Source organism: Sorangium sp. So ce367, assembly GCF_051520455.1.
In the GTDB taxonomy this organism is placed as follows: domain Bacteria; phylum Myxococcota_A; class Polyangia; order Polyangiales; family Polyangiaceae; genus Sorangium; species Sorangium cellulosum_B.
The window spans coordinates 3,935,858-3,993,528 of the sequence record NZ_CP150334.1; the positions used below are offsets into that span (position 1 = coordinate 3,935,858).

Annotated in this window: 42 protein-coding genes and 2 tRNA genes (2 of these 44 running past the window's edge); 27 read left to right on the top strand and 17 right to left on the bottom strand. The window is 72.4% G+C overall.

The annotated features are described in order from the left end of the window. The 3 genes from WME97_RS15105 to WME97_RS15115 form a co-directional block, all read left to right on the top strand. Positions 1-1,428: the 3' portion of a PilZ domain-containing protein gene (locus WME97_RS15105; RefSeq protein ID WP_437552604.1), read on the top strand. It extends 915 nt beyond the left edge of the window; only the last 1,428 of its 2,343 coding nucleotides appear in the window; the start codon falls outside the window, past its left edge; it ends in the stop codon at positions 1,426-1,428. Positions 1,429-1,492: 64 nt separating this feature from the next. Next, on the top strand, positions 1,493-1,849 hold the full coding sequence (locus WME97_RS15110) for a hypothetical protein (RefSeq protein WP_437552605.1): 357 nt from the start codon (positions 1,493-1,495) through the stop codon (positions 1,847-1,849). A gap of 12 nt (positions 1,850-1,861) precedes the next feature. Then, positions 1,862-2,380 (top strand): HNH endonuclease, encoded by a 519-nt coding sequence (locus WME97_RS15115; protein ID WP_437552606.1) that lies wholly within the window; start codon positions 1,862-1,864, stop codon positions 2,378-2,380. A gap of 37 nt (positions 2,381-2,417) precedes the next feature. Here WME97_RS15115 and WME97_RS15120 read toward each other — a convergent pair whose 3' ends face one another. The 3 genes from WME97_RS15120 to WME97_RS15130 all read right to left on the bottom strand — a co-directional run bounded on the left by WME97_RS15120 (position 2,418) and on the right by WME97_RS15130 (position 9,561). Further along, complete coding sequence (locus WME97_RS15120; protein ID WP_437552607.1) at positions 2,418-3,119, bottom strand: hypothetical protein; 702 nt, start codon at positions 3,117-3,119, stop codon at positions 2,418-2,420. 674 nt (positions 3,120-3,793) lie between these two features. Further along, positions 3,794-5,080: a patatin-like phospholipase family protein gene (locus WME97_RS15125; RefSeq protein WP_437552608.1), complete on the bottom strand. Its 1,287-nt coding sequence runs from the start codon at positions 5,078-5,080 to the stop codon at positions 3,794-3,796. Next, the gene (locus WME97_RS15130) at positions 5,077-9,561 is read right to left on the bottom strand and encodes a serine/threonine-protein kinase (RefSeq protein ID WP_437552609.1); all 4,485 of its coding nucleotides are present in this window, start codon (positions 9,559-9,561) and stop codon (positions 5,077-5,079) included. Before WME97_RS15130 ends, WME97_RS15125 begins: the two co-directional genes overlap by 4 nt. 488 nt (positions 9,562-10,049) lie before the next feature. On the opposite strand from WME97_RS15130, the gene WME97_RS15135 reads away from it, so the two are divergent. The 11 genes from WME97_RS15135 (at position 10,050) to WME97_RS15185 (ending at position 24,676) form a co-directional block, all read left to right on the top strand. Continuing rightward, positions 10,050-11,783, top strand: coding sequence for a fumarate reductase/succinate dehydrogenase flavoprotein subunit (locus tag WME97_RS15135; protein ID WP_437552610.1), 1,734 nt, complete (start codon positions 10,050-10,052; stop codon positions 11,781-11,783). A gap of 39 nt (positions 11,784-11,822) precedes the next feature. Further along, positions 11,823-12,107 carry a 4Fe-4S dicluster domain-containing protein gene (locus WME97_RS15140; RefSeq protein WP_012235387.1) on the top strand — a complete coding sequence of 95 codons (285 nt, stop codon included), beginning with the start codon at positions 11,823-11,825 and terminating at the stop codon, positions 12,105-12,107. A 21-nt stretch (positions 12,108-12,128) separates the two neighbouring features. Continuing rightward, the gene (locus WME97_RS15145; protein WP_437552611.1) at positions 12,129-13,124 is read left to right on the top strand and encodes a HEAT repeat domain-containing protein; all 996 of its coding nucleotides are present in this window, start codon (positions 12,129-12,131) and stop codon (positions 13,122-13,124) included. A gap of 4 nt (positions 13,125-13,128) precedes the next feature. Beyond that, positions 13,129-14,568 (top strand): ABC transporter substrate-binding protein, encoded by a 1,440-nt coding sequence (locus tag WME97_RS15150; protein WP_437552612.1) that lies wholly within the window; start codon positions 13,129-13,131, stop codon positions 14,566-14,568. Beyond that, a complete protein-coding gene (locus WME97_RS15155; protein ID WP_437552613.1) occupies positions 14,565-15,515 on the top strand; it encodes an ABC transporter permease in 951 nt (316 codons plus the stop codon). The genes WME97_RS15150 and WME97_RS15155 overlap by 4 nt, the downstream gene beginning before the upstream one ends. Further along, positions 15,512-16,357 carry an ABC transporter ATP-binding protein gene (locus WME97_RS15160; RefSeq protein ID WP_437552614.1) on the top strand — a complete coding sequence of 282 codons (846 nt, stop codon included), beginning with the start codon at positions 15,512-15,514 and terminating at the stop codon, positions 16,355-16,357. Before WME97_RS15155 ends, WME97_RS15160 begins: the two co-directional genes overlap by 4 nt. A 129-nt stretch (positions 16,358-16,486) precedes the next feature. Further along, the gene (locus WME97_RS15165) at positions 16,487-16,912 is read left to right on the top strand and encodes a DoxX family protein (RefSeq protein WP_437552615.1); all 426 of its coding nucleotides are present in this window, start codon (positions 16,487-16,489) and stop codon (positions 16,910-16,912) included. A gap of 230 nt (positions 16,913-17,142) precedes the next feature. Then, entirely contained in the window at positions 17,143-19,524 is a 2,382-nt protein-coding gene (locus WME97_RS15170) for a PAS domain-containing sensor histidine kinase (RefSeq protein WP_437552616.1), read from the top strand. Between the two features lie 407 nt (positions 19,525-19,931). Further along, positions 19,932-21,668 (top strand): ATP-dependent zinc metalloprotease FtsH, encoded by a 1,737-nt coding sequence (ftsH, locus tag WME97_RS15175; protein ID WP_437552617.1) that lies wholly within the window; start codon positions 19,932-19,934, stop codon positions 21,666-21,668. Between the two features lie 513 nt (positions 21,669-22,181). Further along, positions 22,182-23,318 (top strand): D-alanine--D-alanine ligase family protein, encoded by a 1,137-nt coding sequence (locus tag WME97_RS15180; RefSeq protein ID WP_437552618.1) that lies wholly within the window; start codon positions 22,182-22,184, stop codon positions 23,316-23,318. Continuing rightward, positions 23,315-24,676 (top strand): GNAT family N-acetyltransferase, encoded by a 1,362-nt coding sequence (locus WME97_RS15185; RefSeq protein WP_437552619.1) that lies wholly within the window; start codon positions 23,315-23,317, stop codon positions 24,674-24,676. Before WME97_RS15180 ends, WME97_RS15185 begins: the two co-directional genes overlap by 4 nt. A 26-nt stretch (positions 24,677-24,702) precedes the next feature. Here WME97_RS15185 and WME97_RS15190 read toward each other — a convergent pair whose 3' ends face one another. After that, positions 24,703-25,746, bottom strand: coding sequence for a serine/threonine protein kinase (locus WME97_RS15190; protein WP_437552620.1), 1,044 nt, complete (start codon positions 25,744-25,746; stop codon positions 24,703-24,705). A 193-nt stretch (positions 25,747-25,939) separates the two neighbouring features. Between WME97_RS15190 and WME97_RS15195 the strand changes: the two genes are divergently transcribed. Next, positions 25,940-26,362, top strand: a complete 423-nt coding sequence (locus WME97_RS15195) for a tellurite resistance TerB family protein (RefSeq protein ID WP_437552621.1) — start codon at positions 25,940-25,942, stop codon at positions 26,360-26,362. A gap of 762 nt (positions 26,363-27,124) precedes the next feature. After that, positions 27,125-28,018 (top strand): serine/threonine-protein kinase, encoded by an 894-nt coding sequence (locus WME97_RS15200; RefSeq protein WP_437555395.1) that lies wholly within the window; start codon positions 27,125-27,127, stop codon positions 28,016-28,018. Positions 28,019-28,027: 9 nt separating this feature from the next. Here the strand turns inward: WME97_RS15200 and WME97_RS15205 are convergent, their stop codons facing one another. Next, the gene (locus tag WME97_RS15205; RefSeq protein ID WP_437552622.1) at positions 28,028-29,245 is read right to left on the bottom strand and encodes a hypothetical protein; all 1,218 of its coding nucleotides are present in this window, start codon (positions 29,243-29,245) and stop codon (positions 28,028-28,030) included. Between the two features lie 248 nt (positions 29,246-29,493). Between WME97_RS15205 and WME97_RS15210 the strand changes: the two genes are divergently transcribed. The 3 genes from WME97_RS15210 (at position 29,494) to WME97_RS15220 (ending at position 33,311) form a co-directional block, all read left to right on the top strand. After that, positions 29,494-30,606 carry an S-(hydroxymethyl)glutathione dehydrogenase/class III alcohol dehydrogenase gene (locus tag WME97_RS15210; protein ID WP_437552623.1) on the top strand — a complete coding sequence of 371 codons (1,113 nt, stop codon included), beginning with the start codon at positions 29,494-29,496 and terminating at the stop codon, positions 30,604-30,606. 235 nt (positions 30,607-30,841) lie between these two features. Then, positions 30,842-32,389, top strand: a complete 1,548-nt coding sequence (locus tag WME97_RS15215) for an aminopeptidase (RefSeq protein WP_437552624.1) — start codon at positions 30,842-30,844, stop codon at positions 32,387-32,389. 199 nt (positions 32,390-32,588) lie between these two features. After that, positions 32,589-33,311 (top strand): type II toxin-antitoxin system RatA family toxin, encoded by a 723-nt coding sequence (locus tag WME97_RS15220; protein WP_437552625.1) that lies wholly within the window; start codon positions 32,589-32,591, stop codon positions 33,309-33,311. A 31-nt stretch (positions 33,312-33,342) separates the two neighbouring features. On the opposite strand, the gene WME97_RS15225 is transcribed toward WME97_RS15220, so the two are convergent. Continuing rightward, a complete protein-coding gene (locus tag WME97_RS15225) occupies positions 33,343-34,398 on the bottom strand; it encodes an aldo/keto reductase (RefSeq protein WP_437555396.1) in 1,056 nt (351 codons plus the stop codon). A gap of 156 nt (positions 34,399-34,554) precedes the next feature. Here WME97_RS15225 and WME97_RS15230 point away from each other — a divergent pair, with 156 nt between their 5' ends. Further along, a complete protein-coding gene (locus WME97_RS15230) occupies positions 34,555-35,448 on the top strand; it encodes a helix-turn-helix domain-containing protein (protein ID WP_437552627.1) in 894 nt (297 codons plus the stop codon). Positions 35,449-35,481: 33 nt separating this feature from the next. Here the strand turns inward: WME97_RS15230 and WME97_RS15235 are convergent, their stop codons facing one another. The 4 genes from WME97_RS15235 to WME97_RS15250 form a co-directional block, all read right to left on the bottom strand. Continuing rightward, entirely contained in the window at positions 35,482-37,173 is a 1,692-nt protein-coding gene (locus tag WME97_RS15235; RefSeq protein ID WP_437552628.1) for a right-handed parallel beta-helix repeat-containing protein, read from the bottom strand. A 62-nt stretch (positions 37,174-37,235) separates the two neighbouring features. Beyond that, positions 37,236-38,129: a LysR family transcriptional regulator gene (locus WME97_RS15240; RefSeq protein ID WP_437552629.1), complete on the bottom strand. Its 894-nt coding sequence runs from the start codon at positions 38,127-38,129 to the stop codon at positions 37,236-37,238. A gap of 140 nt (positions 38,130-38,269) precedes the next feature. Next, positions 38,270-39,535: a putative metal-binding motif-containing protein gene (locus tag WME97_RS15245; RefSeq protein WP_437552630.1), complete on the bottom strand. Its 1,266-nt coding sequence runs from the start codon at positions 39,533-39,535 to the stop codon at positions 38,270-38,272. Positions 39,536-39,612: 77 nt separating this feature from the next. Next, a complete protein-coding gene (locus tag WME97_RS15250) occupies positions 39,613-44,160 on the bottom strand; it encodes a DUF2339 domain-containing protein (protein ID WP_437552631.1) in 4,548 nt (1,515 codons plus the stop codon). Between the two features lie 295 nt (positions 44,161-44,455). Here WME97_RS15250 and WME97_RS15255 point away from each other — a divergent pair, with 295 nt between their 5' ends. Further along, positions 44,456-44,722, top strand: a complete 267-nt coding sequence (locus WME97_RS15255; protein WP_437552632.1) for a hypothetical protein — start codon at positions 44,456-44,458, stop codon at positions 44,720-44,722. 27 nt (positions 44,723-44,749) lie between these two features. Here the strand turns inward: WME97_RS15255 and WME97_RS15260 are convergent, their stop codons facing one another. Then, the gene (locus WME97_RS15260; RefSeq protein ID WP_437552634.1) at positions 44,750-45,637 is read right to left on the bottom strand and encodes a DNA adenine methylase; all 888 of its coding nucleotides are present in this window, start codon (positions 45,635-45,637) and stop codon (positions 44,750-44,752) included. A gap of 556 nt (positions 45,638-46,193) precedes the next feature. Here WME97_RS15260 and WME97_RS15265 point away from each other — a divergent pair. After that, the gene (locus WME97_RS15265; RefSeq protein WP_437552635.1) at positions 46,194-47,165 is read left to right on the top strand and encodes a hypothetical protein; all 972 of its coding nucleotides are present in this window, start codon (positions 46,194-46,196) and stop codon (positions 47,163-47,165) included. A gap of 19 nt (positions 47,166-47,184) precedes the next feature. Here the strand turns inward: WME97_RS15265 and WME97_RS15270 are convergent, their stop codons facing one another. The 3 genes from WME97_RS15270 to WME97_RS15280 all read right to left on the bottom strand — a co-directional run bounded on the left by WME97_RS15270 (position 47,185) and on the right by WME97_RS15280 (position 48,228). Beyond that, positions 47,185-47,895 (bottom strand): NUDIX hydrolase, encoded by a 711-nt coding sequence (locus WME97_RS15270; protein ID WP_437552636.1) that lies wholly within the window; start codon positions 47,893-47,895, stop codon positions 47,185-47,187. Between the two features lie 145 nt (positions 47,896-48,040). Then, positions 48,041-48,115: transfer RNA gene (locus tag WME97_RS15275), tRNA-Glu, on the bottom strand. A gap of 39 nt (positions 48,116-48,154) precedes the next feature. After that, positions 48,155-48,228 (bottom strand) — tRNA-Gln (locus WME97_RS15280). Between the two features lie 591 nt (positions 48,229-48,819). On the opposite strand from WME97_RS15280, the gene groES reads away from it, so the two are divergent. The 4 genes from groES (at position 48,820) to WME97_RS15300 (ending at position 52,504) form a co-directional block, all read left to right on the top strand. Beyond that, positions 48,820-49,116 (top strand): co-chaperone GroES, encoded by a 297-nt coding sequence (gene groES / locus WME97_RS15285; RefSeq protein ID WP_012235412.1) that lies wholly within the window; start codon positions 48,820-48,822, stop codon positions 49,114-49,116. Positions 49,117-49,184: 68 nt separating this feature from the next. Beyond that, the gene (gene groL / locus WME97_RS15290) at positions 49,185-50,873 is read left to right on the top strand and encodes a chaperonin GroEL (protein ID WP_437552638.1); all 1,689 of its coding nucleotides are present in this window, start codon (positions 49,185-49,187) and stop codon (positions 50,871-50,873) included. Positions 50,874-51,075: 202 nt separating this feature from the next. Next, the gene (locus tag WME97_RS15295; protein WP_437552639.1) at positions 51,076-51,732 is read left to right on the top strand and encodes a Crp/Fnr family transcriptional regulator; all 657 of its coding nucleotides are present in this window, start codon (positions 51,076-51,078) and stop codon (positions 51,730-51,732) included. 4 nt (positions 51,733-51,736) lie between these two features. Next, positions 51,737-52,504, top strand: coding sequence for an MBL fold metallo-hydrolase (locus tag WME97_RS15300; RefSeq protein WP_437552641.1), 768 nt, complete (start codon positions 51,737-51,739; stop codon positions 52,502-52,504). Between the two features lie 234 nt (positions 52,505-52,738). Here WME97_RS15300 and WME97_RS15305 read toward each other — a convergent pair whose 3' ends face one another. The 3 genes from WME97_RS15305 to WME97_RS15315 form a co-directional block, all read right to left on the bottom strand. Continuing rightward, complete coding sequence (locus WME97_RS15305; protein WP_437552642.1) at positions 52,739-53,557, bottom strand: PP2C family protein-serine/threonine phosphatase; 819 nt, start codon at positions 53,555-53,557, stop codon at positions 52,739-52,741. Between the two features lie 238 nt (positions 53,558-53,795). Next, on the bottom strand, positions 53,796-55,433 hold the full coding sequence (locus WME97_RS15310) for an FAD-dependent oxidoreductase (protein ID WP_437552643.1): 1,638 nt from the start codon (positions 55,431-55,433) through the stop codon (positions 53,796-53,798). 4 nt (positions 55,434-55,437) lie between these two features. Then, positions 55,438-57,042, bottom strand: a complete 1,605-nt coding sequence (locus WME97_RS15315) for a polyamine aminopropyltransferase (RefSeq protein ID WP_437552644.1) — start codon at positions 57,040-57,042, stop codon at positions 55,438-55,440. 107 nt (positions 57,043-57,149) lie between these two features. Here WME97_RS15315 and WME97_RS15320 point away from each other — a divergent pair, with 107 nt between their 5' ends. Further along, positions 57,150-57,671, top strand: partial view of a DUF4178 domain-containing protein gene (locus WME97_RS15320; protein WP_437552646.1) — the start only. The gene runs 951 nt beyond the window's last position; the window shows 522 of its 1,473 coding nt (coding positions 1-522); it begins with the start codon at positions 57,150-57,152; the stop codon falls past the right edge of the window.

The window sequence follows — 57,671 nt, forward strand, 5'->3', positions numbered from 1 at the left end:
GCGCCGACGGTTCCGGCGCGCGATCCTCAGGGCGAGCGCGCGACGGCGCGGCCTTCCTCGGCGCCGGCGGCCGAGCCTCGGGGCGAGCGCGCCTCATCGGGCGCGAGCGGCGGCGCGAGCGGCGGCGCGAGCGGCGGCGCGGCGGCCCACGCGGACGACGATCACGACAGCGACGTGTCGCCGGCGCTCTCGGCCCGGGAGGCGCGCGCGGGCGCCGAGGCGGCCCCGCCCTCGGCGGACGACGGGGCGCCGCCCTCCGCGGGGAGCGCGGCCGAGGACGCGGGCGCCGAGGCGGCTGCCGACGCGCAGCCGGGCCGGCTGCGCGAGGTCGGCGAGAAGGCCGCGATGGCGGGCAAGGCGGTGGCGGGCAAGATCGCGCCCGCGCTCGCCGGCGCCGGGGCGCGCGCGGCCACGGCGATGGCGGGCCTCGTGGCGAGGATCAAGGCGCGGCGCGCCGCGCGCGCAGGCGACGGCGACGGGTCGGGCAAGGACGGCGGCCCGCGCCGCAAGACGGCGCCGCCGCCGGCTGGCGCGCTGAAGTCAGGCGGGCGCCGGCTGGTGCGCGAGGAGCCCGAGGAGGCGGCGGGCGAGGGCGGGGAGCCGCCGCGCTTCAACAAGAAGGCGGCCGCGGTCGGCAGCTTCCTTGGGCTGGCGGCGGTGCTCGTGGTGTTCGGGGCGGCGCGCTTCCTCGGCCTGCGGGGCGGCGACGCGCCCTCGGCCGGGGCCGAGTCGGCCGCGGGCGCGCCGGCGCTGCCAGCGTCGACGTCCTCCGGCGCGCCTGCCCTCGCGGCGGCCGCGGGGCCGGCTGCAGCGCCGGGCGGCGCGCTCACGGCGAACGTCCCGCTGTTCGGCGCGACGCCGCTGTCGACGACGGAGCCTGTGCCGCCGACGCCGCCGGCGGATCCGAGCGCGCTGGCCGGCGACGCGCTCGCGCCGGGCGCGGCGGTCCCGGGCGGCCCGGGCGAGGACGACGAGGTGGATGCGGCGGACGACGGCGACCAGGAGGGGCCGCGGGAGTGGGGGCAGGGGTCGGTGCGGAACCCCATCGTCCTGAAGCTCAAGATGGACGGCCCGATCGAGGAGCTGAACGGCGCGGCCGGCGCGATGGGCTTCACGGTATCGCTGCCCGATCGGCGGGCGCTGTCGTCGGGCAGCGGCCTCGCCCGCAAGGACAAGCGCATCGCGTCGGTGCGCGTGGTCAACACGGCGCACGGCGCGGAGGTCACCCTGCAGTTCAAGGACGGCGTGCCCGCCTACAAGGCGAAGGCGCGCGGCGATCGCCTGGAGATCTCGCTCGGCCGCGGCGAGTCGAAGAAGGTGGCGTCGAAGTCGAAGCCCGAGAAGAACGAGAAGCACGACAAGAAGAAGGCCGACGACGCCAAGAAGAAGAGCGAGAAGGGGAGCGGCAAGAAGGACAAGGAGCGCTGAGGGGCGCGGGCCGGGTGGAACTAGCCGGGTTGGCGCGCCGCACTCGGCGTGGCATTCTCCTGGGGTGCGGTGGAATGACGAGAAGAGCCGGCGTTTCCAGGCGCTCCGCGCGGCCGAGGCGCGGGGGACGTTGACGGACCCCGAGCGCGCGGAGCTCTTTCGTCTGTTCGAGGATCTCGACGCGGAAGAGGCCGACGCGCTGCGCCCGGCGATGGAGCTGGCGGTGGCACGCGCGGAGGACCTCGCGGAGCAGAAGGCACAGCTCGAATCCCAGGCTGACGCGCTGGCGCGCATCGTGGCCGAGCAGGAAGGGCTCCTGGCAGACGCCACCGCCTACCTCCAGAAGCTGCGGGAGAAGAACGCGGCCTTAGCGGAGGACTACCGGCGCCTCATGGGGCACGATCTCGCCCCGGCCCGCTGAGGGCGTGGTCGCGTGGCCGATGAGTTACGCGCGCTGGTCCGGGAGGGCTTTCGAGCGCGCTGCGCCTACTGCGGGGTGCACGAGGATGCCGTTGGGGCCACGCTGACGGTCGACCACCATCGCCCGCGCGCGCATGGCGGCACCGATGACGTGGCGAACGTCGTCTACTGCTGTGCCAGGTGCAACGAACACAAGGGCGCCTACTGGCACGAGGAGGATCCTCCTTATGTCCGCCTGCTTCATCCCGGGCGAGATAATCTGGCGCAGCACCTGCAGGAGAGCGACGACGGACATCTCGTTGGCCTCACCACCGCGGGCGCGTTCTTCGTCCAGCGCCTGCGATTGAATCGCCCGCAGCTCGTGGCCTATCGGCGCGCACGGCAGGCGGAGGCGACGCTTACAGCGGAGCTCGCGGCGAGCCGCCGGCGCGTCGAAGAACTGGAGCGCGCAGTGCTCGATCTGCGTGCGGCGCTGGAATTGACCGCGGATGAGATCGAACGCCGGTCGAAGGGGCGCCCCGGGGAGCCCTGAACCGTTCGAATCCAGGCTCGGCGCTTTCGTCTCCTCCTCAGAGGAAGAAGTGGGCCGTCAGGTTGACGGACCCGCTGCTGGCGTTGCTGCTCTCGCCCATGTACTCGTAGCTCAGGATCGTCCAGCGCCCGGTCATCTCGAACCCGAAGCCCTTCGGACGACCCCACAGAACGCCCAGCTCCAGCATGCCGCCCAGAGCGTCGTCGAACCGAGCATCGGCGCCGCCGAGGACGCCGTCGCCATAGAGGTGCGGGTTGAGCTCCAGGATCCCGCCTGCGGCCACGACGCCGTGCCACGAGCTGTCGATCGCCACCAGGCTTCGGACGGAGGCCATCAATGGGATGCGCTCCAGCTTGATCGAGCCATCGGCGTCGACGAGGGTGCTCTTGTACTTCCACCCGGCGTCCAGCCCGAGTCCGAGTCCCACGCGATCCCCGAGCCAGAGAGGCGTCCAGGTCAGTCCACCGGAGAGGGAGACCCCTTCTCCTGCGTGGACGGTGGTCGTGGAGCCGTCCGAGTACGTGAGCTCGGCGAGCTCATCGCCGCCGAAGGCGAGGCCGAGCGAAGCGTGCAGCCCCAGGGTCGAGAGCCATTCCCCGCGGCGCAGCGCCGGGGCGAACTCGTTCGGAGCGGCATCCGCCTCGGGTGCTGCGGAGGGGGCCTCGGCGCGCGCCACGGAAGCCCAACCTAGTATTCCCACCCCCAGCGCCGTGATCAGGATCTTCGAGTTGATGGTCATGGTTCTCGCTCCAATCCGAGCCGTCAGCCGGTGACGACGATCTTGTCGCGCACGCCGACGAGTACGCGTTTGCCAGCGCGGCTCTTCCCGACGTTGTGCAGCCTCTGAACGCCGTCACACCGGCGCTCGGCGCGGCGTCAGCCTCGGTGAAGGACACGCGTACTGGCGTTGTGTAAGCCTTCGAGTGACGAGGCGATAGACAATGGGTTTGTTGTGAAATCTTGTCAACGACGAAGCAGGGAGAGGTCATGGCGTCATGAAGGCATACCCAGCAGGCTTGTGTCGAACTCCCGGGAGCGCTCGCCATGGACGACGAGCAAGGCTCGGCCGATGGATGCACAGGAGCGCGGCGGTGGGGCCGACCCGCGCATGCCTCTGTCGCAGGATCGAGTGTTGCGGGCGGCGTTTGTCTTCGCCGATGAGGCCGGCCTCGACGCCGTGACAATGCGGACTGTCGGACAGCGCTTACACGTCGAGGTCTTGTTCCTCGACAAGCATGTCATTCACAAAGGCGATATCGTCGACGATCTCGTTGAGAGCGAGTGCCCCGAGATACTGTGCCTTCGGCCTGGGGGCGCCGCCGGGGAGCGCAACGGATTGGAGCCGTTGGGAGGGGGGCGGGCAGCTCGGTACTCCCTCCCACACCCCCAGCGCCGACCTCCGCCCCCGCCGCGCTACACGGATCTCCCAGGCCCCACAGGCGGCGGGATCGACCACTCCGCGCTGTCCGACAGCCGGGGCTCCGCCTCCTCCGCCGCGCTCCCGAAGAAGTCCGCGACGTCGTGCCGCCTCGCCTCCGCGTCCGCGCGCCCCAGCTCGATCAGCTTCCGCGTGAACGAGCCGTCGAACAGCAGGTAGCTCGCGAGATCCGCGTCGTTCTCCGCGCCGACGTCCACCAGCGAGAGCAGCCTCCGCATCATCGCCGGGCCGCCCTGCAGCTTGCCCGCCCTCACGTGCTCCGCCGCCAGGCGCCCGAGATCCGCGCTCGGCCGCACCACCAGCGTCTCCACCCGCCGGTACGGCAGCGCCCCGCGCAGCGCGGCGGCCCCGTTGATCGATTGCAGGAAATCCGGGCCGAACGCCTGCTCCCCGTCCTCGATCATGTGGTTCACCCGCGTCAGCACCTCGAAATCGGTCTGGATGTGGTCGAGCAGGAACGCGTTCAGCACCTTGCCGAGCACGAGCGCCATCCCCGGCGGCTTGCCGCTGTCCCCCGCGTCGATGCTCCGCACCTCGCGCGACAGCCCGATCGCCAGGACGTGCGTCGCCCCCAGCCGCAGCGCCGGCGCGATCGGCGTGTTCTGCCGCACGCCCCCGTCCATGTACAGATCGCGGCCGATCCGCACCGGCGGGAACAGGATCGGGATCGCCGCGGACGCGAGCGCGTGCTGCGGGCCTATCAGCGCCCCCCGGATGATCGTCCGCGGCGGCGCCGTCGTCGGCAGCGCCCCGTCCGGGCCCGTCTGCATGAAGATCACCGTGCGGCCCGTCCCGATCTCCGTCGCCGACACGCTCACCGCCGAGAGGTAGCCGTGACGCAGCGTCCGCGCGATCGCGCGCCACGGGATCTCCCGCTCGACGAGCCGCTGCATCGGCGACACGTCGAACAGGCCCACCCCCTCCGACCCGCCCCCGAACAGGAGCTTCGGCATCGAGATCGCCTGCCGGACCCCGAAGCCGAGCACCGTCTCCAGCTTCAGCTGCGTCCACAGGTTGACGAGGCGCCGCACCCCCAGCGTCGGATCGTCGAGGTGCGCCGCGAGGTAACACGCGTTCACCGCGCCCACCGACGTCCCGCACAGGATGTCGATGCGCGGCGGCGCCCCGCGGAGGCGGGCGAACGCGTCGAGGACGTACGACAGCACGCCGACCTCGTACGCGCCCCGCGCGCCTCCGCCCGAGAGGATCACCGCCACCTTGCGCCGCGGCTTCGCCCCGGTCCTCGCGCCCGTTCCCGTCATGCCATCTCCCCGCGGCGGAGCGGGTCGTGCGCCGCCGCCGGTCCGTCCGCCTCCGCGGCGAGGACCCGCCGCACCACGGTGCGCTCCAGGAACAGCGCCCTGAGCCGCGCGTCGCGGATGTAGCCCGCCACCCGCCGCACGTGCGCCGCCGCGCGGTGGTACGCGTCCGTCGAGCTCGCCGGCGCGCCCTTCTGCAGCGCCTCGCAGCAGAGGTCGCGCACCTCGATGCCGTACTCCGAGCTGCCCGCCTCGACAGCGCCGAGCGCCGTCCGCGCGAGCAGCACGCCGGAGTGGACCTCCCCCGCGTCCACCCGCGACGCCGCCTCGATCGCCGTCGCGTGGGCGTGGTAGCTCATCAGCCCCTGCGACTCGGCGAGCTGCCGCGCCTCGGAGGCGTTCGCGATCGCGCCCTGGATGTCGCCTCGCGCCCTGGCCAGCAGGCCGCGGACGTTGCGCTCGTGGATCATGTCGTAGACGCTGCCGGTCACCGCGATGAGCGCGCCCGCGTCGGCGCAGAGCGTATGCGCGGCGTCGACGTCGCCCGCCTCGAGGAGGATCCCTGCCGAGCAGAGGAGCGTGTCGGCCCGCGCATCCTGATCGTCATAGCGCTCGTGGGCCTCGCGCGCCCGCTTCATGTACGCCAGGCTCCGCGGTACGTCCCCGAGCTTCGCGTAGGCGTGGCCGATGTTGCTCAACGTTTTGGCGATCTGGAACCGGCCGCCGATCGCGAGATCGATGGAGATCGACGAGAGCCCGACCGCGATCGCGTCCTCGAAGCGCTCGAGCACGAACATCGCCACCGCGAGCGAGTTCTTCGCGCGCGCCTCGCTGCGGCGCGCCCCCACCGCGCGGAACACCGCGATCGCCTCGGCGTAGGCCTCCACCGCCTCCTGCACGCGGCCGACCCGGCGCAGGAGCACCCCCTTCGTGCGCAGCACCTCCGCGCGCGCCCGCGGCGTCAGCCCGCCCGCCTGCGTCACCCGGAGCGCGCGATCCGACGCGCTGATCGCGCCCTGGACGTCGCCGAGCTCGCGCAGCACCTCCGACAGGATCGTGAGCGCCTCGACCTCGAGCGCGGGGCGGCGCGCGATGCGCGCGATCTCGGCCGCGCGCTGCGCCACCGGCAGGCCGCGGGCGAGATAGCCGTCGTCGAGGTCGAACCGCGCGGTGCGCACGAGGGCGAGCGCCGCCCAGCGGGCGTGGCCGCTCTCCTTCGCGAGCTGGCGCAGCGCCGCGAGGTGCCGCCGCCGGTCGCGGCGGCGGCCGAGGTGGCGGAAGATCGCCTCCAGCGCCTCGTGCGCGATCATCCGCCGCGTGTCGCCGGTCGGCAGGAGCGACAGCGCGCGCTCGTAGTACCGCCGCGACAGCTGCGCCTGGTGCCCCGCGCGCGCGGCCCGCGCGGCGTCGAGGTAGAGCTCCGCCGCCGGCCCGGGCGCCTCGCCCCGCGCGAGGTGCTGCGCCACGATCGCGGCCGAGAGCCCTTGCGAGAGCGGCGTCGTCGAGAGGTGCTCGCCGAGCCGCCGGTGCATGCGCACGCGGCTCGCGCCGTCGAGCGCGAGGTAGGCCACGTCGCGCACGAGCGGGTGCCGGAAGTCCACCGCCCCCGCGCGGCGATCGCACAGGCCGCGCGCGCAGAGGCGCGTCACCGCCTCGTCGTCGGCGAGCCGCGTCAGGTTCAGGATGTCGTCCTTGAGCAGCGGCCCCCCCGCGACCGCCAGCCAGTTCACGACGTCGTGCTCCGCCGGCGGCAGCTCGCGCAGGCGGTCGCCGATGAGCTGCTCCAGCGTCGAGGGCAGCGGCTCGCCGCGATCCCCCGTCCGGTCGTGGCGCACGAGCTCGTGCCGCCCGCCCGGGTGCTCGACGATCTCCAGCGTGCCCCGCTCGAGGAGCGCGTCGATCATCTCGAGCAGGAAGAACGGGTTGCCGGCGACGCGCGGCACGAGCTCGCCGCAGACGGCCGCCACCCCGTCGCGCACGCCGAGGCGGGCCTCGACGAGGCGCATCTGCTCCTCGGCGCTGAGCCCGCGGAGCTCGATCCGCACGAGCCCCTCGATGAACGGGGTCACGCGCTCCTCGGGGCGCGTGAGGAGCAGCACGAGCACCGGGAGCCGCTCCGCGCGCTGCTTCAGGAGCTCCGAGAGCAGCTCCAGGCTCGGCCGGTCGGCCCACTGGAGGCCGTCGATGACGACGACGAGCGGCTGGTGGCGCGCCAGCGAGCCGAGCAGGTACTTCACGCCCCGCACCACCACGTCGCGGCCGTAGGCGGCCGCCTCCTCCTCGGGGTGCTCGAGCTGCTTGCCGGTGACGAGCTCGGCGAGCCGCGTGACGATGCGCGCGCCGAGCGGCGAGCGCGCGATGGGCCCGAGCAGGGCGCGGATCACGTGGGAGGCGTCGTCGATCGCGTGGTCGAGCCCCATCCCGGTGACATCGCGGAGCACGTCGCAGACTGTGGCGAGCGGCAGCTCGCTCTTCACGGGCGAGCACTCGACGTGGAGCACGCGCGCGTCGCCGGGGAGCTCAGAGAGGAACGTGGAGATGAGCGCGCTCTTGCCGATGCCCATCTCACCGACGATGACGCGCGCCACGGACTGGCCGCGGAGCGCGCCGACAGGCGGGCTCGAGGGCCTGCTCGAGATGCTCGGGGGCCTGCTCTGCCGGCTCCCCGGCGGCTCGCTCTCGCCGAAGCGCGCGGGCGGCTCGACGTTGCCCTTCACGGGCGGCGAGATCGCCCGGTGGTAGGCCGCGTGCAGATCGGCCCGCTCCGCGTCGCGCCCCACGAGGTCGTTCGGCGAGAGCGCGATCTCCGCCATCCGCTCCTCGCGGGTGAGCGGCCGCTGCAGCGCGTAGAGCCGCATCTGGTGCGGGACCGGGTAGCCGCGTGCGTCGTCGAGGTCGAGCGAGGGCGCGTCGCCCCAGCGGAAGTCCCGGCGGACGAGGCGGTAGACGCCGCCCGCGACCCACGTCTTGCCGAACGGGGTGCGGCTGCCGATGCGCTCGGCGAGGAAGTTCGCGGGCTCCTTGAGCGCGTGGTTGATGAGGTGCCCCTGCTCGTCGCGCTCGCCGTACGCGATGCCGCGGACGATGCCGATCGCGGCGCGGAGCTCGACGGGCAGGTCCTCCGACGCGCCCGCGAGCGCCTCGTGCACGTCGACCGCCAGCGAGGCCGCGTCGGCCGCGGCGCGCGACGGGTTCGCGAGCAGCCCGACCACCGCGCGCGCGCCCGCGTGCGACTCCCACGACCAGATCGCCCCGTGCTTGAAGGCGATCGCGTCGAGGGTCGTCCGGATCGAGCGCCCGCTGCGCTTGCCGGCGAGCCGGCCCTGCGCCCCGAGCAGCGCGTCGACGCCCTCGATGCGCAGCGTGACCACGGCGACGTGGCGCACCTCGCGCACGGCGCGCGGCGCGCCCGTGCCCTCGGGGTCGCCGCCCGTGCGCGCCGCCGGCACCGCCGCGAGCGTCTGCGGCTGCGCCAAGGAGCCGTCGTCGGCGGGCTGCTCCTCCGCGCCCTCCGCGCCCTCCACGCGCCGCGCGGCGCCCTCGCGCGCCTCCTCCGCGCGGTCGCGGCCGAGCAGGTGGGCCACGGTCTGCTCGACCGAGGCGTTGTCGACGAGCTCCTGCCGCGCGAGCAGCGCCCGCGCGACCGCCCCGGCCAGGTCGCGCGCGGTCTGGAAGCGGGCCTCGGGCTCGCGCTCCATGGCGCGCATCACGATCGCCTCGAGCTCCGCGGGGATGTCGCGCGCGTGCGACGACGGCGGGTCGAACCGGCCCTCCTTCACGGCCTGGAGCAGCGCCTCGTCGTCGAGCTTGCCGTACGGCGAGCGCATGGCGAGCAGCTCGTAGAGCACGACGCCGAGGGCGTAGATGTCGCTGCGCCGATCCACGCGCTCGCCGCGCGCCTGCTCGGGCGACATGTACCCGAACTTGCCCTTCAGCACGCCGGGCTCCTCGCGGAAGAGGTTGGCGCTGGCGATGCCGAAGTCGGCGATCTTCACGACGCCCTCGAGCGAGAGCAGGATGTTCTGCGGCGAGACGTCGCGGTGGACGATGGCGAGCGGCATGCCGCCCTCGTCCTTGCGCTCGTGGGCGTAGTGCAGCCCCTTCGCCGCCTCGGAGACGATGAACGCCGACACGAGCGGCGGGATCCGCGACTCCTTCTGCTGGGCGGCCCGCATCAGCTTGCCGAGGTCGAAGCCCTCGACGTACTCCATCGAGAGGAGCAGCCCGTCCTCGCCGTGGTCGGAGAACTCGTAGACCTGGACGATGTTCGGGTGGTTCAGGCGCGTGGCGAGGTGGGCCTCCTCCACGAACATCGCGCGGAAGCGCCGCGAGGCCCCGTGCGCGGGGAGGATGCGCTTGACGACGAGGAGCTTGTACGTCCCCTCGGCGCCCCGCTTCTTGGCGAGGAAGACCTCCGCCATGCCGCCAGCGCCGAGGCGGCGCTGGATCTCTAGGTCGGCGAGCTGGGACGGGTGCTTGGCCATGCAGCGAAGCGGCGCGCGGGCGCCCTGGCTGGGAGGCGCCGAGCGCGGTGAATCGGGTGACCGGTGATGAACAAGGTCCGCGCTCGGTTCCCCCGATCCATGGGAGGACTACGAGTTGACCCGCATGGTAGCGTCCCGCCCGGGTCTCCGGGGAGACAACCAGGGTGGAAAGGCGAATCTTTCTGGGTGGCTCGGGGATCCCCGCCGGGGGTGAGCCTGCCCGCGCGTCGCACATCCGCCATGGCGGCGCCGCCAGACCCCGGCCCTGACGCTTCGCTTGCAAGGCGCCCTCCCACGGCGCCCGACACCTGGCCGGTGCTGCGCCAGCAACAACAAAGCTGTTGCCGAAGCACAGGCCGTCTGTTAAAACGGATGCCGCGTCTGTGATGAGAGACGCCGGGCGTCCGACCCCGGCCGCTGGCCATTGGCCACTGGGCCGAGAGGCGGTGGGGTCGTCGTGTGCGCGCCCGAAACCTTGAGGGCTTGTAATGGACATTCGCGTGACAGAGGCGGACGTCGTCGTCGTGGGCGGCGGCAGCGCAGGCTCCACTGCAGCGGTGGAGGCGCAACAGCGGTTGCCCCGGGGGAGGGTCGTCCTCCTCGAGAAGGCGCATATCAAGCGGAGCGGCGCCATCGCGATAGGCATGGATGGGCTGAACAACGCCATCATCCCGGGGCACGCGACGCCGGAGCAGTACGTGAAGGAGATCACGGTGGCCAACGACGGCATCGTGAACCAGCGCGCCGTCTATGAATATGCGCGCAACAGCTTCGCGATGATCCAGGAGCTCGACTCCTGGGGCGTGAAGTTCCAGAAGACGCGATCGGGCGATTTCGACGTCAAGAAGGTCCACCATAACGGGAGCTACGTCCTCCCGATGCCCGAGGGCTACGATCTCAAGAAGATCCTGACGCGCATGGTCAAGCGCGCCGGCGTGAAGGTCGTCAACCGCGTGATGGCGACGCGGATCCTCGTGACCGACGGCCACGTCGCCGGGGTGATCGGCTTCGACACCCGGGAAGGACATATCGAGATCATCAAGGCGAGGGCGGTCATCCTGTGCTGCGGCGCCTCGGGGCGGCTCGGGCTGCCGGCGTCGGGCTATCTCCACGGGACGTACGAGAACCCGTCGAACGCGGGAGACGGCTACTCGATGGCGTACCACGCGGGCGCCGAGCTCTCGGGCATCGAGTGCTTTCAGGTGAACCCGCTCATCAAGGACTACAACGGTCCGGCGTGCGCGTACGTGACAGGCCCGCTCGGCGGGCACACGGTCAACGCGCGGGGGCACCGCTTCATCGAGAGCGATTACTGGAGCGGGCAGATGATGCTCGAGTTCTACCGGGAGCTCCACTCCGCGAACGGCCCCGTGTACCTGCAGCTCACCCACCTCGCCCCGGAGACGATCACCGAGGTCGAGCGGGTCCTGCACCAGACGGAGCGCCCGAGCCGCGGGCGCTTCCACGAGGGGAGGGGGCACAGCTACGCGAACAATCTCGTCGAGATGCACATCTCCGAGATCGGCCTGTGCAGCGGGCACAGCGCGTCGGGGGTCTGGGTCAACGAGAAGGGCGAGACCACGGTGCCCGGGCTCTACGCCGCGGGCGACATGGCGTGCGTGCCGCACAACTACCTGCTCGGCGCGCTCACCTACGGGAAGATCTGCGCCCAGAGCGCGCTCGATTACCTCGAGCGCGCGCCCGCTGTCGAGCCGCTCGCCGCCGCGGTCGACGCCGAGCGGGAGCGCATCTTCGCCCCCCTCTCGCGGCGGAGCGGGGTGGCGCCGCACCAGTACGAATACAAGGTGCGGCGCCTGGTGAACGATTATCTCCAGCCGCCCAAGACGGGGAACAAGATGACGCTCGGGCTCGAGTACTTCCTGCGGGCGAAGGAGGAGCTCGAGGAGGTCACCGCGGAGAGCCCCCACGAGCTCATGCGGGTGATGGAGTGCCATTTCATCCGCGACTGCGCGGAGATGGCGGCGCGCGCGTCGCTGTACCGGACCGAGAGCCGCTGGGGCCTCTACCACTACCGGCTCGATTACCCCGAGATGGACGACCGCGGCTGGTTCACGCACGTGCAGCTGAAGAAGGACGAGCGCGGCGAGATGGTCGCCTTCAAGAGGCCGGTGGAGCCCTATCTCTTCCCGATCGACGACGGCGAGCGCAATGCCTACCACCGGCTGCGCATCCCGGCCGAGGAGCAGCGCGCGTCGGCCTGACGAGCGCGCGAGAACACGAGAACACGAGGTCAATCAACGATGGGTCACCTGCTCAACCGCGAATCCGTCAAGGCGCAGAGCGCCAGGTCCGTGGGCCACGCCGAGGCCGCCGTGCGGCTCGATCTGCCTGTCGTCATCGACGAGGCGTCGTGCATCAAGGGCTGCCGCATCTGCATCGACTCGTGCCCGGTCGATTGCCTCGCGATCGATCCCGAGACGAAGAAGGCCCGCATGGCCTACGACGAGTGCTGGTATTGCCTCGCGTGCGAGATCGATTGCCCCAAAGAGGCCATCACCGTGAAGATCCCCTTTCTTATCCGATAGCGACACCACGGCAGAGACGACATGACACAGCCTTCGCTCGCGCGGGATCTCGAGGGCATCCTCGGGGATCCCGACCCCGGCGCGCGCCAGCTCGCGCTGACGCAGATAGAGGATCTCTCGGATCCGGAGATCATCCACCCCCTGATCGCGGCCGTCCGCGACGAGGATCCGACGGTGCGGGCGCTCGCGCTCGGGCACCTCGAGGATCTCGGCGACGCCCGCTCGGTGCCCGCCGTCGTCGGGGCGCTCGACGACGAGGACGCCCGCGTGCGGGAGGCGGCCGCCACGGCGCTCCGCGAGATCCGCGGGGCAGACGCCGCCACGCACCTCATCGAGGCGCTGGGGCACACGAGCCCGTTCGTCCGCACCTCGGTGATCGTGGCGCTCCGCGAGATCCGCGACCCGCGGGCGCTCGCGCCCCTCGAAGGGGCGCTCGGCGACCCGGATCCCGAGGTGCGGCGCGAGGCGGTCCTCTCTCTGGCTTACCTGCGGCGGCCCGAGTCGGCGCCGGCGCTCCGCCCGAGCCTGCGCGATCCCGACGCGCGGGTGCGGCAGGTCGCGATCGGCGCGCTCGAGTCGCTCGGCGCGCGGGGTAATACCGCGCTCGTCCAGGACCTCGTGGGGCTGCTCTCCGATCCGGACTGGCGGGTGCGGGTCGAGGCCGCCATCGTGCTCGGCCGCTCGGCGCACGGCCTCGCGGCGCCGCACCTCCGGAGCGCGCTCGACGACGGCGCCTGGCAGGTCCGGAAGGAGGCGGCGCTCGCGCTCGGGCGGCTCCGGGCCGCCTCGGCCGCGGAGGACCTCGTCGGGCTGCTCGGGAGCGATCTCGCGGATCTGCGCAAGGCGGCCGCGCAGGCGCTCGGCGACATCGAGGCGGCGGCCGCGGAGGCGCCGCTCCGCCGGCTGCTCGGCGACGCCGACGTCGAGGTGCGGAAGGCGGCCGGCCGCGCGCTCGAGGCCATCCGGGCGGGAATCGGGCGAGGCAACGAACGACATGAGACCTTTGCGAGGGATTGAACCGATGACCAGGGCACTTCGCGCGCTCGTCTTCCTCACGTTGCTCGCTGCGGTCGTCGCCGGGCTGTCGTGCAAGCCGGAGGCGAAGCAGACGATCCGGATCGCGATCGGGACGCAGGACACGACCATCAATTGCGCCACCGGCGGGCTGCTCATCCGGGAGCTCAAGCTGCTCGAGAAGCACCTGCCGAGGGACGGCAAGTACAAGGACGTCACCTACGAGATCGAGTGGAAGGACTTCACCTCGGGGCCGCCGCTGACGACCGAGATGGTGGCCGAGAAGCTCGATATCGGCGCGATGGCCGACTTCCCCGGCGTGCTGAACGGCGTGGCGTTCCAGAAGCAGGGGAGCCGCAGCCGCTTCATCGCCACGCTCTCCGGCAGCGCGCTGGGGAGCGGCAACGGGATCGTCGTGCCGAGCGACTCCCCCGCTCAGGGCCTGAAGGACCTCAAGGGCAAGCAGATCTCGGTGCCGTTCGGGTCGTCGGCCCACGGCATGCTGCTCCGGGCGATCCGCGATCTCGGCTGGGACCCGGACAAGGACGTGACGCTCGTCTCGCAGTCTCCGGAGGTGGGCGGCTCGTCGCTCAAGGCGAACAAGATCGACGCGCACGCGGATTTCGTCCCGTTCGCTGAGCTGTTCCCCTTCCGCGGCTTCGCCCGGAAGATCTACGACGGCTCCGGCGTGAAGGTGCCGACGGTGCACGGCGTGCTGGTGCGCGAGGCGTACGCGGAGAAATACCCGGAGATCGTCGTTGCCTTCCTCAAGGCGGCGCTCGAGGCCGATCGCCTGTTCGCGGAGGAGCCCGAGAAGTACAGCGAGCTCATCGAGAAGGTGACCGGGGTGGACGCCGAGGTCGCCTACATGTTCCACGGCCCGCTCGGCATCCAGACGCGGGACTTCACGATCAAGCCCGAGGTCCGCCGCGCGCTCCAGGTGGCGGTCGACACGCTCACGCTGCTGAAGCGCACCGACACGACCCTCGATGTCGGCGCGTTCGTGGACGACCGGTACATCCGGCGCGCGGCGGCGGAGCTCGGGCTCGACTACGAGGCGCGGCTCGCGAGCTACGCGAAGCTCCCGCTGTCCGGGAAGGACGCGCTGTCCGGGGAGCCGATCGCCGAGCCGACGCTCGTCGCGCAGATCTGGGTCGCGGGCGAGCCGAAGGTGCGCGCGTACGCCAGCCCGGGCACGGCGCTCGCCGCGCTCGGGCAGCTCACGATCGAGGGCAAGGAGATCCGCGCGGTGTTCGTGCACGATCGCGCGAGCGGGGTGAAGCTCCTGGCCGATCGCGCGTGGTACGCGAGGCGCCCGGACGGCGGCCTGTCGGCGTTCCTGGCGAAGGAGGACGCGGAGCGGTGGGCCGCGGAGAACGGCGCGGCGGTCGTCGACTTCGCGACCCTGCGGGCCGAGCGCGCGAAGCTCACGGCGGCGGCGCCATGACGATGATCTCCGAGCGCAGCGCGCCGGCCGGGGCGGAGCTCGCCGGCGGCGCGGCCTTCGCGCCCGCCCCGGCGAGCGCGGCCTTCACGCCCGCAGCGGCGAGCGCGGCCCGGCGGGGCACGTCGTCCCCCGCGCCGGACGGCGCGCCCCGCGACGGGCGCCCGCGCCGCGACCTCCGCCGCGCCTTCCTGCGCGCCCTGTCCGTGGCGGCGTGCGTCGGCCTCTGGCAGTGGGCGTCGATGACCCGCGCGGATCTCGGCGTCGTCACGTTCCTCAACGTGCCTGCGCCGACCGACGTCCTCGCCGCGGCGCGGGAGCTCTTCGCCTCGCCGAAGCTCTGGCAGCACCTCGGGAACAGCGTGTTCCGCGTCCTCGCTGGGTTCGCCGCCGCGGGCGCCACGGGCGTCGTGCTCGGGCTCCTCATCGGCAGGTCGCGGCTCGCCGAGGACACCCTGCTGCCGCCGCTCGAGATCCTGCGCCCCATCCCCGGCGTCGCCTGGCTCCCGCTCGCGATCCTGATGTTTCCGTCGGCCGAGCTGAGCATGATCTTCATCACGTACATGGGCGCGCTGTTCCCGATCCTGATCGCGACGATCCACGGCGTGGGCGCGCTCGATCCGCGGCTCATCGCGAGCTCCCGCAGCCTGGGCGCGCGCCCGCTCCGCCTGTTCCTCGAGGTGGTCCTGCCGGGCGCGCTGCCGAGCATCGTCACGGGGATGAGCATCGGCATGGGGACGTCCTGGTTCTGCCTCGTGACCGCCGAGATGATCGGGGGGCAGTACGGCATCGGCTACTTCACCTGGGAGTCGTACAACTTGCAGCGCTACCCGGACATCGTCCTCGGCATGCTGCTCATCGGCCTGCTCGGGATGCTCAGCAGCGCGCTCGTCCTGCGGGTCGGCGCGTGGCTCACCCCGTGGCAAGAGCCCCAGGAGAAGGGCCGATGACGCTCGACGCGAACCGCGCGGCGCGCCGGGAGAGCCCGGGGGGCGCCGTGGAGATCCGCGGCCTGTCCGTGGCCCTCGGGACGGGCGCCCGACGCGTCGAGGCGGTGCGCGACCTCGACCTCCGCGTCGAGGGCGGCGAGCTCGTGAGCCTGCTCGGCCCGTCCGGGTGCGGGAAGTCGACGATCCTGAACGCCGTCGCCGGGTACGTGGCGCCGGAGCGCGGCAGCATCGTCGTCGGCGGCGAGCGGGTCGAGGGGCCGGGGCCGGCGCGCGGCATGGTCTTCCAGCAGAGCTCCCTGCTCCCCTGGAAGACGGTGCTGAACAACGTCGGCTTCGGCCTCAAGGTGCGCGGCGTCCCCGAGCGCGAGCGCAGGGAGGCGTCCCGGCGCCTGCTTTCGCTTGTCGGGCTGTCGGGGTTCGAGGACGCCTATCCGGCGCAGCTCTCCGGCGGCATGCAGCAGCGCGTGGAGATCGCGCGCGTGCTGATCACGGAGCCGCGCGTCGTGCTGATGGACGAGCCGTTCAGCGCGCTGGACGCCCAGACCAGGCTCTCGATGCAGGAGCTCTTGCTCGACGTCTTCCGCCAGGTGCGCACGACGGTGATGTTCGTCACGCACGACATCGACGAGGCCATCTTCCTGTCCGACCGCATCGCCCTCATGACCCGCCGCCCCTGCCGCGTCGGCGCGGAGATCGCGGTGCCGTTCGGGAGGCCGAGGACCGCGGCGATCGTGGGCTCCGGCGAGTTCGCGGCGATCAAGCGGCGGTGCCTCGAGGCCCTCCGCGACGAGCGCGCCGCCGCCGCGCACCGCCACGACCTGGAGGCCGAGACAAGCGCGTGAGGCGCGGGCCGGCGCGCCGTGCCAGGGCCGCGGGGGCCCGGCGCCTCGGGTCCGGCGGCTCCGGCCCTCTCGTCGCGCTTGATGTCCCGGACGTTCCTCCTTACTACCGAGCCGAGAGGAGTGTTCCCGATGCTCAAGAGATTCCTGGGGGTGACTGACGTGCCGTTCTCGGCCTCGGTCGGGTTGCTCGCGTTGCGCGTCGTTATCGGCGTCGCGTTCATGTTTCACGGTTGGGGGAAGATCCAGGCCCCCTTCAGCTGGATGGGGCCCACCGCGCCCGTTCCGGGGTTCTTGCAAGGGCTGGCCGCGCTCGCGGAGTTCGGGGGCGGCCTTGCCTGGATCCTCGGCCTCCTGACGCCGCTCGCGTCGCTGGGCCTCGCCGCCACCATGGCCGTCGCGGTCGCGGTTCACGTCGGAAACGGCGATCCGTTCGTCGCGATGGGCGGACCCTCCTACGAGGCGGCGGCGGTCTACCTCGGCATCTCGGTTGCGCTCCTCCTCGTCGGGCCGGGGAGGCTCTCCGTCGACGCGGCGGTCTTCGGGACGAAGCGCTGAGCTCTCGCGCGCGCCCTCGCGCGGTCCGCGCGAGGGCGTCGCCGCTCGCTCTCGCGCGGCCGATCGGAGCCGCGCTGCCCTGCTGCGTCCGGCCGGGCGGAGGATGTCGGCACGCGCTGGAGCGCCCGGATCCATCTGGGTCGGACAGCGTGCGCCGGCCGGTTTGCGCGTTTGAATTGCCCATGTGAAGCCGCGCCGTCCCGACACTATGCTCCGGTCGGGAGGACCCGATGAGAGACGCCGAGGCGATGGCGCCTTCGAGCAGCGCGCGGCGCGGTGTCGTCATCGCAGCGGCCGGCTCGTTCGCCGTTGGGTGCGTGACGCTGCTCGGCTGGTGGATCGGGGCGACCGCGCTCGTCGCCATCGCGGACGGCCTGCCGCGCATGATGCCCAACACCGCCGTCGCCCTCGTCCTGGCGGGGGTGTCGCTCTGGGCGCTCGGCGCGCGAGAGTGTCCGGCGCGTTTACGCCGGCTGGGACATGCGTGCGCCGCCGTCGTCCTCGCGCTCGGCCTCGTGGTCCTCGCGCAGTACATCTTCGCCTGGGATCTCGGCATCGATCGCGTGCTGTTCGCGGGGAGCGTGGATTTCCCGAGCAAGTTCCCGGGCAGGCCCCCGCCGAACGCCGCGCTCTGCTGCGTCCTGATCGGCTTTTCGCTCCTCTCGCTGCGCGTGAAGACGCGGCGAGCATGCCTGTTCTCGGAATGGAGCGCGCTCCTGGCCGCGGCGCTCGCGCTGACGGCGCTGACCGGCTACGTGTTCGGCGTCGGCTACTTCTATGGGCTGCCGCCGCTATTTCCGTTCACGGGCATGGCGCTCCACGCGGCGATCGCGTTCCTCGCCCTCTGCGCCGGGCTCCTCATGGCGCGGCCCGATTGCACGACGTTCGCCACGCTGACGGCCAGCCGGTCCGGAGGCATCCTGCTGCGGCGCTTCCTGCCCTACGTCGTCCTCGTTCCGCTCGTGATCGGCCGCCTCTTCCTGTTCGGCGCGGATCGCGGGGCATACCCCATCACGGCGTCGTTATCGCTCGCCTCCGCCATCACGACGCTCCTGCTCGGGGCCATGCTCTGGGTCAGCGCGGCGCGCATGAACCTCCTCGACGAGGCGCGGCAGCGCGCCGAGGAGGCGCGCGCCTTCCTCGCCACCGTCGCGCAGGCCTCGGACGACGCCGTGATCGGCACCTCGCTCGACGGGACCATCCTGACCTGGAACCCGGCGGCGGAGCGCCTTTACGGCTACTGCGTCTGCGAGGCGATCGGGAAGAAGCTGCCCCTTTTGTGCCTGCCCGAGCGCGCCGCCGAGGCAGAGGCCGTCCTCGCGCGCCTGCGCCGCGGCGAGCGCGTCGAGCGCTTCGAGGCCGTGAGCCGGACCAAGGACGGGAAGAGCATCGACATCGAGGTCACGGTGTCGTCGATCGTGGACGCGTCGGGGCGCGTCACCGGCATCTCGACGATCTGCCGCGACATCGGGCGCCGCAAGGCGATGGAGGCCGAGGTCTCGAGAGCGCACGAGGCGGAGCGGCGCATCCGCTCGCAGCTCGAGGCGGTCATCGAGCAGCTGCCTGAAGCGGCGATCCTGGTCGACGCCAAGGGGCGGCTCATCAGCTGCAACAAGCTCGCGCTCCAGTACGCGTCGAGCGTCGAGGACGATCCCGATCGCTGGGGCAACCGGCTGTATTTCGAGCACAGGACGCCGGCGGGAGAGCCCCTCGTCTGGGACGAGCGCCCGCTGATCCGGGCCCTTGAGCGCGGGGAGGCCGTGACGGGCGTCGAAGCGCTCTTGCGGCGCGCCGACCGGGGCCTCGTCCCGGTGCTGGTCAACGCGGCTCAGGTGCGCTCGAACGACGGTGAGCTCCAGGGCGCCGTCGCCGTCTTTCATGACATCTCGGCGTTCAAGGAGCTGGAGCGGCAGCGCCAGGAGTGGATCGGCGTCATCGCTCACGATCTCCGCCAGCCCATCCAGGTGATCGCGACCGCGAGCCAGCTCCTGGGTCGCGCGGCCGGCGAGCGGCCCGTCGCGGACTGCCGGAAACAGCTCGACAGGATCACCTCGTCCATCGAGCGGCTGCGCCGCATGATCGACGACCTCCTCGACGCGTCGCGGATCGAGGCGCGGCAGCTCACGCTCGATCGTTCTCCGGTCAATCTGCGCGCGCAGCTCGGCGAGATCCTCGAGAAGTCGGCCGATGTGACCGCGGGTCACGCCCTGCGCCTGGAGGTGAGGGGCGATGTGCCTGCCGTCCTGGCGGACCCAGGGCGGCTCGAGCAGATCGTCACCAACCTGCTCTCCAACGCGGCCAAGTACGGTCGGCCGGAGGGCGACATCGTGGTCGCGGTCGACGCCGGGCCGGGCAGCGCGCACGTCGCGGTGACCAACTGGGGCGGCGGTATCCCGGAGGCGTCGCTCCCGCACCTGTTCAAGCGCTTCTGGCGCGCGCCCGACGCCGCTCCGCGCAGCGTCCGCGGCGTCGGTCTCGGCCTCTACATCACGAAGGGCCTCGTGGAGGCCCACGGGGGCAGCATCTCCGTCGAGAGCAGCCCCGGCGGCGCGACGACATTCCGCTTCTCGCTGCCGTTCGCGCCCGATACCGCGCGAGCCGTCGGGGCGTAGCGCGCAGACAGCCCCTCTCTACCCCTCTCTGCCCCTCGCTCCTGGTTCCTGCTCCACCGGCGACCCCATCCCGAGAAGCGGGCTTTCAGGCGAGCTCGTCAATTCGCCATCGGCGAGCTCGTCGATGGGTCGTCCCAATCCTCCCAAGATGGCAGAGACGTTTATCCCGTCGCTGTCCGTTCTCCGTAGTCAATTTTGCGGTGCTGCCATCCTTTCGCAGGTTTCTACGGCTCAGATCGTCAGAATGATTGCAGAAGGAACTTCCTGAGGTTCGTATCCTTGCTACACCTGAGATCCGCTCCGGCCCGACGCCGGAGCAGTAAGGTGGCGCAGCAGTGAATTCCTGGTTCTTGCAGGTGAGTAAGCGGCTGGGGCCCGCGGGGCGCCGGCTTTGGGTGCTTGGGTTCATGGGGGTGGTGCTTGCGGTCACGCTCGGGCTCGCCCTGCGCGCGGCGGGCGAGTCGTCTACGCAGCGTACGGCGACGTACACCGAGCTCCTCCAGATCGCGCAGGCGGGGCAGGCGACCGCGGTCGAGGTGAGCGGGGATCGTTTCCTCGTGCGTCAGGCGGGCGGCGCCGCGGTGACGGCCGTCGTCGACGAGCCGACGCTCCGGCAGGAGCTGGTCTCCCGGTTCGCGGGCGCCGGCGCCTCTGTCGACTTCGCCTCCCGGGAGGATCCGTCGCGCGCCGCGTCCGCGGTGCTCCCGGTGGTCGTGCTGGCCGCGGTCGGCTTCGCGCTCTTCACGGTGAGCCGGCGGCGCAGCCCGAAGGTCTTCTCCGACGTGAAGGCCGGGGCGGCGCGGGCGGCGGTGCGCTTCGCCGACGTCGCGGGGATGCACGAGGTCAAGCAGGAGCTCGCCGAGACGGTCGAGTTCCTGAAGAGCCCCGATCGCTTCGCGCGCCTCGGCGGCCGCCCGCCGCGCGGCGTGCTGCTGACGGGCGAGCCCGGGACCGGCAAGACGCTGCTCGCGCGCGCCGTCGCGTGCGAGGCGGGCGTGCGGTTCCTCTCGGCGTCGGGGTCGAGCTTCCAGGAGATGTTCGTCGGCGTGGGCGCCTCCCGCGTCCGCGCGCTCTTCGCCGAGGCGCGCAAGTCCGCGCCGTGCATCGTCTTCATCGACGAGATCGACGCCGTGGGGCGGGCTCGCGCGAAGGGGCACGGCGACTCCGCCTCCGCGGAGCACGACCAGACCTTGAACCAGCTGCTCGTCGAGATGGACGGGTTCGACCACGAGACCGGCATCGTGGTCATCGCGTCGACCAACCGCGCCGACATGCTCGACCCGGCGCTGCTCCGGCCGGGGCGCTTCGACCGCAAGGTCACCGTGCCGCTCCCCGACGTGCGCGGCCGCGAGGAGATCCTCAACGTCCACGCCGGGCCGATCCCGCTCCAGGGGGAGGTCGATCTCAGCTACATCGCCCGCGGCACGCCGGGCTTCTCGGGCGCCGACCTGGCCAACCTCCTGAACGAGGCGGCCATCCTCGCGGCCCGCGAGGGCGCCGACGCCGTGGACCCGACGCACATCGACCGCGCGCGCGACCGGGTGCTCATGGGGCTCGAGCGCAAGGGGGTGCTCGTCGACGAGGACGAGCGTTATGCGACTGCCGTCCACGAGGCCGGGCACGTCGCGGTCGGGCTCATCGCGCCGAGCTGCGATCCCGTGCACAAGGTGTCGATCCTGCCGCGGGGCCGCGCGCTCGGCGTGACCCAGGCGCTGCCCGAGAAGGATCGGCTGATGTACCGGAAAGAGTACCTCGAGGATCAGATCTGCATGCTGATGGGCGGCCGCGCCGCCGAGATGGTCGTCCTCGGGACGATGACGGCGGGCGCCTCGGACGACATCCAGCGCGCCTCGACGATCGCGTGGAAGATGGTCGCGGAGCTCGGCATGAGCCACCTCGGCCCCATCTGCGTCGGCGACGGGCACCCCTCGCGGAGCCCGGCCCTGCTCGACCGGGTCGACGAGACGGCGCGGGCGCTCACGGAAGCGCAGCTCTCGCGCGCCATCGAGATCGTGAGGTCCCGGCGCGGCGAGATCGAGGCGCTCGTCAGGGCGCTCCTCGAGAAGGAGACGCTCGGCATGGACGAGATCCAGGCCTGTTTCCCGGCCGATCGCAGGCCGCGCCCCGAAGGCCAGGCCGCCTGACCGGAGGAGGCTCGAGGACGCCGGAAAGGGAAGTCCTTTTCAGGCGTCCTCGGCGGCAGGCCGCCCGCTCGCCGCGCGCGCGTCCGGCGCTCTCCGCTCTCACCGGCTCGCCCGCCGGACTCGACTCTTCCCCCTGCAGCCCAGCCGTCTCCTCTCGTCTCCGACGCTCCCGCGCGTGTGGCTGGCGTGTGAAGAGCCTGTTGTCCGAGATACGTTGTGCTCGGAAAGCTCGCTTCCCGGCCGCGCGTGTCGGATCCGATCCCGGCGCGGGGCTTTGAGCCGCGGCGCGTCGCGCCTTCCTTTCCGTCCGGAGAGGTCAAATCTCCCCTTGCGATTGCCGGGCAAGCTGGTGAAGTGTGGCCACTTGCATGCATGGATTCTGTTTCGTTCGCGTGTCTCTCGACAGGGCACCCTCTCCGTGTTCGCCGATGGCCAGGCCTCTCACGGGCCGCTCCCTGAGCCCGGCGCGGCCGTCGCGGGCTCTCCTGCCCCGCGTCGGTTCGGAGGCGTGCGGTGCCTGAGCCTCGGATACTGATCCTGTCGAACAGAGATCCGGAGGAAGTCGTCGACGAGCCGCCACTCGCGCAGCGGGTGGGGAGCGGGCGGCTCCGGCTCGGTCGCGAGGATGGCAGCGCGGTGGTCGCGGAGAGCGTGCTCGCGGCCCTCGCCGCGGCCCCGGGCGTGCGCGTGGCGCACCGGCCTGTGCTCCGGCCGAGCGAGGTGCTCGCGGCCATCGGCGACCATCGCCCGGACGTGATCTTCAACCTGTGCGAGGCGCTCGACGGCGACAGCCGCCACGAGGTCATGTGCGCGTGGCTGCTCGCGGGGCTCGATCTCCGCTTCACGGGCAGCGATCACGTCGCGCTCCGGAGCTGCCTGCACAAGGCCGAGGCGAACCGGATCCTCGCGCGCGCCGGCGTGCGCGTGCCGGCGACGGTGCGGGTCGAAGGCCCGGATCGCATCCCGGAGGTCGCGTTCCCGGTCATCGTCAAGCCGGAGCGCGAGGACGGCTCGATGGGCATCGATCGTGGCTCGGTCGTCCACGATCGCAGGGCGCTCCGCGACCAGGTCGCCGCGGTCGTCGCGCAGTGCCGCCAGCCGGTGGTGGTGCAGCGTTACGTGCACGGGCGGGAGATCTCGGTCTCGCTGCTCGGGTGGCCGACGCCGCGCGTGCTGCCGCCCGGCGAGATCACGTTTCAGGGCCTGCCCGAGGGGCACCCGCACGTGGTCACGTACGAGTCGAAGTGGCGCCCGGAGACCGCCGCGTCGATCGGGACGCCCTCCTCGGCGGCGGTGCTGCGGCCGCTCGATCTGCGCCGGGTCGTCGCCGTGGGCCGCCGCGCGTTCGAGGTGCTCGGGCTGCGCGACTACGGCCGCGTCGACGTGCGGCTCGACGAGCGCGGCACGCCGCACGTCATCGACGTCAACCCGAACTGCGATCTCTCGCCGGACGCCGGCTTCGCGCGGGCGGCGGCGCGCGCCGGCCTGTCGTACGCCGACGTCGTCTGGGAGATCCTCCGCGCGGCGCTCGCCCGCGGCGCGCGCCACGACGACCTGCTCCGCGCGCGGGGCCGCGCGCCGGCGCGCGGCCGCGCCGCGGCGCGCTCCGCTGCCCGCGGCGCCCTCGCCGCCGCGCCCGAGGCGCCGTGATCACCCAGCGCGGCCTCCGCGCGGAAGATCGGCCGCTCATCGCCGCGCTGCTCGATTCGGTCCCGGCGTTCACCGACGACGAGCGCGCGGTGGCGCTGGAGCTCGTCGACGTGACGCTCGGCCAGCCTTCGACGGACGGTTATGGCTACCGGTTCGTGCTGAGCTTCCTGGGCGCCCCGGGCGGCGACGGGGCGCCGCGGCTCCTCGGGTATCTCTGCTACGGCCGCACGCCGATGACGCAGTCCACGTACGATCTGTACTGGATCGCGACCTCGCCCGATTTCGCCCGGTCGGGGGTGGCGCGGGGGCTCGTGGCCACGATGGAGAGCGAGATCGCGCGCGAGGGCGGCGGCCTCGTGCGCGTGGAGACGGGCAGCCGGGAGGGGCACGGCGCGGCGGTGCGCTTCTACGACGCGGTGCAGTTCACGCGGGCCGCGGTCCTCGCCGACTTCTACGCGCCGGGCGACGATCTCATGATCTACACGAGGCGGGTCGCCCCGGCGCGCGCCTCGGCGGCGCCCTCGGCCGGCGAGGCGCCGGCGCGCGTCGACGCGCCCGCACGCGGCGACACGCCGCCGGGCGAGCCTGCGCTCTACGACGCGGCGTTCGGCTACCGCGACTACGCCGCCGAGCGCGACTTCCTGCTCGCGTGCGCGCGCCGCTTCGGCGGCCGCCCGGTGCAGCGCGTCCTCTCGTGGGCCTGCGGGCCCGCGCGGCACCTGGAGGCCTTCGCGGAGCTCGGCGTCGGCTGCGCCGGCGCGGACGGCTCCGCGGCGATGATCGCCTTCGCGGAGCGCGCCGCGGGCGCCCGCGGCGCCGGGGCGTGCATCCGCTTCTCGTGCGCGGAGCTCGACGAGCGCCCGGACGTCGCGCCGGTCGATCTCTCGTTCGTGCCGCTCTCGGCGATCCACCAGCTGGCCACGCCGGCGGCGCTCGAGCGCCACCTCCGGCTCGCCGCCTCGCTGCTCCTGCCGGGCGGCGTCCACGTCATCGAGGCGACCCACCCCGCCGATCTCACGCCGTCCGGCGTGAACAGGACGGAGTGGACCGAGCTGCGCGGCGAGCAGTCGATCGACGCGCGGTTCCGCATCCACATCGAGCGGTCGACGCCCGATCGCGTGGTGCCCGTGACCCTCGAGGTGGTGTGCTCGGCCCGGCGCAACGGCGGCGCGCCGAGGGAGCTCTCGTCGATCCGGCAGGAGGCGACGTGGTACGTCCCGGACCTCGCCGGGTGGCGGCGCGTCGCGGAGCGGGTGCCGGAGCTCTCGCTGGTGGCGACGCTCGGCGACTTCAACGTCGACGTGCCGTTCGAGCACGCCGCGGCGTGGCGGCTGATCCTGGTGCTGAAGCGCCTCTGATCGATCGAAGCCGCGCGCGGCCGCGATCAGTTCATATCCCAGAAGTACTTGCCCCCGCTCGGCGGCGGCTCGTCCGCGCCGCCGCCGGGGCCGCCCGCGTCTCCGTCGCGCGTCAGCTGGAGCACCTCCTCGAGCGAGCTCGCCTCCTCGCGCCAGTACACCTCCGTGCCGAAGTGCGGAAAGGTCCTCGGGAAGATGGGGTCGTGCCATCGCCGCGCGATCCATGCCGCGTAGTGGATCATGCGGAGCCCTCGGAGCGGCTCGATCAGCCCGAGGGTCGAGCGGTCGAAGCGGCGGAGCTCCTCGTAGCCCTCGATGAAGAGCTCGCGCTGCTGCCGGGCGGCCTCGTCGCGGCCGGGGAGGAGGAGCCACAGGTCCTGCACGGCGGGGCCGACGACCATGTCGTCGAAGTCGAGCACGCGGAGCGCGCCGTCGCGCAGGAGCAGGTTGCCGGGGTGCAGATCGCCGTGGATGCGGTGCACGTCGACGCCGCGCAGGCGCTCCTCGGCCGCGTCCGCGACGGCGCGCGCGGCCGCGAGGTACCGCCGCTCGACGGCCGCGGGGATGAGCTTGCGCTCGACGAGCCAGCCGAGGTTCTCGCGCGCGTAGGTGTCGGCGGAGAGCCGGACGCGGTGCTCGGCGGCGCTGGCCGCGCCCACGTTGTGGATGCGGGCGGCGAGCCTGCCGAGGCGCACGAACAGCTCGTCGCCGAGCTCGTCGGGGGCGCGGCCTCCCATGCGCTCGAAGAGGCAGTACGGGATGTGGTCGATCTGCTTGAGCGTCTCGCCGTCGGGGAACGGGCGCGTCGGGCAGACGGGGATCTCGGCGTCCGCGAGCTCCGCGAGGAACCGGTGCTCCTCGAGGATCTGCTCCCGCGTCCAGCGCCCCGGCCGGTAGAACTTGGCGATGACGCGGGTGCGATCCTCGCGCTCGACCTCGTAGACGCGGTTCTCGAACGAGTTCAGCGGGTAGCAGACGCGGTTGCAGTGGACGCCCGCGGCCTCGACGGCCTCGATCACCTTGTGCGGCGTCAGCGACAGGAAGAGGTCGGTCGGGGTGGTGGTGCTCATGGTGGGGAGAGTTGAGCACCGACCGGCGTCGCGCTCGACGAGAACTTTCGCCGCGCGCTGCCGGAGGCCGTTGCCGCGCGGCGAGCGTGGTCACCGAGCGGCGAGCGTCGTTACCGAGCGGCGAGCGCCATTACCGGGCGGGCCCAGGGGCGCTGTGTCAAGCGCGGCCGTGATACGCTATCCTGAGGACCGCATGATGGAAGAAACGCAGCTTTCGTTTCGCCACCTCGAGCTCAACAGGCTCGAGGCGATGGTCGAGATCATGTTCCTCGCCGCATACGCTGACGGGTCCATCAACGAGGCCGAGCGCGTCGAGCTCGCGCGGCACGTGGCGGCCATGAGCGACGGGCGCCTCGGGGCCGACCTCGTCGAGTCGCTCATCTCCATCATCGAGCGCTCGGTGCGCGACGAGGGCAGGAGCGGCCGCTTCGCGGCGCTTCGCGTCCGCCTGCCCGACGTGCGGATGCGCGAGGCTGCGATCGAGCTGGCCGTCCGCCTCGTGGCCGCCGACGGCGTGATCCACGAGAGCGAGCACGCGCTGCTCGTCGAGGCGGCCACGGCCCTCGAGGTGCCGATCGCGTTCAAGGGGCGCGTCGTGCCCGGCTCGGCCCGCTGAGCGGCGCGAGGGGCGACCGCGCCGCGGCGATCCCGGCGCGCGCCCCGGCGGGGGGCCTCGCTGGCTATCGGGCGATCCTGACCGACATCCGCTGTCGATGTACCCGTCGAGCGCCGGTGTGGCGCGCAGGGAATGCGTCGTGCGACGACCGTTGCGCCGACGGATCCGTCGCGCGCGCGTCCCGGGACCGCGCCGGCGGACGACGCGCCGCGGCTGCGGACGACGCGCGCGCCGGTCGCGGCGGACGGCGCGCAGCCCCCGGGGCGAGTCGATGGCCGCGGGCGCCGGATCTGATGCCTCCACACCGCAATCCGGCGCCGCGGCGGGCGGGAAAGAGGCGGAGCTGCGGCGATTTCCATCGGCCTGCTCCTTGCAGCACACGTGGGCAAGGACATGGACAGCCACCGAACTGACAGCTCCACGACGCCACATGGCGGCTCGATGGATCCCGCGTCGAATCGATCCCGCCCCCCCAGCGGGGGCCGAGCCTCTCAGCGTGCGTACCGCTCGCCGCGGTCTCCGCGCTGGCCCGCATCTCACCGCCCTCCGTTCGAGCCCGTCGACCTCCGGACATCGGGCCGCCTGTCGAGGCCGTCCGGCTCGGCCTTCCGTCAGGGCGGGGACGTCGCGCCGCTGGAGACGCCGAGCGACGCTCCGGCCACCCCGGCGAGCGTACCGCCCGCCACGCTGCGGACCGGTCTTGCCGGCGCGCCCCCCGCCGCCGCCCGGGCGGTTCCTGCGAACGACCCGTGCTCCGCCGCGCTGCGGCGCTACGCCCCAGGCGACGTCCTCGGGGGGCGCTATCGCCTCACAGAGCTCCTCGGAGAGGGCAGCATGGGCGCCGTGTGGAAGGCGCGGAATCTCTCCCTGAGCCTCGATGTCGCGCTGAAGCTCATCCGTCGCGACTGCGCCGTCCCCGAGGCCGCCTCGCGGCTGATCCGGGAGGCACAGGCGACGGCGCGGGTGTCGCACCGCGCCACGGTGCGGATCTTCGATCTCTGCTTCACGGAGGAGGGAGAGCCGTTCGCGGTGATGGAGCTCCTCCAGGGCCGGTCGCTCGCCCAGGCGCTCGCCGAGTCGGGCCCGATGTCGCCCATCTCCGCGGTCCAGCTGCTCCTTCCCGTGATCGGAGCGCTCGGCGCGGCGCACGGCGCGGGGGTCGTGCACCGGGACGTGAAGCCGGCGAACATCGTCCTCGTGCGCGAGGGCCGCCGCACGGTCCCCAAGCTCATCGACTTCGGGATCGCGTTCACCGCGGAGCGCCCGGCGGGCGACGAGCGGAAGGAATCGCTGGTCGGGAGCCCGGCCTACATGGCCCCCGAGCAGGTCCGCGGCGGGCAGGAGTCGGACGCGCGCGCCGACGTGTGGAGCGCGTGCGTCGTGCTCTACGAGCTCGTGAGCAGCCGTCGCCCGTTCGGCGGCCCGAGCAGCATTTCCATCGTGCACGACGTGCTGCGCGCCGCCCCGCCGCGCCCGGAGGCCCTCGAGCTGCACCCGCGGCTCTGGGAGATCATCGAGCGCGGCCTGGCCAAGGACCCTGATGGGCGCTTCACGACCATGGCCGCGCTCGGCCGCGCGCTGGCCCAGTGGGCGATCGCGGCCGGGGTCGCCCACGACGTGACGGGCGCGTCCCTCGTCGACTACTGGCTGTCGTGAGAGGGGCTCTCAGTACGTCACGCCGCAGCCCTTCGCGTCGGCGAAGGCCTTGATCGTCTCGAGCTCGGCCGTCGTCGCGTCGCTGTAGGCCCAGCTGATCGCGCCCGCGTATCCCTGGCTATACCAGCTCTCCAGGAGCGTCGGCAAAGCGGCCGTCGCCAGGCCGGCGATCGGGAAATCCCCCATGATGACGGGCTTGTCCGTGATGCCGTAGTCCTTGGGCGACTGGTTGTAGGGCCAGTACAGGTTGACCCGGTCGTTGATATGAAAGGTGTAGAAATCGACGTCGGTGTCTCGCCAGGACCGCGCCCACTTCATCGACGCCGAGCCGATCGTGACGAGCGCCGTGCTCTCCGCGCGCAGCGCCCGGATGGCCTCGCCGAGGAACGCCGCCATCTGCGCGTGCTCGATCGGATCCACCTGGGCGTCGGGCTCGTAGCGAGGGCCGTCGTCCGTGCTCGGTCCGGTCATGGCCAGCTCGGGCTCGTTGATCACGTCCCACGCGACCATCCGGTGCCGGTAGGGGCTCTGCGCGACGGCCCTGGCGATCGGCCGGACGACCTTGTCTATCAGCTTCGCGCGCCGCTTTGCATCCTTCACGATGGGGGTGATACCGACGGTCTTCACGTCGGCGTCGATCCGCGTCGGGTGGAAGTTGTCGAAGGAGAACAGGCAGAACACCAGGTTGACGTCCGCCTCCTCGGCGAGCTCGAGCGCCTTCTGGACGTCGCGCCGCGTCGTCCCGCCGAGGCCGGTCGGGTTCTCGCTCGTGTCGAAGACGACGCTCTCGCCCCGGATCTCCGGCAGCATCCACCACCGCACGACGCTCGCCCCGTGAGCACGGATGTCGGCGAGGTTCTTCGCGTGCGTCTCCGCCTCGGCCGCGACGCCGCGCTTGTCCCACGCGGCGATGCCGCCGAAGTCACCGGCGAAGTTGTGCCACGCATAGTTCATTCCGAACATGAAGCGCTTCTTGCAGCCGATCGTGATACCAGCGCTCTCAGCGGGGCACTCATCGACACACTCCATGCTGTCGATCGGCGCGCCTCCCTGTCCTCCGTGGCCACCCTCGGAGGAAGCGCCCTCGCCGCCGCCGCCGCCGGCGCCGCCACCGCCCTTGCCGGCCGCCCCGCCAGCAGGCGGGCTCTCGCCGGTGCAGGCGACGAGGACCAGCGCGGCTGTTGCGATGAGCGCGCGGAGACCCGGTGGGCAACGGAGTGTGTTCATAAGGACAGCAGGGTGATCGTACGCGTGCTGTCACGCGAACGCCATCCTCGGGTGGCGGCGCGGGCAGCGAGCGGGCTGCGCGACGCGGGCAGGAAGGGCGGCGCAATGCGGGCAGGCTGGACGGCGGGCGAGGCGGGGCGGCGCCGGCGGGGTTCCCCTTGAAACCTGCTTCCCCGCCCGGCTATGGGAGGGGTTCGGGCGCCGCTCGGGCCCCGAACGCCCCGCTTGCGGGAGGAGAACCACCGATCATGAAAGCGCGCGCAGCCGTGGCCCACAGGGCCGGCGAGAAGCTGACGGTCGAGGACGTCCAGGTGGAGGGCCCTCGCGAGGGCGAGGTCCTCATCGAGATCAAGGCAACGGGCGTCTGTCACACCGACGCTTACACGCTCTCAGGAAAGGATCCGGAGGGGCTCTTCCCCGCGATCCTCGGCCATGAGGGCGCGGGCGTCGTCGTCGACGTCGGGCCGTCCGTGAAGAGCCTCAAGAAAGGCGATCACGTGATTCCCCTCTACACGCCCGAGTGCCGGCAGTGCTCTTATTGCACGAGCGGAAAAACCAACCTCTGCCAGGCCATCCGCGCCACGCAGGGGCGCGGGCTCATGCCGGACGGAACGAGCCGCTTCTCGATCGGCAAGGAGCGGATTCACCATTACATGGGCACGTCGACCTTCTCGAGCTTCACCGTCCTGCCCGAGATCGCCGTCGCCAAGATCCGCGAGGACGCGCCGTTCGACAAGGTCTGTTATATCGGCTGCGGCGTGACGACGGGTATCGGCGCCGTCATCAACACCGCGCAGGTGAAGCCCGGCGACAACGTCGTGGTCTTCGGCCTCGGCGGCATCGGGCTCAACGTGATCCAGGGCGCCCGGATGGCCGGCGCCGACATCATCGTGGGCGTCGACATCAACCCGAAGCGCCGCGAGCTGGCCGAGAGGTTCGGCATGACCCACTTCGTCAACCCGAGCGAGGTGGCGGGGGATCTCGTGCCCTACCTCGTCGATCTGACCCGGGGCGGCGCCGATTTCAGCTTCGAGTGCATCGGCAACGTCAAGGTGATGCGCCAGGCGCTCGAGTGCTGCCACAAGGGCTGGGGAACGAGCATCATCATCGGCGTCGCGGGGGCCGGCGAGGAGATCGCCACGCGCCCCTTCCAGCTCGTCACCGGGCGCGTCTGGAAGGGCACCGCGTTCGGCGGCGCCAAGGGGCGCACCGACGTTCCCAAGATCGTCGACTGGTACATGGAGGGCAAGATCAAGATCGACGAGCTGATCACCCACACGATGCCGCTCGACGACATCAACCGCTCCTTCGACCTCATGCACGAAGGCGAGTCGATCCGCAGCGTCGTGCTCTTCTCCTGAAGCGGAGCGGCGCTCGACGCCGGCCGCCTTGCGCGTGACCGCAGGGGCGGACGAGCGCACTAGGCCGCTCAACGCGCGGGCCTGGCGCGCGCCGAGCGCGGCGCGTGCGTCATGCCCGCGCGCCATGCCCGCGCGACAGCCTGCTCTTCGGGGCGCATGTCGGTGCCATGTCGGTGCCCTATCGGCGGCGACGGGTGCTGCAAAAATGCTGACCCATGTGACATCATTCGCCGCCATGGTCCATGTCACCTCCCTGGCGGGGCTGCCCGCCAACGCCCTCGCGGAGTCGAACGCGGCGATCGCGGCGTGCGATGCTGTCGTCCTCGTCGCGCCGTCGCCCATCGCGAAGTACGCGGGGGGGCTCGGGTCCGCCGTGGGCGCGGTGGTCGAGGCTGCGGCGCGCGTCGACTCCGCGCTCGAGGGCAAGAGTGCTCCGCTCGTCCTGCCGGCGCCGGGGGTGCCTGGCGGGCGCCTGGTGCTCGCGCCGATGGGGCCGCTCTCGGAAGATGTCGATGACGTCCGCTCCGTCGCGGAGGCTGCAGCGGCCGGCTTCGCGCGGGCGGTGGACGCGGGGGCGAGCCGGCCGCTGCTCGTCGTGCGCGCTCCGGTGGGCGCCGCGCCGCGGTTCGCGCGGGCCGTCGAGGTGGGCGCGCTCGCCGCGCTCGGGAGCCAGTGGACGCCGCTCGAGGCGCGGGAGGCGGAGATGGCCCCGCGCTCGGCCGAGTCGGTCGCGGTGCTCGGGCTGTCGGAGGCGCGCGCCCGCGAGATCGCGGCCGTCGAGGTCGGTCGGGCGCTCTGCCGCGACATCACGGGCACCGAGCCGGAGCGGATGGCGCCCCGCCGCGTCGCCGAGCTGTGCGAGGCGGCGTTCGCCAGGACGGGGGTGCTCGTCAAGATCGAGCGCAACGTCGATGACTATCCGCTCATCAGCGCGGTCTCGCGGGCGTCGCGGGTCGTCGAGCGGCACCGGCCGTGCGTCGTGCGGCTCGACTACAGGCCTCGCGGGGAGATCCGGCGCACGGTGCTGCTCGCGGGCAAGGGCGTCACCTACGACACGGGCGGCGTCGACCTGAAGACCGACGGGCACATGGCCGGCATGTCCCGGGACAAGGGCGGCGCCGGCGCGGTCGCCGGCCTCGTGCGCGCGGCCGCGGCGCTCGGCCTGGAGGGCGTGCGCATCGTCGGGCTCCTCGGGCTCGTGCGCAACAGCATCGGCGAGGAGTCCTATGTGAGCGACGAGATCATCCGCAGCCGCGCCGGCGTGCGCGTCCGGATCGGCAACACCGACGCCGAGGGCCGCCTCATCCTGGCTGACCTGCTCGCGCTCGGGCGGGAGCTCGCCATGAGCGGCGCGGCGGACCCCATCGTGTTCTCTGTCGCGACGCTGACCGGGCACGTCTACCGCGCCCACGGGCCTTACACCGGCGCGATCGGCAACTCCGCCGCGCGCGCGGAGCTCGATCGGCTCGACGTCCTCGCGGAGCGCTGGGGCGAGCCGATGGAGCGCGTCCGGCCTCGGCGCGAGGACTACGCGTTCGTGGCGCCCCGGTCGAGCGCCGAGGACGTGGTGTCCTCGAACCGCCTCGCCTCGGTGAACACGCCGCGCGGGCACCAGTTCCCCTTCGCGTTCCTCGACATCGCCTCGGGGCTCAAGGGGGGGGCGCTGCCGTTCATCCACCTCGACATCGGCGGCGTCGGGGTCGAGTCGGCGGACTGGCAGTTCGGCCGCCCGACAGGCGTCCCCATTCCGAGTCTGACAGCCTATCTCTCTGGCGAATCCTGACCGATAGGAGCGGGAAGGGGGAGACAGCGGGCCTTCCGAGCTCTCGTGGAGAATCGGGAAGGAGCCCGTGTTTTCTGCGCTCGATGGGCCGGTGATCCGTTCTTGGTGGCCGGGGTGGGGGGCGGCCCGAGCGGATGTGTTGCGCGGTATCATCGGGGCGATGGGGGCGGCCGGCACGTCGCTGGCAAGCTGGGCCGTCATGCGGAGAACTCGCTCGACCACGACCGGCCATCGCGCATCGATCCCGCGCGCGCTCGCCGGGGGACTCGCCCTCGCGGCCACCGCGTGCAGCACGGGGGAACGGGGGATCAACCTGGATGTACCGCGCCTGCCGGCTCAGCGCGACAGAGGCGATGTCCTGCCGGCTGTCACGAGCGACGGCGAGCAGGCCGAGCGCGCGCAGCCGGCGCCCGATACGGCCGGGATCACGAGCATGGCAGTCCCGATCGGGAGCACCGGATTTGCCCGTGGACGGTCGACGGTGGTCGTGAAGGGCTCGCTGGAGCGCGTGCGCGCCGCGGTGCTCTCGTTCGAGCGGTATCCCGAGTTCATGCCGCACTACAAGAAGTGCCGCCTGCTCGGGCGCACGCCCGCGGGCGGGTGGGATCTCTACATGGAGGTCTCGGCCCTCTCGGGCGCGGTCACGATGTGGGCGCGCATCGAGATCCAGAAGCCGGTCGTCGAGGATGGCGTCGAGACGTACGCATCCCGCTTCATTTCCGGCAATGTGCAAGATCTCCAGGCCACCTGGCGGCTCGAGAAGATCGACGCCCAGTCGACGCGCCTGTCCCTCGAAGTGTTCCTCCGGCCGAAGCTGCCGCTTCCGAAGAGCCTCCTCAACGCGGAGAACCTGGATGGCTCGGCGCGCGCCGTCGCGGCCATCCGGGCGCGCGTCGAGCAGGCGCAGGACGGGAATCGCTGACGCGCGCTGGCGCGAGGCGGCGAGGCCGGCGTCACCCGCCCGAGGCGAGCCTCCGGACGGGATTGGGCACGTCGAGCCGCGCCGCCGTGGCGCCGTAGACGACCCGCTCGGTGCCGGGGTCGCCCAGGAACTCGTAGGGAAAGCCGAGCGGCACGCGGCTCGCCGCGTCGAGCCTCTCGAGGGCCGCGGCGGGCAAGACGACGTCGAGGCAGCCCAGGCAGTCCTGCATCTGCTCGGGCTTCCGGGCGCCGACGATGGGGATCACCTGCGCCGGGCGCGACCTGAGCCACGCGAGGGCCACCTGCGCCGAGGAGCAGCCGAGCTCCTCGGCCACCGCGTCGACCGCGCGCGCGACGCGCAGGCCCCGCTCGTCCAGGCGCCCCTGGTTCATCGCGGCGCGCGCGGCGTCGTTGCCGCCACCCCGCGTGTACTTGCCCGTCAGCACGCCGCCGGCCATGGGCGCCCACGCGAGCACGCCCAGGCCGAGCCGGGACGCCATCGGGACGAGCTCCCGCTCCACCGTGCGCTCGATCAGGCTGTACTCGATCTCGATGCCGACGAACTGCGACCAGCCCCGGAGCTCGGCGATCGCGTTCGCCCGGGAGACGACCCACGCAGGCGCGTCGGACATGCCGACATAGAGCACCTTGCCCGCGCGCACCACGTCGTCGAGCGCGCGCATGAGCTCGGCCTCTGGCGTCGTCCAGTCCCACGCATGGACCCAGAGCAGATCGATGTAGTCCGTCCCCAGGCGCTTGAGGCTCGCCTCGACGGACTGGACAAGGTTCTTCCGGCCGTTGCCGCTCGCGCTCGGATCGGCGTCGTTCATGGACAGCGAGTACTTGGTCGCGATGACCCACGCGCCGCGGTCTCCGCGGACGAGCTCACCGACGATCCGCTCGGCGCTGCCGTTCGTGTACTTGTTGGCGGTGTCGATGAAGTTGCCGCCGCGGGCGCGGTACGCCTCGAGGATGCCGCGGCACGCCTCGGCCGAGGCGCCGAAGCCCCAGTCCTCGCCGAAGGTCATGGTGCCAAGGCTGATCTCCGAGACCTTGAGCCCGCTGCCGCCGAGCAGCTTGTAACGCATCTCCATGGTCGTCCTCCTCGGGCGAAGTCGTCGCCCGGCGACGGGCATCCTAGGGCGGGCGGGAAGGGCGCTATAGAACGCCGCTGCGCTCCCTGGAACCGGGCTGCTGCGTTGACCGGCCCCGCGGCGCGGGCGCATGCTGGGGCCGGCTCTCCGATGATCTCCCGCGTCTCCCGCAGCGCCATCCCGTTCGTCCGCGCCGGCACCCGCGAGCCCATCGAGGCGCTCCGGCAGGCGGAGATCCGCGCGTCCAGCCGCTCGCTGCGCTGGACAGGCGTGGTGGCCGAGCTCGGCGTGAACCCGTCCTGGGAGACAGACCACCTCGCCGTCGCCGGCCATTACATCGCCATCAACCTCGCGGACGCGCCGCTGCGCTTCGAGCGAAAGGGCCAGCGCGGCTTCGAGCGCGTGGAGATGCCGCCCGGCAGCCTCTGGCTCCAGCCCGCGGAGGTGCCTTTCTCCCATCGCGTGAGCGAGCCCACGATCTATGGCGCGCTCGTGCTCGACCCCGCGCGGCTCGCGCGGCTCGCAGGGGTGCGGGAGCTGCTGATCGAGCCCTGCGTGGGGCTCGTGGACGCCCAGATCGAGCATGTGCTCCGCGCGCTCTTGGTCGAGGTCTCGCGCGGCGGCGCCACGGGCGCGCTCTTCGCGGACGCGATGCTCTCCGGGCTCGCGGCGCGCCTCGGCGCCCGCCATGCGGCCCGGGCGGAGCGGCCGGCCCGGGGCGGGCTCTCCCCTGCGACGCTGCGGCGCTTGCTCGACTACATCGAGGCGCACCTCGGCGACGATTTCGGGCTGGAGGCGCTCTCCGGCGTGGCCGGGCTGAGCCCAGCGCACATGGCGCGGGAGTTCAAGCGAGCGCTGGGGGAGCCGCCGCTCGCCTACGTGACGCGGCGGCGGCTCGATCGCGCGCGCGAGGCGCTTCTCGCCGGCGACCGCCCGATCGGGGAGCTCGCGCGCGCGCTCGGCTTCGCCGACCAGAGCCACCTGACACGGCTCTTCAAGCGGCGGTTCGGGATCACCCCGGGCGCGCTCGCCCGTACCCGGTGATCGCCGCCCGGCGGCGCGAGGCGCTCGCGGCCCTCAGGGCAGCCGGGTGCTGAGGTTGGCTATCGCGTCCGAAGGGCCGTCGAGGGGAGGGGAGCCGAGCGTCCATTTGCGGACCGGCGTGCCCGGCGGCAGCCCGACGTAGTTGTGGCGATGCCGGGACCCGTTGAGGTGCGCCCGGTTGCCGGTGAAGGCGCTGAGCCCCGCGGGATCCTCGTTCTGGATGCCGTAAAGCGTGTTCCTCGACAGCGTGTTTCCCTCGACCAGCGCGCGCGCGCAGGCCCTCAGCCAGATCCCTTTGCCGTCGTTGTTCGCGGACTGGCAGCCGATGATCCTCGCGTCGCTCTGCCCCTCGAGCAGGAACCCCGCGCCCTTCTGCGGGTCGCCGCGCGACGGACCGGCGTCGACGGGCGGGGCCGGCGGCTGCACGAACAGGGGCGTGCGGTGGACCGTGTTGCCGTCGGCGATGCAGTCGATGAACGCGTTGCCCTCGCCGCCCACGAGGCCGCCCTGCGGATCCGCGAGCGGCGTCGAGGCGATGAACCCGGCCGCGAGCCCGTCGTCCTCGGCGGTCCCGCTCGCGTTCCTGTTCCCCACGGCCACGCAGCGCCTCAGCACCACGTGGCGGGTCGAGTGGAGGGCGAAGCCGCCGGCGGGCGCGCTCGCGCTCGCGCCGTGGTTGCCGAGCGCGCGGCAGCCCTCGAGCAGCCCGCGGTACACCGCCCTGCCGATGCGAAAGCCGAGCGCGGAGAAGTCCTTGACCGCATCGGCGGACGCGGCCGGGTTCGCGTTGTAGTTCCCGTCCGCCTCGCACTCGACCATCTCCAGGTTGTTCGTTGTCGAGATGTTGAACCCGCACGCGCGGTTCCCGGTGAGCGTGAAGTTCCGGTTCGCCCTGCAGCGCAGGAACTTGTAGTTCTCTCCCCACGCGAAGAAGCCGGCCGGCTCTCCGCCCGACGTGTTGTCGTGCGCCTCGCAGTCCTCCACGAGCACGTTGCGGCAGATGACGAAATCGGCGCCGACGACGTTGAACTGCACGCCGCTCGGCTGGGCGCTCGTGTTCGCCGTACGGTTGAACACGCACTGCTTGACCTGCACGTCGTCGCAGAACAGGACGAGCGCGCCCAGCGTCACGACGAAGTCGAGCCGGCTCGTGTTCTCCGAGCACACGCAGTTGATCATCCGGATGCCTTCGGCGAAGGCGACGCCGCCGGCCGCGTCCCGGGCGCCCATCACGAAGATCCCGCCGTTGCGGCACAGGAAGCCCGTGTCGATCACGCCGTCGCCGCCGCACCGCCGGACCGACAGATCGAGCAGATCCAGCTGGCTGCACGCCCTGGCGGCGATCCCCACCCCCTGGATCCCGAGCACGCTGCCGTTCCTGATGACGAGCCGCGTCCTCCCCTCGGCGAACACGCCCACGTTCCCGGAGACGACCTCGCCCCGGCAAGGCCTCGCGCCCGGGTCGGGGGCGACGACGGGCGCCGGAGGGTCGATCTGCCGCAGCGTCCTGCCGCACAGGTCGAGGGTGACATCGTCGCTCGCGATCGTGATGGCCCGCGCGCTCGCGTCCTGCGCCACCCAGTCGACGTCTTCCACGAGGGTGTACACGCCGGGCGTCGTGATGACGAAGGGGACGCGGCGCTCCGGGTCCGGTCCGCCGTTGATGTCCTGCGCCGTGATCGGCGTCGCGGGGAGGCGCGCGCTGGCGCCGGGGAGCTCGCTCATGGTCCTCGGGCGGGAGTCTACGCCGTTCAGCCCGCTCCGCGCCGCGCCGGCGAGCGCGCGGCTCACTGGATCGGCACCGCGCGCAGCGACTCGGCGAGCTTCGCGTAGAGCGAGCTCCGCGGGTCGTCGCGCCGGTAGATGAGCCGGAAATGATCGCGCGCGAGGGGCGCGGACGGCAGGAGCCGCTTCAGCTTGCCGCCGCGGAGCTCGGCGGCGACCATGTGATGCGGCAGCACGGCGACGCCCTCGCCGGCGAGCACCAGCGCCTTGATGGCGGCGCCGAGCCCCACCCAGCGGTGCCGCGCGAACGCGAAACAGCCGGCGCCGCCCGCCTGATCCGCGAGGTACCGGAACAGCGGCATGGTGGGGTCGATGTCGAGCAGGCAGTGCCGCGACGCGTGCTCCGGGCGGGCGAACGCCTCGCGCCGGAGCAGCTTGGGGGAGGCCACGAACGCGTAGCGCTCCTCGTGCAGCGTCTCCGCCGCCAGGCTCGTGGCGCTCCAGCGCGCGCTGGTGACGACGCAATCGACGCTGCGGTCGTAGAGGCGTTTCAGCAGGTCGTCGGAGGCGCCGAAGTAGAGGTGGAGCGTCAGCTCGGGGCGCCGCCGCGTCAGCGCGCCGAGCTGGGGGACGATCCACGACATCCCGAGCTCGAACCGCGTGCCGAGCGTCAGCTCGACCGGCGCGGGCGCGGGGCCCATCGCGCTGCGGAGGCAGTCCTCGGCGAGCGCCAGGCACTGGCGGGCGCGCGGCAGCAAGGCGAGCCCGCGCGGCGTCAGCTGCACCCGGCGCGTGGTGCGCTCGAACAGCGGAGCGCCGACCTGCTCCTCGATCTGCCGGATGCGCTGGCCGAACGCGGCGGGGCTGAGCGCGACGGCGCGCGCTGCGGTCCGGAAGTTCAGCGTCCGCGCCGCGGCCTCGAAGCAGGCGAGGTTCTCCAAGGAAGGGAGCAGCATCGCGGGATCGTACCGTTTTGCGCAACAATCCCGGCCGTAAAATACGGGATCGCGCCGGCCACGGCGCGCGGTCCACCTCGCGCCGCGCCGCGGCCGGCGCGCGTGATCCGGAGGGCTCGGGTCGTCCGGACCCCGGGGCGCTACCGGGGATCCTCGACGGGCGCGGTCTCGAGCGGGACGGTGCCGCCGTTCGCGACCCACTTGAAGCCGTCGACGAGCGCGGTCGAGTCGCGCATGTCGTCGTTGGTGTCGAAGATCATGAACCGCAGCTTGAGCTCCTCGCCGCCGGTCACCGGGGCCCGCGTGCGCAGCCAGCCGGTCGCGCCGGCGTCGTTCCAGAGCCCGAAGCCGGTGCCCTCGAGCTCGTCCGTCCCGAGCGGGCACGCCTCGCAGACATCGAAGAAGCTGAGTTTGACGCTGACGGGGTTGCCAAGGCTATCGAACGAGACATTGCCGCCGCGCGACCCTGGCGGGGCGGGCGTCGCCAGCGCGACGAACTGGTCGTTGAAGCAGTGTTCTACGACGAACTCGGGGTATTCGAAGGTGTAGAACTTGAACGCGAACTCGTAGCCTGTCGCGTTCGTCGGCGTGCGGATGACGAGCTCGAGGGCGATGTCGTCGTGGATGTTCGCCGAGGGAGGGCACGCGGGGTCCGCGGGGTCGCCTTGCGGGAAGCCGGGCGGCGCCACGCCCGGCCCGTAGTTCGTGCAGCTATACCCGTTGCACTCGCCCGGCCACCCGGCGACCCGGGCGCGACCCGAGGACAGGACGAGCAGGCGGGTCCCGCCCTGCGGGCGCACGTTGGGGCCGAAGGAATCGAGCACGCCAACCGCGGGCGAGGGCTCCGCGGGCGAGCCGTCGCCGCGTACGTACTGCGCGCTCAGCACGCCCCACTTCCTGTCGCCGGGCGACGCCTTGGCGCAGAGGTCGATCGCGTGGGCCCCGTGGATGGCGTCGAAGTCGGCAGTAGCGATGTTCCTGTCGCAGCCTGGCGGCGCGTTGTCGATCACGCCGTCGCAGTCCTCGTCGGCCGGCTCGGGTACCGCGCCGGTCGGGTCGGGCTCCGTGATGACGACCTCGACGGCGCCTGGGTTGACGTTCGGGTCGCCGTCGTTGCAGTCGCCGTCCTCGATGGTGAACCCGTCGCCGTCCTCGTCGGGCGACGGGCCCTCCTCCGCCGGCGCGCCGCCGCCGAAATCAGCCCAGGAGCCCGTCGACTCTACCCGTCCGCCGGCGCCCGCCTCCGCCGTCGTGGCGCCGGTCGTCGTGGCGCCGGTCGCGCCCCCGCCGCCGCCCACGCCAGGCGCCTGCTTGTCGCGCGCCGTCGCGGAGCACGCGCCCGAGGCCCAGAGCGCCGCCCCGACGCTCGCGCAGAGACCCAAGTAGACGAAGCGCCCGCCTCTCATGGTGCATCCACCTCGATGGTTGGTCCGGACCGCCGGAGCGCCGCGTCCCCGGCGACCCACGGCAACATGCGAGCACATCACGGCCTGGGCTCGCTGTCTTCTGTTCGCTGCCGCGGCGGCGCGGGGTCGTCGGGCGGCGCGCCTCGCTCCCCTCGCTTCAGGAGCCGCGCGGCCCACAGCGAGAGCGCGAGCAACCCGACGGCCAGCGCGCCCCCGATCGGCGCGCGGTGCCGCTCGGTGAACGGAAGGTCGCGCGCGACCGGGGCGGCGCCGAGCTCCGGGTTCGCCGCTGCGGCGCCGAGCCTCGCGGCGGGGGGGCGCTCGCGCACGGTGGGGTCGAGCAGGTCGGCCAGATCGTAGCTCGGGCGCTTGCCGAGGGCGTCGCCGACGTAGAGCCGGTGCGGCCCCGGCCGCGCGGCGCGGAACACGATCTCGCGCGCCCGCACCTCGCCTTGCGCGCCCGAGAGGGCGAGCGGCGCCGAGTCGCCGTCGTGGATCGCGAGCCGGAGGAAGCGCTTCCGGGTCGGGCTCAGCGGGATCCGTGTCGACGCGAGCGAGGGCCCCGACTCGCCGCGCGGACGGATGCGATGGATCATGCCGCTCCCCACGGCCGGCCAGACCGCGCGGTACGTGGTCGAGGCGACGTCGACGCGGCGGCTGAACTCCGGCGTGGCGACGTCGAGGAGGACGGCCTCCAGCGGCGCGCCGTCGGCGCCGGCGTCGAGCGTGACGAGCGTCGTCTTCGCCTCGCTGTCCCGCTGCGTCTCGACGATCGCGAGCGGCAGCAGCGCGGGGGACTCGGTGGGGGCCTGCGGCTCGCACGAGACGGCGCCGCCCGTGATGCGGACGTCCGCGGCCGCGCCGCGCGCCGGGGCGCCCTCGGGGACAAGGCGGATGCGGACCAGGGCGGCGCGCGAGAGGGGATAGCGGACCGACAGGTGCTCGACCGTCTCCGAGCCCTGGGGGATGCGGTACACGTGGGCGCCGCGCGCGACCTCGCTGAGCGCCCTCGGATCCGGGCCGGTCTCGACCCGCGCCTCGCGGAGGAAGCTGCCGCCGGTGACGCTGAGCTCGACGCGGCAGTGGCGCGTGCCGGGCGCGTCGAGCGCCCAGGTCGCGTGCGCCACGCCGGCGGCGTCGACCCCCGGATCGAGCATCGTGGCCGCGATCCGCCCGGAGGCGTGCGCGGCGCCCGGCTCGCGGATCACGTAGGGCACCTCGGCGCCGTCGGGGCCTGCGATGCGGACGTCGGCGAGCAGCTCTTCCGCGCGGCTCTCGCGGTAGAGGTCGAGATCGACGTCGACGCGGTGGTCGCCGGCGGCGTCCACGCCCTCGATGGGCCGGACGAGCGCGTGCCTCTCGGTCGGGAGCGCCGCGCCGGTCTGGGCCTCGGCGGGCCGCGCGAGGCTCATCGCCGCGAGCAGCGCGAGCGGCCCGGCCGCGCCCCGCGATCCGGCGCGCAGGAGCGTCACGAGGCGCCGGCCGAACCGCGCGTAGAGGAACCCTCCGCCGACGAGCAGCGCCCCGACGCCCGTGAAGAGGGCGATCTGGTAGATGCGCTCGACGTGCCAGACGTCCCAGGCAACGAGCTTCGCGATGGTGACGGCGAACAGGGAGAGCCCGGCGTAGCGATGGAAGGCGTCGCGCGCCGCGAACCCCGCGGTGAGCAGCGCGATCGCCGCGAGGGCGAGCACGAGCGTGGTCGCCATCGCGAGGCTGCCTTGCTGGCCCTCGAGGGCGGCGCGGTGCTGCACGGTGAGCTCGGCGAACTCGGCCGCGTCGAGCGGGGCAGGGGGGGCGGCGGGGAGCGCGGCGATCGCGCTCCGCACCTCGAGGACGACGGTCGTGATGAGCAGGGCATACCCTGCGCCCAGCGCCGTGACCGCGGCGCCGCGCAGCTCTGCGCGCGCGGCGTCCGGGGGGCGGGCGGCGTCTACGTCGCGCGCGAGCGCAGCGCGCGACAGCAGCCGCCCCGCGGCGAGCAGGGCGGCGCTCACGCCCGCGAACGCATAGGTCCTCGCGTTGAGCAGGACGGGAACCGCCATCGTCCCGTCGCGGCCGTGCGTGGCGAACCAGGTCGTCACGAGCGCCTCGGCCTCGGCCCGATCCACGACGAGCGCCCGCGCGAGGGCGGCGGCGAAGAGCAGCAGGGTGACGGCGAGCCAGGCGCGCTCGCCGGTGCGCGCCGCGATCGCGGCCGCCACGGCCGCGAGGATGCTCCAGACCACGGTGACCGTCGCGCCGCCGAGCCCGAACGCGACGGCCGCGGCGAACAGGGCGAGCGCCTGTCCGAGGAGCAGGGCGATGCGGTCGGCGGGCGGCGCGGCGCCCGCGCGGGTCACGCCGGCGCGGAGGAGCGCGGCGCCGAGCGCCAGGTCCAGGGCGCCGGCGCCCGCGGTGAGCAGCGCGCGGAGCGTCGGCGTGTCCTCCGGCGTGGCGCCGAGCGCGGCCGCGACGAACCCGAGCGTCGCCACGCACGCGGCGAGCGCGTCGGACCACGAGAGCGCCGGCGCGCCGGGCTCGCGCGGGCGCCGCGCCGAGGCGCCTGCGGCGCCGAGGAACACCAGCATGACGAGCGCCGATGCGCCGAGGAAGCCTGCGTCGACGGCGTCGACGGCGTCGACGGCACCGGCGGCCGCCGAGGCGCCCGCGTCCGCCGGCGTGATCGCGAAATGCGCGGCCGCCGCGAGCGCGCCTGCCGAGACGATCGCCGCGGCGAGGAGCAGGGCGGGGAGCGCGGCGCGCGCGGCCGTCCACGCCGCGAGGGCGGCCGCGCCCGCGAGCGCGAGCGCGAAGAGCGCCGCGTCGGCCTCGATCAACAGCATGCCCGCGGTGCAGGCGAAGAGCGCCGCGCCGGCGGAGCACGCGATGGCGGTCTTCCGATCGAGCTGGCGCGCGAGCCCGGCGCCGCGGAGCCACCCCGCGAGGTAGACGAGCGTCCAGGCCGCGACGAGCGCGACGAGCGTCGTCCGGTGCGCGGCGGGCGCGTCCGCGAACGTCGCGGCGAAGGCGAGGAAAGCGGCGCCCATCGGCGCCAGCAGCCAGGCGCTCTCCACCGGTGCGCGCAGGGCGACCAGCGCCGCGAGCGCGAGCACGATGGCGGCGGCTGTGAGCGCGCGCGGCGCGTCGAAGAGCAGCGCGGTCGCGCCCGCGTGGGCGAGCACGAGCGCGGCGATGCTTGTCGCCGTGGCGTCCGCGCGCGCCGCGACGCGGAGGACGCCGGTCGCTGCCGCGCCGGCCGGCGCGGCGCTTCGATCGGGGCTCGAGGCGGGCGCGCGGCGCAGCCACAGCGCGCGCAGGACGCCCTGCGCCGCGGCGAGCGCGACGAACGCGAGGGGCGCCGCGCGCGCGGCGAGCGGGAAGTAGGGCCCCGGGAGCGCCTGTGCGGGCGAGTCGAGCCAGGGCGCCCCGTCCGGATCTCCGCCGGCCGGGGCGGCGCTGGCGTCGAAGTACGTGGCGTACCAGCCCCAGAACAGCGCCGTGTGGCCTGCGATCGCGAGCCACGGCGCGACGCGGAAGCCGAGCCTCGCTGCGACGGCGTGGGCGACGCTCGTCATGAGCAGGAGGTAGCCGAACAGGACGAGCGGCCGGTCCTGCCCCGTCGACAGCACGACGGGGTTGAGGAAGCCGGCGACGAGGCTGAGGACCAGGATGGCCTCGCCGCGGTGGCGGAGGGCGAGGCCTGCGCCGAGCAGGAGGAGCACCGTGTCCGCCGCGAATGCCGCGGGGATCGGGACGAGCTCGTACAGCGCGGCGCTCGCCCACACCGACGCGATCAGGACCGAGAGGCCGAGGCCGATGAGCGTGTGGACGAAGCGACGCTGCGCGCGCCCGCGGAGCACCTCGGCGATGGCGAGGAGCGCGGCGCCGATCGCGGCGCCGACAGCGACGCGCCCGAACGGCCCGATCCAGGCGTTGTCCGAGGCATATTTGAAGAAGAAGAGCGCGCCGAGCAAGAAGGTGGTCGCGCCCGCGCGGGTGAGCCAGGTGAGGCCGAGTCGCTCCTCGATGGAGGGTCGCTCCGGGGCCTCGCGGTGCGCGGCCGAGCCGGCGCCGGACGCGCTCGCGTCGAGCGTCGCCGCGGGGCGAAGCGCGCGAGGCATCGGAGGAGCAGCGGGACCCGGGAACGCGATCGCGGGGGGCGCCGCGGCCTCCGCGGCGGCGAACGCCGTGGACGCGACCGCCGGGGGCGCGGTGGCGGTCGGATGCGCGATCTCGGGCGGCGCGCCGGCGGTCGCCGTGTCGAGCAAGGGCGGCGCGCCGGCGGTCGCCATGTCGAGCGCGGGGGTCGCGCCGGCGGTCGCCGCGTCGAGCAAGGGCGGTGCACCTGCGCCCTCGGCGTCGAGCGCGGGTTGCGCCGCCGCTGGGGGCGGGAGCGCGCCCTGGGCAATCCGCTCTCGCTCCAGGCCGTGTGTGCTTCGAGGGCTCTCCGCCGCTGCGGTGAGCGCTGCGCGGCCGCGCTGTCCGGAGAGCTCGGCCACCCGGTGCTCCAGCGCGTGGATCCGCAGCAGCAGGTCCTCATTGCGCCGGTTGGCCCGGACGGCGAACACGAAGGCGACGAGCGGGGCAACCAGGAGATAGGCGACGAGCGCGAGCCCGAAGAAGACGACGATTCCTGCCCCCATGCATGCTTCGTAGCATGGGGTGCGCATCGCAGGCGCCGCCCGTCCGCGCGATGATGCCTGTGCTGTTCACGCTGCTCGCGCTGACGGCCCCATCGGAAGGCGAGGACCTTTCGGCGCGCGCTGGGATTCGGGTAAGGTGCATCCGCATGAGGAACACACGCCTGCCTGATCGCCGCGCGCCGGGCGCCTGCTATCTTCCCCGTGTTCCCGGACGGCGGCGTTGCTCGGGGGGGGAGCGCGGCCATTCGGGAACAGTTCTTCTGTCCTCTCGACCTTCTGCGCCGGAGACCTCGCGATGGTGAAGCACCCGACCGTCTCTGCGTGGCAGCGGGATCACGAGGAAGGCGGTTATACGGCGGAGTTGCACGGCTGGACCTTGCGGGTCCGCTGGATACCCGAGCGCCCGGGTGAGGTCCGCGGCTTCGTGTGGGAGGCCGTCGATCCCTCGGGGAACAAGGTCACCTCGCGCGAGATCCACGAGGAGATCGAGGTGGCGATGGCGTACGCCGAGGAGCGCGCGGCGCCCGATCCGGAGAAGCACGAGGGGAAGACCGTCGATTGAGCCGCGCGCCGCGCGGCGGCGCCGGGCTCAGCCCGCCTTGTCTGCGGGCGCCGCCTTGCGGCTCCGCCTGGCGCCGTAGTTCCGGATCACGATCTCCCCCACGCGGCCTCTGGCGTCGCTCTTCGCGTTGATGCTCCGGAGCGCCGCGACGCGGTCGATCTTGAACCGCTTGTAGAGCGGCGGGATCTCCGGAACATCGGAGTTCGAGAGCATCACCTGGACGCCTCGCGCGTCGAGCTCCGCGAAGAGGGCGGCGAGGCGCTCCTGGTCGCGGAAGCCGAAGCCGCCCGCGCTGTAGGACGTGAAGTTCGCGGTCGACGAGACCGGCGAGTACGGCGGGTCCAGGTACACGAAGTCGCCTTCCTGGGCGTGGTCGAGCACGCGCTCGAAGTCGCGGACCTCGATCTCGACGCCCTGCAGCGCCGCCGAGCAGGCCCGCAGCTGGGGCGGGTTGCAGATGGCCGGCTTGACGTAGCGGCCGAAAGGCACGTTGAAGCGGCCGGCGCTGTTCACCCGGTAGAGCCCGTTGAACCCCGTCTTGTTCAGGAAGATGGTCCGCGCGGCGCGCTCGGGCAGCGAGAGCGAGGCGGGATCGACGTCGCGAACCTTGTAGTAGTGCGCCTCCTCGTAGGCGTGGCTGCCCAGCGCGGCGATCACCTCGTCGACCCGATCGCGCACCGCCCGGTAGCAGTCGATGAGCTCGGCGTTGACGTCCGTCAGCGCCGCGCGCTTCGGCTGCAGGCAGAAGAAGAGCGCGGCCCCCCCCATGAAGGGCTCGAAGTAGCGCCCGTAGGACGCGGGGAGGAGCGGCTGGAACTGGCGGAGCAGCTGGCCCTTGCCGCCCGCCCATTTGAGGAACGGGCGTGGCGTCACGGGCGCGTCGTCGTCGGGGTCGGTGACAAGGGCGGTGGTCATCGCGCAATACTGGACGCCAACCTACCAGGGCGCGCGATCGTCCTCAACCGCCGAAGGCCGCCGCGAGCGAGCGCGCTCGTCCGACGCGTCCGACGCGCCTCGCCGGTCCGCCCCCGACGCGCGGGTGCCCGGGGCCATGGGTCTCTCCAGGCTAGGTCTTTCTATGTCCATGCCGCGGCCCCGTCGGGCGGCGATGTTCCTTGAGGTCGACAGTGGATGTTGGCCTGATTCATCAGTGATTCCGATTGCTTGTAAGCATGCATGAGCGTGCGTGTCCCGGCTGGAGCGCTGCCCGGATCATGGCATGTCGCCGCTTGCGCGATCGCCGAGCAGGGATAAGTTGAAGTCTCGACACGCGGGCTGAACAGCCGCTGGTGGAGCGGAGTTCTCCCGCATTCGCGCACCGCCGCGTCAGGCCATCTCGCCGGTGGACCTGCGCGGCGCGGCAGGGGCTCGCTCGGGCGCTGGGCGCGGGCGTCCCGCGCCGGGTGGCGGCTCCTCGAGGGGCCGCCATTCGTGGCAGCCGCCGTTGCTTCTCGACAGGAGGGATGCCGCCATGATGCTTGCCTTCGACCTCGATCGCGACGACGCCCCGCAGCAGCGCGGCCCCGGTCCTGCGGACGGACCGGGTTGTTTCGGTGAAGCCGCGGACTACCGTGCTCAGCGGATCCTGTACGCCGCCCGCGACTGGATCGGCGAGCAGGATGGCATCACCACCGACGGCCGCTCGCTGATCCTGCTGCACGCCCAGCGGACGCCGCCGGAGCGGCGCGAGGCGCTCGTGCGCTGCTTCGAGCGCGTGATCCTGCACGCCCCCCGGCCGGAGCTCGCCGCGCTCTCGGCGTCGCTGCGCCAGGCGGGGCTCTCCGTGGACGAGGACCTCTCGGTGATGGGCGCCCCGGCCGGCGAGGTGCGCGCCGCCGTGCAGGGGCTCAGCCGGTTTCGCACATTCCCGCCGGGCCTGCGCCTGTCCAGGGTGTCGCCGGACGACGACGATGCGTCGATCCGCGCGATCCAGGAGCTTCAGGCCGAGAGCGGCCACGCGCCGCTCCCGGGGTGGTACCTGCGCGGCGGCGAGGGGCGCTCCTTGACGCTCGCGCTGCGCGACGGCGCGGGGGCGCTGATCGGCTGCGCCACCCTGTGCGTCATGACGCGGCCACAGCCCGCCGAGATCGGCGGGCGCGAGGCGCTCGCCCAGCTCGGGCTGCTGGGCGCCCCGCCGCTCTGGATCTCCGACGTGGGCGAGGCGCCCTCGTGGACGGCCATGCCGATCTGCACCTCGCTGCGCGAGGATCACCGCGGGCGGGGGCTCGGGGCCCCCCTGCAGGCGGCGGCGCTCCGGGAAGGGCACGATCGCTTCGGGATCCGGTGGTTCTACGCGCTCGTCAGGGCCGGCGACGAGATCGCCAAGCGCGTGAACGCGCGTTGCGGGCTCGCCCCGCACCGCGCCGAGGGGTTCCTCGTCGCGTCGGCGGTGCCCCCCGAGAAGCCCCGGCGGCCGGCGGACGGCCGCCGCGGCTCAGGCTGACAGCACGGGCGCCGCCGTCCTAGCCGAGGAGCCACGGGGCCGGCGCCTCGCCCGCGAGGCGCCGGCGGATCGTGTCGAGCGCGCGCTCGAAGTAGCCGTCGCGCGCGACGACGAACTCATCGAGCCGCACGTCGCGCGGCTCGACCTTCACGGCGCCCGCGGCGTCCGGCGGCCGCCGCACGACGCCGCTCGCGCGGGGCACCTCGCCTCGGACGAGGCGCAGCGCCGCGCCGAGCGGGAGCGACAGCAGCGCGGTCACCTCGCGCGGATCGGGACGCAGCTCCTCGAGCGCGCGGCGGGTCGTCGCGAGCAGCACGTCCTGCAGCTCGCGATCGACGATGCCCGGCGCGTGATCGTCCTGGCTGCGGCGCGTGCCGAGCCGGACAACGTCGCGCGGCGAGAGCGGCAGGCCGATCTCCTCCTCCGCCTCGCGCAGCGCCCCCGCGAGATCCTCTCCGGCGCGATAGTGCCCCGACACGGCGACCTCGAGCGCGCCGGGCCAGGTGTCCTTGTCGGGGCTGCGCCGCTGGAAGAGCACCCAGGGCTCCGCGGCGCTCCGGCCGCCGTCCGGCTCCAGGCCATCGGGCCCCCGCTCGAGGAGCACCCACACGTGAACGCTCCGGTGCCAGTCGCCGTCGCGGTGAACGAGCCTGCGCGCCTTGCGCACGCCGAGCGGCCGGCCGCCGTCATCGAGGAGGTCGAAGAGCTCCTCTTCGTCTTGCGCCGCCATGCGCCACAGGGTAGCGCAACGTGAACGGAGCAGGACGTCTTCGCTGATCTGCGTGCTCGCTCGTCAGATGACGCTGTGCTTCTTGCCGTGCCCGACGCACGACATCAGACGGAAGCAGCAGGAAACGAGGCGAGGGGGGGTGAAGTGGCGATCCCAGCGGGAATCGAACCCGCGTTACCGGCGTGAGAGGCCGATGTCCTAACCGCTAGACGATGGGACCTTGTTCTGTGGAGAAGACCGACAGCAGAGCTGAGCGGCCTGGCTGGGGGACAAGGATTCGAACCTTGATAGCAAGAGCCAGAATCTTGCGTCCTGCCGTTAGACGATCCCCCAAGGGGTCAGCGCCGTGTTCATCAGCGCCACGGGCCGCGGAATCTACTCGGGCTGCCTGGATTGTCAAGCGATCGAAATCGGACCCGCCGAAGAAAAATGCTCGCCGCCAAAAATCGCCCACATTTCACATGGTTCGCGCGCTTCGCGGGTCGAGCAAGGGCCTCCCCCCTGCTCAATCTTTCGCTCAACCCGCTCCGCCCTCGTTGCACGCCTTCCCTTGTCGCCGCGCAACTGTACGTCGCTGTCGCCATGATCCGTCCATGTTGTATCATCGCTCTCGGAGGGCTCGTCCCCGGGGAGGCTCCGCGATGTCGCGACCGCGCCCCGCCGTCGCTTCTCCAGACATCTCGGCTTCGCCGCCCTGGACTTTCGGCCCCGGAAAAGTCGCGGCTCCCTGCTGCGTGCCCTTGACGCGCCGGGTGACTGATTTACTTTCGGCCGCGGTTTAGCCACCGGCCTAGGAGAGTGCCAAGACACTGCGATGTCGGGCACTTAGCTCTCGTCGCGCGGGCGGATCGCCCCAGCGGGGGGGCGAACGGGACCTCCGGCGAGCCGATGGTCAGTCAACAAGCCGAGGACGAGGGAGCCAGCATGAAAATCAGGCCGCTGCAGGATCGGATTGTCGTCAAGCGCGTCGAGAGCGAGACGAAGACCAAGGGGGGCATCATCATCCCCGACGCCGCGAAGGAGAAGCCGATCGAGGGGCGCGTCGTCGCGGTGGGCAACGGCAAGGTCCTGAAGGACGGCAAGGTTCGCCCGCTCGATGTGAAGGTCGGGGACAAGGTGCTGTTCGGCAAGTACAGCGGCACCGAGGTGAAGCTCGACGGCGAGGAGCACGTGCTCATCCGCGAGGACGACGTGCTCGCCGTGACCGAGTCCGCCTCGTGAACCAGGTCTGAGGCAACCGAACGCAAGCGTTAGTACACGCGGCCGCGCGGCCGCGAGGGGATTGAGAGATGGCTGCGAAGCAGATCGTTTTTAGCCGCGGCGCCCGCGCCGCGATCCTCAAGGGCGTGAACACGCTCGCCGATGCGGTCAAGGTGACCCTCGGGCCGAAGGGGCGGAACGTCGTCATCGAGAAGAGCTGGGGCTCCCCGGTCGTGACGAAGGACGGCGTCACGGTCGCCAAGGAGGTCGAGCTCGCCGGCAAGCTCGAGAACATGGGCGCCCAGATGGTGCGCGAGGTCGCCTCGAAGACGAGCGACAAGGCCGGCGACGGCACGACGACGGCGACGGTGCTGGCGCAGGCGATCTTCGGCGAGGGCCTCAAGCTCGTCGAGGCCGGCCACAACCCGATGGATCTGAAGCGCGGCATCGACGCGGCGGTCGCGAAGGTCATCGAGTCGGTGCAGAAGGCCGCCAAGCCGACCAAGGACAAGGACCAGATCGCCCAGGTCGCCACGGTCAGCGCCAACGGCGACAAGGAGATCGGCCAGATCCTCGCCGACGCCATGGAGAAGGTCGGCAAGGAGGGCGTGATCACGGTCGAGGAGAACAAGCGCATGACGACGGAGCTCGAGACCGTCGACGGCATGCAGTTCGACCGCGGCTACCTCTCGCCCTACTTCGTGACCGACCCCGAGAAGATGACCGCGGTGCTCACGAACCCGCTCATCCTCGTGCACGAGAAGAAGATCTCGGCCATGGCCGACCTCCTGCCGCTGCTCGAGCAGGTGGTGAAGCAGGGGCGCGAGCTGCTCATCCTCTCCGAGGACATCGAGGGTGAGGCGCTCGCCACGCTCGTCGTGAACAAGCTGCGCGGCACGATCAAGGTCGCCGCCGTGAAGGCGCCCGGCTTCGGCGATCGCCGCAAGGACATGCTGAAGGACATCGCGATCCTCACGGGCGCGACGCCGTTCATGGAGGACCTCGGCCAGAAGCTCGAGAGCGCCACGGTGCGCGACCTCGGGACGGCCAAGCGGGTCGAGATCGACAAGGACAACACCGTCATCGTCGACGGCCAGGGCGACAAGACCGCCATCAAGGGCCGCATCGAGGCGATCCGCAAGCAGATCGCGGACACGGCGAGCGACTACGATCGCGAGAAGCTCCAGGAGCGGCTCGCGAAGCTTGCCGGCGGCGTCGCGGTGGTGAAGGTCGGCGCGGCGACCGAGGTCGAGATGAAGGAGAAGAAGGCGCGCGTCGAGGACGCGCTCCACGCGACCCGCGCGGCCGTCGAGGAAGGCATCGTGGTCGGCGGCGGCGTGGCGCTCTTCCGGGCGGCCGCCTCGCTGGAGTCGCTCAAGTTCAACGACGAGCGCGACGTCGGCGTGCGGCTCGTGCGCCGCGCCGTGGAGGCGCCGCTCCGCCAGATCGCCCAGAACGCGGGGGTCGACGGGACGGTGGTCGCGGAGAAGGTCCGGACGGGCGCGCCGACGTTCGGCTACAACGCCGCGACCGACTCGTACGAGGACCTGCTCGCCGGCGGCGTGATCGATCCCGCCAAGGTCGTGCGGCACGCGCTCTCCAATGCGGCCAGCGTCGCCGCGCTGATGCTCACGACCGAGGCCCTCGTCGCCGAGAAGCCCAAGAAGGAAAAGGCCGCGGGCGGCGGGGCTCCCGGCGGCATGGGCGGCATGGGGGGTATGGGCGGCATGGGGGGTATGGGCGGCATGGGCGGCATGGGCGACTTCGACATGGGTTGATCGCCTGTCCGCGCCGCTCTCGGGCTGCCGCCGCCTCCGCGCGGCGCCGGCCCGCCGGGCGCGCTGCCCCGACGAAGCGGGCCGAGGGGCCCTCCAAAGCATGCTGGCTTGGGGGGCCCCTCGCGTTTTGTGTTTTGTGAGCGCCAGCGCTCTTGCCCGGGTTTTTGACCCGCGGTCACGTGGGGCGCTAGACTCCCGGGCAATGTCGGAGTCGTCGTTCGCCCGCTATGGCCGCGAGTACGTGCCGGGCGACGTGCTCTTTCGTGAGGGTGACTCCGGCGACGTCATGTTCGTCATCCAGTCGGGCGCCGTGCGGATCACGAAGTCGGTCGTCGGCGAGGACAAGGTGCTCGCGGTGCTCGGGCCCGGCGAGTTCGTCGGCGAGATGGCGATCTTGAACGGCAAGCCCCGGAACGCGACGGCGACCGTGAGCGAGCCGTCCCGCTGCCTCGTGATCGACGCGCGGAAGCTGGAGGTCATGCTGCAGCGCGACGTCGAGATAGCGCTCCGTCTCCTCAAGAAGCTGGCGAAGCGGCTCGACGCGGCGAACTCGCTCGTCGAGATCCTCATGCACCGTGATCCGAAGGCGCGCGTGATGCTGGCGCTCGCGCGCCACGCCGAGGCCTTCGGAGAGGAGACGCCTGAAGGCATACGCGTCCGCTCCTCTCCCGAGGACATCGCGCGCGAGGTCGACGTCGAGCAAGAGACGGTGGACGAGGTGATGAAGCGGCTCCGCCGGCTGAAGCTCCTCTCGTACGGGCCGCCTGGACCCGCGGCGATCATGGTGACCGACATGCGCAGGTTCCGGGATTTCATCGAGTTCCTGGACATGCCGCAGAAGTTCGGCGGAGAGAGCTGAACCAGTGGAGCTGCGTGTCATCGGCTGCCACGGCGGGGAGACCCCCAGGCATCGCACGTGCGCGTTCGTCGTGGACGACATCCTCGCGATCGACGCCGGCTCGCTGACCAGCGGGCTCGAGGTGAAGGACCAGGCGCGGATCGAGGCGTGCCTGGTGAGCCACGCGCACCTCGATCACATCCGCGACCTGGCCACGATCGCGGACAACCGTTGCCAGCTCGGGTGCCCGCCGCTCGTGATCGCGGGCACGCGCGAGACGCTGCGGACGCTCAAGAAGCACTTCTTCAACAACGTGCTCTGGCCCGATTTCGCGGTCATCCCGAGCGCCGGGCAGCCGACCATCCAGTACCTCGAGCTCAAGCCGGAGCGCCCCACGCCGGTCGCCGGTCGGCTCGTGCGTGCGGTCCACGTGACGCACACGATCGACGCGTCGGCGTTCGTGATCGAAGGGGACGGCGGCGCGATCGCGTACAGCGGCGACACCGGGCCCACGGAGCGGCTGTGGGAGGTGCTGAACCAGCAGCAGGACCTCCGCGCGCTGCTGATGGAGGTCAGCTTCCCCAACCGGGAGCAGCGCCTCGCCACCGTGAGCGGCCACCACACGCCGCAGACGCTCGCCCTCGAGCTCCAGAAGTTCCGCGCGCCGAGGGATCTGCCGACGATGCTCTACCACATCAAGCCGGTCTTCCAGGCCGAGGTGGAGCGGGAGTGCGCCGCGCTGAAGGGGCTGAACCTGGAGGTCCTTCAGCTCATGGATCACTTCGTCCTGTAGCCGACGCATCGCCGACGCATCGGGGCGGGGCGTCCGGGGCGTCGTGCGCGCGCGGGTGATGGTGGCGCTCCGCTCGACGCGATCGTGGCGCCGAGCTGCCCTGTCCGAGGGGGATCGCTCGCTGGTCCGGGCGAGATCGCGCCACGCAGGAGGTGAGGCCTGCGCGGCGGCGGTGTCGGGAGCTCGCGCGTGACCGCAGAGCGGCGCGACCGTAGAGCGGCGCGCCGCGGTGGGCTAGCGGCTTTCCTGGGTGGGCTCGTCGTTGAAGGGGCGCTTGCCGTCAGGCACCTCTTCGACGCGGGCGAGGACGACCGTGATGTTGTCGGTGCCGCCGAAGTAGTTCGCCCGATCGATGAGCGCCGTGCACGCAGCGTCCAGCGAGCCGCTGGACATCACGAGCTCGAGGATCTGATCGTCGCTCACCAGCCCGGACAGGCCGTCCGAGCAGAGGAGGTACACGTCACCGTGCCGCGTCTCGTCCGTCACGAGATCGACGAGGACGTCCTCGCGGATGCCGAGCGCGCGCGTGATGACGTTGGCCGGCAGCTGCCTGACCTCCTCCTCGGTCATCCACGGCGCCATGTGCGCCGCGTCGCTGACGAGCGAGTGATCGCGGGTGAGCTGCGTGATCTGGCTGTCGCGCAGGCGATAGCAGCGGCTGTCCCCGACGTGACCCACCGTCACGTGCTCGGCGTCCTTGGAGAACATCGCCGCCACGATCGTCGTGCCCATGCCGAAGTCGGCGAGCGTCTTGAGCGAGCGATCGAAGATGCGCCGGTTCGCCAGCCTGAGGCCGGTGACGACGTAGTTCTCCTCCTCGGTCAGGTTCGGATCGGCAGGGAAAGGCCAGGTGGCGTCCCTCCCCACCGTCACGGACAAGAAGTCCGAGAGCGTGCTCACGGCAAGCTGGCTCGCGACGTCGCCCGAGCGGTGTCCGCCCATTCCATCCGCCACGGCCACGACACGGTACTCCTCGCTGACGAGGAGGTTGTCCTCATTGTGGTCCCGGAGGAGCCCGGTATCCGTCATCCCGGCAAACCGGGTCCGCAACATGGGCAGAGAGTAGACGCGGAGCAGGGGGGCAGCGCAAGTTCAAGGCGAGGGCAAAGCTGAAATCCTGGGCTGGATCTCCCACAGCGGCCGCTCCATGGCCGCTGGAAGCGGCCGGCGGCAGGGGTAAAGGACCGTTCCGGAGGCGCCCGCTCGCCGGACGCACTTTGCTCTTGAAAGATGAGAGAGGACGTGGGGTTCCCCGCCGCGCGGCGCGCGCCGAGGCGACGGGCGCTCGAGCTCAGAGCCAGCTCTCGCCGATCGCGATCCCCGCCGAGGCCGCGATCGCCTCGGCGGCGCGCACGCCGCAGGCCTGCGCCTCCTCGAAGAGCGCCATCCCCGGCTGATCGACGTGGGCCCAGGCGACGCGCTCGGACAGCGCGCAGCGCGGCTCGAACGGCCGCGGGCCGAGGAAGCCGGGGCGCGGGCGCGGCATCGCGTGCCCCCAGATCATGACGTCCATCCGCTCGACGTCGTCGCGCAGGTGCGGGTGCGCCGGCGCGAGATCGCGCAGCACGCCGTCGGCGAGCGACGCCCACGGCGCGCGGAGCAGCGCCGCGCGCGCGGCGGCGACGTCCGGCCCGCCGAAGGCGCGGTAGTACGTCAGCACGGTGCGCTGCACCGGCGTCGCGAGGCGCGACCGCTGCGTCGTCGCCGCCGCGAGATCGGTGAGCTGGTGGCGCGCGTCGACGTAGCCGAGCCCCTCCGCGCCGTAGAGGACGGAATCCCACGCGTGGTTGGGATCGATGGGCCGCTCGACGTGCAGGTTCGCCACGAGCCACGCCGACGCGACCCGCTCCGGCAGCTCGCCCGCCGCGCTCCCCGCGAAGATCCGGCGCACGACGAACGCCGGCGCCGCGAGGATCGCCGCGCGGGCCTCGATACGGCGCGCCTCGCCGCGCTGCACGTCGACGTAGTCGATCTCGACGCGGCCGCTCGGCTGCGGGCGCACCGACGTGACGAGCGCGCCGAGCGACACGCGCGGCGCCGCGCGCTCGAGCAGCGCCTTCACGAGCCGGCCGTTGCCCTCGGGCCAGACGAGATAGCGGCTGCCCGCGAGCTCGGGCGCGCGCGCCTTGCGCCCCGCGAAGTAGTGCAGCCCCGCCCAGGCCGAGATCTCCTCGAGCTCGCCGCCGAAGTCGTCGAGCATCGCGTAGCGCACGTACCAGCGCAGGAACGGCGTGCGGTACCCCTCGCGATCCAGCCACGCCGCCATGCTCATCCGGTCGAGCCGGAGGAGCTCGGGGTCGCGGGAGGAGCGATCGAGCGGGATCTGGAACGCCGGGCGCCCGTCGCTGCCGGTGAGCTCCGTGAGCTCCTCCTCGAGCGCGTGGAACCTCTCGAGCTCGTCCAGCGCCTCGCTCGAGAGCGCGTCGACCGGCGCGAGGCCGCTGTGCCACGCGCCCTCGTAGAACAGCCGCTCGCCCGGCGCGTGGCACAGCCGCCTCGGATCGAACACGGGGCGCCCCGCCGCGTCCCACCCCGTGACGACGCCCATCTGATCGAGCAGCCGCAGCGTCGCGCGCGCCTCGACGTTCGGCGCGGCGAGGTAGTGCGCGCCCCACGGGTGCGGCACGACGCCGTCGTCGCCCCACGCGCTCGTGCCGCCCGGCCTCGGCTCGAGCTCGAGGACCCGCAGATCGAGCCCGGCGCCGGCGAGCCGCCACGCGGCCGACAACCCGCTCACCCCGCCGCCGACGATCACGACGTCCGCGCGCTCGGCGGGGCCGCTCGCCGCGGGGAGCGGGCCGCCGCGGAGCAGGTGGCCCGCGCCGTGGGCCGCGCCGACGATCTCGCCGGCGAGCGGCGCGCGCCCCGGCGCGGCCGCGTGCACGACCCAGCCCGCGGCCACAGAGCTCAGGAAGCCGCGGCGGTTCACCGGATCACCGGGTCCACTCGGCCCACTCGCGCGTGTACACGGAGACGAGCTTCTGGTCGTTCAGCCGGTTGATCGGCGCCTCGACGCGGCCGAGATCGCGGGGGAACCGGAAGAGCTCCGGCAGGCCGCTCGAGTCGAGGTAGCGGAGCCTCGACGGATCGATCCGGAGGGCGCCGGGCGCGGCGAGCCCCTCGCCGCCCGCCAGGATGAAGCCCCACTCGCCGAAGCTCGGCACGTAGACGTGCAGCGGCGCGGTCTTGAAGCCGGCCGCCTCGAGCGTCGTCACGACGCTCCAGAACGACTCGCGCGCGTAGTGGGGCGACGTCGCCTGGACGACGGCGAGCCCGCGCACGGAGAGCCGCTGCCGGAGCAGGTGATAGAAGGCGTCCGTGTACAGCTTGCCGACGGCGTAGTTGCCGGGATCGGGGAAGTCGACGATCGCGAGATCGAACGACTCGGTCGACTCCTCGAGGTACTTGAACGCGTCCTCGTTGCGGACGGCGACGCGCGGGTCGTGCAGCGAGCCCTGGTTCAGGTCCGCGGCGAGCGGCAGATCGCGGAAGGCGCCGGTGACCGCGCCGTCGAGGTCGACGAGCAGGATCTGCTCGACCGACGGGTAACGGAGCAGCTCGCGCGCGGCGAGCCCGTCGCCGCCGCCGAGGATCAGCGCGCGCCGCGGCTCGCGCCCCAGCGCGGCGACGGCCGGGTGCACGAGCACCTCGTGGTACCGGTGCTCGTCGTCCGACGAGAACTGGAGGTTGCCGTTGAGGAAGAGGCGCGTCGTGCGCGGGCTCCTCGTGATGACGAGGCGCTGGTACGGCGACTGGGCGGCGTAGACGATGGGCGCCCCGAAATAGAGCGCCTCCGAGCGCTCGACGAACCGCGAGACGAGCGCGAAGGCGACCCCGAGCGCGGCGATCACGATCAGGCAGAGCGCCCGCAGCCGGACGATGACGGCGCGATCGAGCGGGAACAGGAAGGTGCTCGTGAGCGCGACGGCCGCGTTGAGCATGCCGAAGAACAGGCTCGTCTGGTGGATCCCGAGGCGGGGCAGGAGGAGCGAGGGGAAGAGCAGGCTCGCGGCCAGCGCGCCGATGTAGTCGAGCGTGAGCACGCGCGCGACGAGCCGCTTCAGATCCAGCGAGAAGTTGAGCAGCCGGATGAGCAGCGGGATCTCGAGCCCCACGAGCATCCCGATGAGCAGCACGAGCGAGTAGAGCAGCGCGCGGAACGACCCGAGCGCGGTGTAGACCCGGAAGAGCATCGGCGCGGAGAGCCCCCCGACCAGCGCGAGGCCGAGCTCGATCTCGACGAAGCGCTCGAGGAGCCGGCTCTCGATGTACTGGGAGAGGTACGAGCCGATCCCCATCGCGAACAGGTAAAGGCCGATGACGAAGCTGAACTGCGTCACCGAGTCGCCGAGGACGTAGCTCGCGAGCGTGCCGGTGATGAGCTCGTAGACGAGCCCCGACGTGGCGATGACGAACACGCTCGCGAGGAGCGCCGGGTGCACGAGCCGGGGCAGCGGCTGCGCCGCAGGGAAGGGCGCCGGAGCGTCCCCGGGAGGGGCGCCCCGAGCGCCCGCAGGGCTCTCCTCGACGGCCGGCATCGGCGCGGTCCTAGCACCGCTCGCGCTGGACCACAGCCTGTTCGGGCTCGCCGGCGCACCTGAAACGCTTCCTCTTTCGTCGTCGAGGCTTCTAGTATGGTGCTCGCGTGAGCACGCCCTTCGACCGAGCAGCCGCGTGCCCCTCCTGCGGCGCGCCGATCACGTTCCGCTTCGCAGGCGCGATGGCGCAGGTGTGCAAGCACTGCAAATTCGTCGTCGCGCGCACCGATCGGGACCTCCGCGCCGTCGGGCGCGTCGCCGACCTGGTCGAGATTCCCACGCCCCTCCAGCTCGGCGTCACCGGGCGCTGGGGCAACGAGCCGTTCGTGGTCGACGGCCGCGTCCAGCTCGATCGGGCCAGCGCGCCGGGCGCGCCCTGGCAGGAGATCTTCGTCGCGTTCCCGGCCAGCGGCCGCTGGACGTGGGTCGCGTTCGCCCAGGGGCGCTGGTACGCCACCACCGAGGCGCCGCTCCCGATGAACGGGCTGCCGCCGTGGAGCTCCCTCCAGCCGGGCGGCCGTGTCCACCTCGAGGGGCACGGCATGTTCACCGTCGTCGAGGTCGGCCGCCGGCGCGTGATCTCGGCCGAAGGAGAGATGCCCTACGTCGCCGCGCCGGGCGTGGTGACG

Excerpts from the sequence above, each read along its gene's own strand:
- WME97_RS15120 (WP_437552607.1), bottom strand. The coding sequence starts at position 3,119 with ATGACCATCAACTCGAAGATCCTGATCACGGCGCTGGGGGTGGGAATA.
- WME97_RS15125 (WP_437552608.1), bottom strand. The coding sequence starts at position 5,080 with ATGACGGGAACGGGCGCGAGGACCGGGGCGAAGCCGCGGCGCAAGGTG.
- WME97_RS15130 (WP_437552609.1), bottom strand. The coding sequence starts at position 9,561 with ATGGCCAAGCACCCGTCCCAGCTCGCCGACCTAGAGATCCAGCGCCGC.
- WME97_RS15135 (WP_437552610.1), top strand. The coding sequence starts at position 10,050 with ATGGACATTCGCGTGACAGAGGCGGACGTCGTCGTCGTGGGCGGCGGC.
- WME97_RS15140 (WP_012235387.1), top strand. The coding sequence starts at position 11,823 with ATGGGTCACCTGCTCAACCGCGAATCCGTCAAGGCGCAGAGCGCCAGG.
- WME97_RS15145 (WP_437552611.1), top strand. The coding sequence starts at position 12,129 with ATGACACAGCCTTCGCTCGCGCGGGATCTCGAGGGCATCCTCGGGGAT.
- WME97_RS15150 (WP_437552612.1), top strand. The coding sequence starts at position 13,129 with ATGACCAGGGCACTTCGCGCGCTCGTCTTCCTCACGTTGCTCGCTGCG.
- WME97_RS15155 (WP_437552613.1), top strand. The coding sequence starts at position 14,565 with ATGACGATGATCTCCGAGCGCAGCGCGCCGGCCGGGGCGGAGCTCGCC.
- WME97_RS15160 (WP_437552614.1), top strand. The coding sequence starts at position 15,512 with ATGACGCTCGACGCGAACCGCGCGGCGCGCCGGGAGAGCCCGGGGGGC.
- WME97_RS15165 (WP_437552615.1), top strand. The coding sequence starts at position 16,487 with ATGCTCAAGAGATTCCTGGGGGTGACTGACGTGCCGTTCTCGGCCTCG.
- WME97_RS15170 (WP_437552616.1), top strand. The coding sequence starts at position 17,143 with ATGAGAGACGCCGAGGCGATGGCGCCTTCGAGCAGCGCGCGGCGCGGT.
- ftsH (WP_437552617.1), top strand. The coding sequence starts at position 19,932 with ATGGGGGTGGTGCTTGCGGTCACGCTCGGGCTCGCCCTGCGCGCGGCG.
- WME97_RS15190 (WP_437552620.1), bottom strand. The coding sequence starts at position 25,746 with ATGAGCACCACCACCCCGACCGACCTCTTCCTGTCGCTGACGCCGCAC.
- WME97_RS15195 (WP_437552621.1), top strand. The coding sequence starts at position 25,940 with ATGATGGAAGAAACGCAGCTTTCGTTTCGCCACCTCGAGCTCAACAGG.
- WME97_RS15205 (WP_437552622.1), bottom strand. The coding sequence starts at position 29,245 with ATGAACACACTCCGTTGCCCACCGGGTCTCCGCGCGCTCATCGCAACA.
- WME97_RS15210 (WP_437552623.1), top strand. The coding sequence starts at position 29,494 with ATGAAAGCGCGCGCAGCCGTGGCCCACAGGGCCGGCGAGAAGCTGACG.
- WME97_RS15215 (WP_437552624.1), top strand. The coding sequence starts at position 30,842 with ATGGTCCATGTCACCTCCCTGGCGGGGCTGCCCGCCAACGCCCTCGCG.
- WME97_RS15220 (WP_437552625.1), top strand. The coding sequence starts at position 32,589 with ATGCGGAGAACTCGCTCGACCACGACCGGCCATCGCGCATCGATCCCG.
- WME97_RS15225 (WP_437555396.1), bottom strand. The coding sequence starts at position 34,398 with ATGCGTTACAAGCTGCTCGGCGGCAGCGGGCTCAAGGTCTCGGAGATC.
- WME97_RS15230 (WP_437552627.1), top strand. The coding sequence starts at position 34,555 with ATGATCTCCCGCGTCTCCCGCAGCGCCATCCCGTTCGTCCGCGCCGGC.
- WME97_RS15235 (WP_437552628.1), bottom strand. The coding sequence starts at position 37,173 with ATGAGCGAGCTCCCCGGCGCCAGCGCGCGCCTCCCCGCGACGCCGATC.
- WME97_RS15240 (WP_437552629.1), bottom strand. The coding sequence starts at position 38,129 with ATGCTGCTCCCTTCCTTGGAGAACCTCGCCTGCTTCGAGGCCGCGGCG.
- WME97_RS15245 (WP_437552630.1), bottom strand. The coding sequence starts at position 39,535 with ATGAGAGGCGGGCGCTTCGTCTACTTGGGTCTCTGCGCGAGCGTCGGG.
- WME97_RS15250 (WP_437552631.1), bottom strand. The coding sequence starts at position 44,160 with ATGGGGGCAGGAATCGTCGTCTTCTTCGGGCTCGCGCTCGTCGCCTAT.
- WME97_RS15255 (WP_437552632.1), top strand. The coding sequence starts at position 44,456 with ATGGTGAAGCACCCGACCGTCTCTGCGTGGCAGCGGGATCACGAGGAA.
- WME97_RS15260 (WP_437552634.1), bottom strand. The coding sequence starts at position 45,637 with ATGACCACCGCCCTTGTCACCGACCCCGACGACGACGCGCCCGTGACG.
- WME97_RS15265 (WP_437552635.1), top strand. The coding sequence starts at position 46,194 with ATGATGCTTGCCTTCGACCTCGATCGCGACGACGCCCCGCAGCAGCGC.
- WME97_RS15270 (WP_437552636.1), bottom strand. The coding sequence starts at position 47,895 with ATGGCGGCGCAAGACGAAGAGGAGCTCTTCGACCTCCTCGATGACGGC.
- groES (WP_012235412.1), top strand. The coding sequence starts at position 48,820 with ATGAAAATCAGGCCGCTGCAGGATCGGATTGTCGTCAAGCGCGTCGAG.
- groL (WP_437552638.1), top strand. The coding sequence starts at position 49,185 with ATGGCTGCGAAGCAGATCGTTTTTAGCCGCGGCGCCCGCGCCGCGATC.
- WME97_RS15295 (WP_437552639.1), top strand. The coding sequence starts at position 51,076 with ATGTCGGAGTCGTCGTTCGCCCGCTATGGCCGCGAGTACGTGCCGGGC.
- WME97_RS15305 (WP_437552642.1), bottom strand. The coding sequence starts at position 53,557 with ATGTTGCGGACCCGGTTTGCCGGGATGACGGATACCGGGCTCCTCCGG.
- WME97_RS15315 (WP_437552644.1), bottom strand. The coding sequence starts at position 57,042 with ATGCCGGCCGTCGAGGAGAGCCCTGCGGGCGCTCGGGGCGCCCCTCCC.